The organism is Micromonospora sp. NPDC047074, from assembly GCF_040643815.1.
Taxonomy (GTDB): domain Bacteria; phylum Actinomycetota; class Actinomycetes; order Mycobacteriales; family Micromonosporaceae; genus Micromonospora.
On the sequence record NZ_JBEYVB010000002.1, the window covers coordinates 280,759 to 338,429 of the forward strand.

The window sequence follows — 57,671 nt, forward strand, 5'->3', positions numbered from 1 at the left end:
TCGTTAGGAGATCGATGATGTGCCCGGGGCGGCCCGCGTGTCAACACGACACGTATCGTTTCCTGCTGTTAGCCTGTGGCCATGACGTCAGCACCGAACCCCCAACGGCGCAGCGAGAAGAGTCGTCAGGCGATCCTGGCCGCCGCGCTCGCGCTCAGCGGGGAGCGCGGATACGGCGCCGTGACCGTGGAGGCCATCGCCAGCCGCGCCGGGGTGAGCAAGAAGACCATCTACCGCTGGTGGCCCACCAAGGGGGCGGTCATCCTCGAGGCCCTGAGCGACATGGCCGAGGCGGCCACGCCCTTCCCCGACACCGGCGACCTCCCGACCGACCTGCACACCCAGATGGCGGCCGTGCTGGACTTCCTGTCCAGCCCGGTGACCGGGTCCGCGTACGCCGGGCTGATCGCGGAGTCGCAGCACGACCCCGGGCTCGCCGAGGCCCTGACCGCGCAACTGGTCGGGCCCAGGGTCGCGGTCGCGAAGCAGCGGCTCGCGCGGGCCCAGCAGCAGGGTCAGTTGCCCGCCGACGCGGACCTACAGTTGATCGTCGAGCTGCTGTACGGCCCGGTCTACTACCGGCATCTCCTGCACCTCGGGCCGTACTCCCGCGACCGGCTGCGCGAACTGGTCGACCGGGTCCTCGACCGCTGGTCGTGAGCGTGCCGCCGTGGGGGCGGCCGGTCGACGTCGGGGTCAGGCGCCGGGCCGGGCGATCCCGGTGACGAACCGGGACCAGGCGGCCGGGGCGAAGGAGAGCGTGGGCCCGGAGCGGTCCTTGCTGTCGCGGACCAGCACCACGCCGGGCAGGTTGTCGGCGACCTCCACACACGAGGCGCCGCCGTTGTCGCTGCGCGTCGACTTGCGCCACCGGGCGCCGGTCAGCTCCATGTCTTCGCCACTTCCTGCAGCAGGCCCAGCGACTGCCGGCGGGGCAGCGCCTCTGAGCGGACACTTTCCCACCTGCGGTGCAGGCTGGCAATCTCCTCGGCGCGGTCCAGTACCTGCGCCCGGAGCGGGCTGTCGAGGTGCGCCACCCAGCCGCCGTCGGCGTATCCGGCCAGGATGAACGGCCCGGCAAGCCCCGGGTAGACGCCCGCCTCCGTGGGGACGACATGCAGGTGGACGTATGGGCGTGCCGCCAGCGCGATCAGATGTTCGACCTGTTCGCGCATCACCCCGAACTGGTCGACCACCGGCCGGCGCAGAATTCCTTCGTCGATCACCGCGACCAGTTGCGGCGGCTGGGCACGGTCAAGGATCTGCTGCCGCTGAAGCCGTGCGGCCACGCGCTGCTCGATCTCCTCCTCGGACCGGAGCCCGCCGCCGCCGAGGACCGCGCGGGCGTACCCCTCGGTCTGGAGCAGGCCGGGCAGCACCGAGATCTCGAACCACCACAGCGTGGCGGCCTCCTGCTCCACGGCCACCCAGGGGCGGAACCAGGCCGGCGCGGTCTCCAGGCTGACCAGCGGCAGGATCCGCCCGAGCAGGCCGCCGCTGTCCAGTGCCTCGTCCGCGCGGCGGACGAAGTCGAGCGACGGCGTACGCCGGCCGATCTCCACCATCCCGACGAGCGAGCCGGAGTAGTTGATCCGCCGCGCCAACTCCTCCTGGCTCAGCCCGCGCTCGATGCGCAGCCGCCGCAGCTCACCGGCCAGCAGGTCCAGCGTCGACAGTTGCGATCCGGTCATCACACCTCACTCACCGGGCTTCACGCGACGGGCCGCGTGGACCACCGTCGGCCGGTGACCCTCGCGCGACTTCCGACCGTAATCGACCGGTGACGAGGATGGGAGTGACCGTGGGCCCACAACGCCCCCACAACGCGAGCGAGGAGCGATGACGTGGCGATCCGAGGCGTCCACCCGGCGTGGTGCGTACCCGAGAGCGGCTGCGCGGCCAGCGCGCTGCACCTGTCCCGGCTGCGGTCGGCCGCGCCGCGCGGCGACGAGGTGATCCAGGTGCGTGCCGCGCTCTGGCAGATGGACGTCGGGCGGCTCAGCCCGGCCGGAGTGCTGCTGGAGTTGTCCGCCGGTGACGACCCGGAGCGCTGGCCGATCGACCTGGCGCAGGCTCGCGCGCTGGTGCACGTACTGCGGGATCTGCTGCGGGTCGCGGACCACGCGGCACGGCGCGTGGCCTGACCCGCGCGGCGCGTTCCTTTGACGCTATTACGCATTGCGCAGTAGTGTGCAATGCGTGGACACCACACAACTGCTGAAGGGCGTCCTGGACCTCGCGGTTCTCGCCGTGCTCCGGGAGGAGGACGGCTACGGTTACGACATCCTGCGCCGACTGCGCGACGCCGGCCTGGAGGAGGTCGGCGACGCCTCGGTCTACGGCACGCTGCGCCGGCTCTACGCCGCCGGCCTGCTGACCACCTACGTCGTGCCGAGCGAGTCCGGCCCGCACCGCAAGTACTACTCACTCAACGCCGCCGGCCGGGACCAGCTCGGCCGCTCCGGCAAGCTCTGGCGCTCGTTCGCCACCACCATGGACGCACTGCTCGACGATCGGGGGATGGCGGCATGACCGTCACGGAGCAGGAGATCACGGACTACGCCGCACGGGTGCGGGCCGCGCTGGCCGACCTGCCGCCGGCGCAGCGCGACGAGTTGACCGAGGACCTGCCAGAGCATCTCGCCGAGGTCGCCGCCGAGGACGACGGCTCTCTCGTCGAGCGGCTCGGCGAGCCCGAGGCGTACGCGGCCGAGCTGCGCGCCGCCGCCGGCGCGCCGGCGACCCCCAGGCGCAACCTCGACCAGCGGGTGGCCGCCGCCGTGGGCCGGGCCCGCCGCCAGCTACGCGCCCTGGACACCCAGCTCGGCCCGCCGCTGGGGTACGCGCGGGCCGGCGAGTTCCTGCGGCTGCTCCGCCCCGCCTGGTGGGTGCTGCGCGGTTACCTCGCCGCGATGCTGGTGGCCGTGATCTCCACCGGCGGCAGCTTCGGGCTGCTGCCGCGGTTCGGCGGTGAGCTGATCGCCGGCCTGATGATGCTGGTCGGCTTCGTGCTCGCCTCGATCTGGCTCGGTCACCGCGCCGCCCGGCTGACCCGCTGGCCCCGCTGGGCGATGCACGCCAGCAGCCTGGTGCTCGTCGTCTTCGCGCTGGCTGGCCTGCAGGACGCGGAGAGCCGGGCTGGCTACGACTACCGCGGCTACGACGAGACCTCGGTGAACAACCCCTACGACCAGGTGCGGGACGTCTTCGTCTACGACAGCGAGGGGCGGCTGGTGGAGAACGCCCGCCTCTTCGACCAGAACGGCGCTCCGATTCGACTCGGCTACCCAGACTGCCCGGATGCCCACGACCCGAACGCCACCCGCAACCGGCCGCTGCGGACGTACCCGTACTGCCCGGATCAGGCACCCTTCGTGCCGCACGCCCCGGCCGGGCCGCCGCCGGGGCCGACCCTGCCCCCGCTGACCACTCCGACGCAGCAACCCAGCGGGCCGAGCCCCACCACGACGCCGAGTCCGGGCGCGACGGTGAGCCCGGAAGCCACTCCGACCCCGACCCCGACCCCGACGCCGACCCGGTCGTGAACAGCGTCATGCACTGAACCTGGGAAATAGCTGAACGGATGAGTCCAGCGGGGCAGCGACTGTCGGTCCCGGTCGCTACGGTGTCGACTGCTCATTAACCCCCCGGAAGGAAAATCCGTGTCAGAGCAGGTCGCACCGCCCCCCGCGCCGGACGCCGCACAGCCCCCGTCGGCCGTCCAGGCGCCGCCCCCGGCGGAGCCCGAGGCGAAGAAGTCCGGTTCCAAGAAGCTGCTCGGCGTCGTCGGCGCGATCGTCGTGTTCCTCGTCGTCGCGGGGCTGAAGTTCGGCATCGGGTCGGTGATCGGCAACTTCTTCAACAAGGACGAGACGGCCGAGGCCAAGGTCGGCGACTGCATCGCCGAGCTGCCGGAGGTTACCGGCACCAAGGAGGAGGAGGTCGACGGCGCGAAGGTCGTCGAGTGCACCTCCACCGACGCCGTCTACAACGTGGTCGGCCGGGTCGACGGCCAGACCCAGGCGCAGGCCCGCTCCGGCGAGGCGTGCGAGCAGTACATCAAGGAGGGCCAGGAGGGCTACGTCTTCTACAGCATCGAGCCGGGCAAGACGGGCTACCTGCTCTGCCTGACCAAGAAGGCCTGATCACCCCAGCGCCACAGCACCGCCCGACGGCGGCGCGGACGACGTCCGCGCCGCCGTCGGCGTTTCCGCGACCGGCCGGCGGGTGAACAGGAGGTGAATGCCACTTCGCTGGCGTCTTCCCCGGGGCGGTTACTGCGTGGCAGGCTACCGGCACGTAGGACCACTGGGCGACCAGCCAACGATGACTGACCGCTAGGAGGACGGCCAATGGGTGAAATGGTGAGCTACCGCGACAACGGGGGGACCAGCGAGGGGTATCTCGCGATACCCTCCGGCGGTGCGACCAGCCCGGCGGTCATCGTCATCCAGGACTGGTGGGGTCTGGTGCCGCACGTCCGGGCGGTCGTGGACCGCTTCGCCGAGGCCGGTTTCGTCGCTCTTGCCCCGGATTTTCGCCGGGGCGGCCCGGCCAGCAAGCCCAGCGAGCCCCGGCAGATGCTGAACGGCCCACAGATGGACGAGGCGGCAGCCGACATCGCCGTCGCGGCGGAATACCTCGCCGGGCGGCCCGAGGTCGCCGGCAAGGTGGGCTGCGCGGGCTTCTGTGCCGGCGCGAGCCTCGCCCTCTGGGCGGCGACCCGTTCCGAGCGGATCGTCGCCACCGCCGCCTTCTACCCGCGCCTGCCCTGGGACGGCATGCGCCCCGAGTGGGCCGACTACGCGGGCAAGGCGGCACTCATCCACTGCTCCGAGGAGGACGGCACCTCCGCCGCCGACGGCGTACGGGTCGTCCGCCAGGCCATCGAGACCTCCGGCGGCACGTGCCAGACCTTCGACTACCCCGGCACCTCGCACGCCTTCTTCAACGAGGACCGGCCGGAGAACTTCGACCAGCGCGCCGCCGCCACCGCCTGGGCCCGCACCCTCGAACTCTTCCGGGCCAGGCTTGGCTGAGCCGCGTACGCCCGGTGAGGTGGTCGCCCGCGCCGCGCGGGCGACCGACCTGGCCGACCTCGACGCCGCCGTCAGCGACTGCTTCGCCTGCCCCCGTCTCGTGCGGTGGCGGGAGGAGGTCGCCCGGGTCCGCCGGGCGGCCTTCCGCGACCAGGAGTACTGGGGCCGGCCGGTGCCCGGCTTCGGCGTCCCCGACGCGCGCATCGCCATCCTCGGACTGGCACCCGCCGCGCACGGCGGCAACCGCACCGGCCGGATCTTCACCGGCGACCGCTCCGGCGACGTGCTGTTCGCCGCGCTGCACCGCGCCGGTCTGGCCAACCAGCCGACCAGCGTCGCCGCCGACGACGGGCTCACCCTGCGCGACCTGCGCGTCTTCGCCGCCGTGCGCTGTGCGCCGCCGGACAACAAGCCCACCCCGGACGAGCGGGACACGTGCGCGCCGTGGTTGCACCGCGAGGTCACGCTGATCCGCCCCACGCTGCGCGTCGTGGTCGCGCTGGGAGCGTTCGCGTGGGCCTCGTGGTGGCCGGTGCTGCGTCAGGTGTACGGCGTGCGACCGCCCAGCCCGCGACCGGCGTTCGGCCATGGGGCACACTGGTCCGGCACGGGCGCGCCGGAACTGCTCGGCTGCTACCACGTCAGCCAGCAGAACACCTTCACGGGGCGGCTGACACCAGGGATGCTGGACGACGTGTTCGCCCGGGCGAAGCAGTTGGCCGGGGTGGACTGAGGCGCGGGGGCGGTGGCGATGACGGACGCAACGCGTCGACCCGGGCGGCCCGTCCCGGTGGTCCGGAGGTAGCCCCCGATGGATGTCGGCGTCCTGCGCAGATGGTGGCCGGTCGCGGTGGTGGTGCTCCTGCTGGCCGTCGCCGCGCTGTCGTCCGCCCACTCGTCGATCGGCGCCAGCCGGGTCCCGCCCGCCGCCGACAACATCCCGTACGTCCCGGAGTACCCGACCGCCGAGCCGGCCGCCTCGATCCCGGTCGAGCCCCGCGACGCCGGCGAGGCCACCCAGGCGCAGATTCCGCAGTGGATCGGCACGGCCGTCGTCGTGCTGCTCGGGCTGGCCCTGCTCGCCGCGTTCGGCTATCTCACCTGGACACTGGTCCGGGGCGCCATCCGCCGGACCAGCCGGGCGCTGCCGGCGCAGCGGGCCCGGCGTACGGCCGAGGGCACGGCCCGCGAGGTGGCCGCCGCCCTCGACGCCGGCCTGGAGGAGCTGGACGACCAGTCCACCGACCCCCGCACGGCGGTCATCGCCTGCTGGGTACGCCTGGAGGAGGCCGCGGCCGGGGCCGGCGTGCCCCGGCTGGCCGGCGACACCCCCACCGACCTGGTCACCCGCCTGTTGCGGGGCGACCCGTCGGCGGGCGTGCCGGCGATCGTCAGCGCCGACGTGCTGGCCGAGTTCGCGAACGTCTACCGCGAGGCCCGGTACGCCACCCGGCCGGTCGACGAACGCACCCGCGACCAGGCCCGTGCGGCGCTGCGCCGGCTGCGCGGCGAGCTGACCGAGGTGGTCGCCGGCGACACCGGGGTGCCGGCGTGACCAGGATGCGGCCGGCGGGCGGCCGGCGTGGTGAGGTGACGTGGTGAGCAGCACCAGCATCGACGACCTGCTGAGCTTCGAGGAGGAGCGGCCGGCGCCCGCCGGGCGGTCCCGGGGCGGGCGGGCCGGTCGGGTGCTGCGCGCGCTGGCCGGCGTCGCGGCGGTCGTGGTCGTGCTGATCGCCGGCCTGCGCGTGGTGGGCCTCCGGGTCTCCCTGCCGGTCCTCGTCGCCGGGGTGGTCGCGTTCTTCCTGGTGCGCCGGGTCGTCACCGCCCTCGCGCCCCCGCCCCCGCCCCGGTCCGGCAGCCGGGCGCCGGCCGGCGACGACGACGGCGTCTGGAACTGGGGCGCCCGGGACGCGCTGCGGACCGCCATCAACGGCTGGGAACGACCGCTGGACTGGTGCGCGGGCAACCGGGAGCGGTTCGCCGAGCGGATCCTGCCCCGCATCGGCGAGCTGGCCGACGAGCGGCTGCGTCAGCGCCACGGCCTGACCCGGGAGTCCGACCCGGAGCGGGCCCGGGCCCTGCTCGGTGACCGGCTCTGGACATTCCTCAGCACGCCCTCCCGCCGCCCCCCGTCGCCGCGCGACCTCGCGGCGATCGTCGCCGAACTGGAGAAGACATGAACGACGTGGACCGCAGGATGCCCGCCGCCGAGGTCGGCAACCTCGCCCGGTCGGTGCTGGAGGCGGTCGGCCAGGTCGTGGTCGGTAAGCGGGACGCGCTGGAGCTGGTCCTCGCCGGGATCCTGGCCGGCGGGCACGTGCTGTTGGAGGACCTGCCGGGCCTCGGCAAGACGCTGACCGCGCGCTCCTTCGCGCAGGCGCTCGGGCTGGACTTCCGCCGGCTCCAGTTCACCCCGGACCTGCTGCCGGCCGACGTGACCGGCTCGTTCCTGTACGACCAGCGCAGCGGCGAGTTCGCGTTCCGGGCCGGCCCGGTCTTCACCAACCTGCTCCTCGCCGACGAGATCAACCGGACGCCGCCGAAGACCCAGTCGGCCCTGCTGGAGGCGATGCAGGAGAAGCAGGTCTCGGTGGAGGGCGTCACCTACAAGCTGGACGAGCCGTTCCACGTCCTGGCCACCGCCAACCCGATCGAGTACGAGGGCACCTACCCGTTGCCGGAGGCGCAGCTCGACCGTTTCCTGCTCCGGGTCTCCTTCGGCTATCCGGAGCACGAGGAGGAGTGGGAGGTGCTGCGCCGGCGGATGGCCCGCCGTCGCGAGGAGGCGGAGATCAAGCCGGTCGTCGACGCGGCCACCCTGCGGGCCATGCAGGCCGCGTTGGAGGACGTGGTGGTGGAGGATTCCGTCGGCCGCTACATCGTGGCGCTGACCGCCGCCACCCGGGAACACCCGTCGGTGCTGGTGGGCGCCTCGCCACGCGGCTCGCTGGCGCTGCTGCTGCTGTCGCGGGTACGGGCCGTGATGGCCGGCCGCGACTTCGTGGTGCCGGAGGACGTCAAGGAGGTCGCCGCGCCCGCGCTGGCCCACCGGATCACGCTGCGCCCGGAGATGTGGCTGCGCCGCGTCGATCCGTCCTTCGTGGTCGGCGAGGTGCTCGAGGCGACCCCGGCGCCCGCCAGCGGCGCGCTGCCCAGCTACGCCGCCGGCCGGCCCGGGCACTGATGGTCGCGTCCGCCGAGTCCCCGCCGCCGGGATCGGAACCCTCGCCCGGCTGGGTGCCCACCTGGGCGCTCGGCCGGGCGGCGCTGCTCACCGGCCTGCTGCTGATCGTGGGGGTGCTGCTCGGCCGGGTCGACCTGGTCGTGCTGGCCGCCCCGTTCGCGCTCGGCACCGCGCACGCGCTGCGCCGCCGGCCGACGGCCCTGCCGCAGGTCTGGATCTCCGCCGACGGGGGCCACCTGGTCGAGGGGAGCGAGCTGACCGGCACGGTCACCGTCGGCAACCCCGACGTGATCGACTACGACGTGGCGGTGGTGCGCAGCCGGGTCTCACCGTGGCTGCGCGTGGAGCGGGTGACGATTGCCGGGGCGACCACCGCGTCCGGAGCGGGCTCGGCCGTCACCCCGTCCGTTGCCGAGCGGCCGTTCGTGACCGCCGTCCCGACGGCCCAGGCCGTGGACCTGGAACTGGCCGGCACGGCGCTGCGCTGGGGCCGGCACCCGATCGGCCCGGCCGGCGCCCGGGTCGCCGCCGCGCAGGGCCTGCTGGTCTCCCGCGCCGTGATCACGGAGCCGGCCCGGTTGCGGGTCTACCCGAAGACCGAACCGTTCGACGCGGTCGAGGCGATGCCCCGGGCCGCCGGCCTGGTCGGCGCCCACCACTCGCGCCGACCCGGCGAGGGCGGCGAACTGGCCGGCGTACGGGTCTTCGCCCCGGGGGACCGGCTGCGCCGGATCGACTGGCGGGTCTCGCTGCGCGCCCGCCAACTGCACGTGGCGGCCACCCTCTCCGACCGGGACGCCGAGGTGGTGGTGCTGCTCGACGTGCTCGCCGAGGCGGGGCGTTCGGGTGGGGTCTCGGGTGCCGCATCGGTGCTGGACACCACCGTCCGGGCCGCCGCCGCGATCGCCGAGCACTACCTGCACCGGGGCGACCGGGTGTCGATGCTCGAATACGGTCCGGCCGCCCGGCGGCTGCGCCCGGCCACCGGCCGCCGGCAGTACCTGACCGTGCTGGAGTGGCTGCTGGAGGTACGCGCCGAGTCCTCCCCGCACGAGCCCTACGACCAGGTGTTCGGCCCGCAGGTGCTGTCGGCGGACGCGCTGGTGGTGGTCCTCACGCCACTGCTCGACGAACGGTCGGCACAGATGCTGGCGCGGCTGGCCCGCTCCGGGCGGTTCGTGGTGGCGGTGGACACGCTGCCGGCCGACCTCACCCCGCCGAAGGACCGTGGCTGGGCCGAGGTGGCGTACCGGCTGTGGCGACTGGACCGGGAGACCATGATCGGGCAGTTGCGGGAGCACGGGGTGCCGGTGGTGCGCTGGGCCGGCGCGGGCAGCCTCGACGAGGTGCTGCGGGACGTGGCCCGCCTGGCGACCGCACCGCGGGTGGGCCGGTGAGCGCGAGGAACGTAGCGCAGCGGAGTCCCGCAGTCGCGTACGGAAGGTGGGCCCGGTGAGCGTGAGGAACGCAGCGCAGCGGAGTCCCGCAGTCGCGAGCGGAAGGTGGGCCCGGTGAGCGTGAGGAACGCAGCGCAGCGGAGTCCCGCAGTCGCGAGCGGAAGGTGGGCCCGGTGAGCGCGCCGGTGAAGGCGGTCACCGAACGGGTCCGGGCGCTGCGGTACGCCGCGGGCCGGGTCAGCCTGACGCCGTTGCTGGTGCGCGCCGGCATCTTCCTCACCGTCCTGGTCGGCCTGCTGCTGGCGTACCCGTCGGAGGTGCTTCTCGGCCGGCCGCTGTTCGCCCTGGTGGCGGTGGCGGTGCTGCCGGCGGTGGGGCCGCGCCGGGTCTGGCCGACCTTCGCCGCGCTGGTCACGGTCGGCGGCTGGCTGGTCGCCACCGACGGGTACGACCGGCCGATCGCCCTCTGGCGGATGCTCGCCGTGGCGGCGCTGCTCTACCTCGCGCACACCCTCTGCGCGCTGGCCGCCGTGCTGCCGTACGACGCGGTGGTCGACCCGGAGTTGATCGTGCGGTGGCTGGCGCGGGCCGGCGGGGTGCTGCTGGCCACCTTCGTGCTCGGCGTGCTGCTGCTGGAGGTCGCCGGGCTCGGCGGTGATGCCGGACACCAGGTGGCGACGGTGCTCGGTCTGCTCGTGGCGGTGGCGGTGACGGCGTTGCTGGGGTGGCTGCTGCGCCGCAGGTGACAGCCCCTTTTGGCCGACGTTGTGCAGGTCACAGGGGTTGTGCTCGGTCACAGAGAAGGGGCGCGAGCGGGATTAGCCTCCCCGCGGGGGGAAAGATAGTTGACGTGAATCCGAAGCGGATCCTTGTGGTGGGTGCCGGTCACGTCGGTCTCTACGCGGCCCTGCGCCTGTCGAAGAAGCTCAGCTCCCGTGAGGCTGAGGTCGTCGTGGTGGACCCTCAGCCCCACATGACCTACCAGCCGTTCCTGCCCGAGGCCGCCGCCGGCAACATCTCGCCCCGGCACTCCGTGGTGCCGCTGCGGCGCGAGTTGCGGCGGTGCAAGGTGGTGGCGGGTGCGGTGAAGCGCATCGACCACGACCGTAAGACCGCGCTGGTGCAGCCGATCAGCGGCCCGACCCGGGAGATTCCGTACGACCACGTCGTCGTCGCCCCCGGTTCGGTCTCCCGGACGCTGCCGATCCCCGGCCTGCACGAGCACGGCATCGGGTTCAAGACCATCGGCGAGGCCATCTACCTGCGCAACCACGTGCTGGACCGGCTCGACGTGGCCGCCGCCACGCCCGACCCGGCCGTCCGCCGGTCCGCGCTCACCTTCACCTTCGTCGGTGGCGGCTACGCCGGCATCGAGGCGCTCGCCGAGATGGAGGACATGGCCCGGGACGCGCTGAAGTACTACCCGGAGCTCAAGGCGGACGACATGCGCTGGGTGCTGGTCGAGGCGACCCAGCGGGTGCTGCCCGAGGTCGACCGGGACATGGGCGCCTACACCGTGCAGCAGCTGCTGAAGCGGAACATGGACATCCGACTGGACACCCGCCTCGAGTCCTGCCTCGACGGGGTCGTCAAGCTCTCCGACGGCGACAGCTTCCGCTCGGACACGATCGTCTGGACGGCCGGCGTGAAGCCGTCGCCGATGCTGGACGCCACGGATTTTCCCCGCGACGAGCGGCGGCGGGTCACCTGCCTGCCGACCCTCCAGGTGGTCGACGGCGACCGGGTGGTCGAGGGCGCCTGGAGCGCCGGTGACTGCGCGGCCGTGCCGGACCTCACCAAGGAGCCCGGCAACTACTGCTCGCCGAGCGCCCAGCACGCGGTCCGCCAGGCCGCCCGGATGGCCGACAACATCGTCAACGTCGTGCGCGGCCGGGAGCCGGTGGAGTACAAGCACAAGCACGCCGGCAGCGTCGCCAGCCTCGGCCTGCACAAGGGCGTTGCCCAGGTGTACGGGATCAAGATGACCGGCTGGCCGGCCTGGTTCATGCACCGGACGTACCACATGAGCCGGATCCCGTCGTTCAACCGTAAGGTCCGGGTCGTGGTGGACTGGTCGTTGGCGTTCTTCCTCAAGCGCGAGGTGGTCGCCCTCGGGCAGTTGCACGACCCGCGCGAGGAGTTCGCCGAGGCGTCCCAGCCGATCGGCGCCGGCCGAGCCTGACCGAGTTACGCGAAGCCCTCTCCGTCCGCGGGCGGAGAGGGCTTTCGCCGTCCCGAGCGGGTCAGACGCGCCAGGTCCAGGCGTCGGCGATCCGGGTGGCCGGGCCGTAGAGCTGCTCCAGCGTGCCGCGCAGGTCGTCGACCCGGGGGGTGTCGACGGCCAGCGCCACGCAGGAGGCACCCCAGAAGTCGGCGTCCTCGGCGGCCTGCCGGCGCTGTTCGTCCCCGATGACCGGTTGACCGCCGCGCTTGCCCACCTCGGTCAGCAGCGCCGAGGTGGGCTGCTGGAAGGTGCCCATCGCCGCCGTGCCGCCCCGGCCGTACGGCCCGATGAAGAAGCCCTCCGGCATGCCGAACGCGGCGTCGGCGGCGGTCGCCCAGCGCATCGGCCACGGCTCCTTCGGCGTGGCGAGCGGCACCGGCACCAGCACCCCGCCCGGCTCGACGCACTGGCGCCAGTGGCCGCCGGTGACGAACTCCGGCAGCGGCGGACGGTCGGCGGTGGGTAGCGGGGCGGGCAGCAGCGGCAGCAGCGCCACGCCGACCGCCGCCGGCACCAGCCGGCGGGCCTGGCCGGTGCCGCGTAGCGCCCGGTCGACCGCCAGGACCAGCAGCGTGGCGATCAGCGGGAGCGCGGCGAGGGCGAACCGCATCGGCAGCGCGCCGTCCACCACGGGCAGTCCGGAGAGCAGGGCGTACGGGCCCGGCACGGCGGTGCGTTCACCGTCGAGCACCACCCGCGGGCCGAGCGACAGTGCCCCCATCGTGAGGGTGCCGACCACGCACGCGACGACCAGCGGGCGACGGCCCAGCCAGAACGCGCAGGCGGCGGCGGCCAGCAGCAGGGGCAGCCCGAGGAACGTGTTGTACTCCGCCGGACCGGTGGTCAGCCGGGCGGCCCCGTCACCGCCCGCGACCGACAGCGGCGAGATCGTCCACCAGCTACGCAGGTCCGCCGAGAAGTAGTGCGGGCTGAACATGCCGTCCGCGACGCCCTGCGGGCCGGCGAACTGGAACCAGAGCGGCCAGGCCAGCACGAGCAGGGCCAGCCCGCTGGCGAGCAGCATCCCCCCGGCGAACCCGGGCAGGGCGCGACGGGCCAGGTTCCGGTCCGTGACCGCGTAGGTGACCGCCATCACCAGCAGCGTCACCGCGCAGAGGAAGAGCACCTCCTCGCCGACGAAGACCTGCGCCGTGACCGCCGCCGCCAGGCCGGCGGCCGAGCTGACCAGCCGCCGGCGGTCCGGCCCGTCGCCGGTGCCGGCCGGGTCGGCGGCGCGCAGCAGGCGGACCACCAACCAGACGATCACCGGCACCAGCCACTGCGCGGTCATGTGCAGGTGGCTGTTGGTCTGCGAGACCATTCCCGGGCCGAAGCCGCAGAGCGCCGCCCCGAGCGCGGCGGCGACCCGGCGGGCGCGCAGCAGCCGGGTGTAAAGGAGGTACCAGGCGACCGCGGTGCCGACCAGGTTCGCCGCCGCCAGCAGGGCGAAGGTGACGGGCGCGCCGAGCAGCAGGGTCACCGGGGCGAGGAGCACGCCGAGCGCGATGACCGTGGTGTTGGTCATCAGGTTGACCCCGTCGGGCGCGTTGAGCCGATCGGTGAGCAGGCCGAAGTCGCCGAACAGCGCCCGCGAATCGACAGCGAGGAACCACTCGTAGAGGGCCTGGTCCTCCGGGTTCAGCGCGAGTACGCGGGCCGCCGGGTCGGGCCAGAGCCCGTGGGTGAGCCAGCCGGCCAGCGCAAGGAAGAGCAGCGCGACGGCGACGTCCGCCCGGCGCCGGGAGACGGCGGCCAGCAGGCGGGCCGGTCGGAGCCGGTGGGGCAGCCGGTCGGCGCCGAGGACAGCCTGGTCAGGGGCGGCGTCGGGGGCCGTGGGGGCTGCGCTGCTCACGGTCTTGACCCTAGTGTGACCCCGGCGCAGGGGTACGCCGGGTCGCCGCCGAACCGCTACCGTGACACTGCACCACGCGTGTCGACCCGCGCGGTGTCACCCGCCCGGGTGGTGGAACGGCAGACACGGCCGCCTTAAAAGCGGCTGCCGAAAGGCGTGCGGGTTCGACCCCCGCCCCGGGCACACCCGCACTCTCAGCTTCCGCTCAGCTTGGCGATCTCCACGGAGCTGCCCTGGGCGTTTACTCTTGGGAGTGCACGTTCACGTGCAACGACCCCCTGAGGGAGGCCTGACAGTGAAGACTTCGAACCCGGTGCTCGCCCGGCTCGGCCAGGCGGCCGAGCGGGAGCGCTCCGCCGGGTACGCCCCGACCGGGCCGTACGGACAGCCCGGCTATCCCCCGCAGTACCCGACGGAGGCCGGCTACCCGGCGGCCCCGCCGACCGTCAACACCATGTCGATCGACGACGTGGTGGTCAAGACCGTCACGCTCCTCGGCATCCTCGGTGTCTCTGCCGCGGCCGCCTGGGTGCTGGTGCCCGACGCGCTGCTCGGTGCGGCGTGGATCGGCGCGGCGGTGGTCGGTCTCGTCCTGGGCCTGATCATCTCGTTCTCCCGGATGGCCAACCCGGCGCTGGTCGTCGCGTACGCCGTCGTCGAGGGCGTCTTCGTCGGCATGGTCAGCAAGTTCTTCGAGTCGCTCTACGACGGCATCGTGCTCCAGGCGGTGACCGCGACGTTCGGCGTCTTCTTCGTGATGGCCATCCTCTACAAGGCGAAGGTCATCCGGGCGACCCCGAAGTTCGTCAAGGGCATGATCGCCGTGATGGCGGGCCTCTTCGCCGTCATGCTGATCAACCTGGTGTTCGCGCTCTTCGGCGTCAACACCGGCCTGCGCGACGGCAGCCCGCTGGCGATCGGCTTCAGCCTGGTCTGCATCGTGGTCGCCGCGCTGAGCTTCGTGCTCAGCTTCAAGGAGGTCGAGGACGGCGTCCGGATGGGCCTGCCTCAGCGCTACTCCTGGGTCGCCGCCTTCGGCATCCTGGTCAGCCTGGTCTGGCTCTACATCGAGATCCTGCGCCTGCTGAGCTACTTCCAGGGCGACGACTGACCGTCCCCCACCCACGCGACGGCGCCCGCCCCCACCCGGAGGCGGGCGCCGTCGCATCCCCACCCCCACCCCCCACCCTCTCCGCGCGTTGATCATGACGTTGGCGGCGAAGTCGATCGCGGATTCGACCGCCAACCTCATGATCAACGCGGGTGTGGGGGTGGGGGTGGGGGGTCCGTAGGATTGCGGGGTGAGTGTGGGGGAGTTGGGGCGGGCGGTGGAGTTGCTGGTGCGCCAGGTCGGGCACTGGCAGCAGCCCCGCTGGGCGGCCACGGCCGCCGGTGGCAACGTGTCCCGGGCCGACCTGGTCCACCGGCTCATACAGGAGATCGCCAACCAGGCCGCCGATGCGGAGGGCGGGCCGCGCCGGGTGGTGCCCCGGCTCGACAACGACCTGGCGCTGCCCGACCAGCTCCGGGTGGTGGCCGCCGACCTGGTCGCCGCCGGCCCGCCGCCGGAGGCGCTGGCGCGGGCCGCCGCCGAGGTGACGGCGACCCGCGGAACCCTCTAGCGCGATCCGCGTACGGCCGGCCGGGGGATCCGGGCCCGCCGCGAGCCGCCCGGCCGGGGCGTGCTCAGGGCACGGACCAGCCCACGCCCAGCTCGACCGGGCGTGCCCGGAGCACGGGACCGCCCGCTCAGCCAGGGCGGGGGCGTGCTCGGGCTCAGGACCAGCCGCTCAGCTCAGGCGTTCGACGACCATGGCCATGCCCTGGCCGCCGCCGACGCACATGGTCTCCAGGCCGATCGTCTTGTCGTGCCACTCCAGGGCGTTCAGCAGGGTGCCGGTGATCCGGGCGCCGGTCATGCCGAACGGGTGCCCGATGGCGATTGCGCCGCCCATCACGTTCAGCTTCTCCAGCGGGATGTCGAGCTGACGGTACGAGGGGATCACCTGCGCGGCGAAGGCCTCGTTGATCTCGACCAGGTCCACGTCGTCGATCGTCATGCCGGCCCGCCTGAGTGCCTGCCGGCTGGCCTCGACCGGGCCGAGGCCCATGATCTCCGGCGAGAGGGCGGTCACGCCGGTGGAGACGATCCGGGCCAGCGGGGTGATCCCGAGGTCCCTCGCCCGCTGGGCGCTCATGATCACTACGGCGGCCGCGCCGTCGTTGAGCGGGCAGCAGTTGCCGGCGGTGACCCGGCCGTCCGGGCGGAACACCGGCTTCAGGCCGGAGACCGCCTCCAGCGTGACCCCGGCGCGCGGGCCGTCGTCTGCGCCGACCACGGTGCCGTCCGGCGTGGTCACCGGGGTGATCTCCCGGGCCCAGAAGCCGTCGGCGATCGCCTTCTCCGCGAGGTTCTGGCTGCGTACGCCGAACTCGTCCATGTCGGCGCGGGTGACGTCGTACGCCTGGGCCAGGTTCTCGGCGGTCTGCCCCATGCTCAGGTAGATGTCCGGCAGCTCGTCGGCCTCGCGCGGGTCGGTCCAGACCGGGGCGCCGCCCTGGGCGCGGGTCTTCGAGCGCTCGGCCGCCGCCGCGAAGCGCGGGTTCTCCCAGCCGCCGCCGACCAGCGCCTGCGCCTCCTTCGGCAGCCCGTCGGAGTTGCCCCGGGCGTACCGGGAGACCATCTCGACGCCGGCGGAGACGAACACGTCACCCTCGCCGGCCCGGATCGCGTGCATCGCCATCCGGGTGGTCTGCAGGGACGAGGCGCAGTAGCGGGTGAGCGTCGCCCCGGGCAGAGTGTCCAGGCCCATCAGGGTGGCGACCACCCGGGCCATGTTGAAGCCCTGCTCGCCGCCGGGCAGACCGCACCCCAGATAGAGGTCGTCGATCTCGGTCGGGTCGAGCTGGGGGACCCTGTCCAGGGCAGCCTGCACGATGGTCGCGGCGAGGTCGTCCGGGCGGACGTCGCGCAGGGACCCCTTGTGCGCCCGGCCGATGGGGGAGCGGGCGGTGGCGACGATGACGGCGTCGCGGGACGACTCAGTCGGCATGAACCAACGTTAACTCGACGGTAACTTCGGGTGGAAGGTGCCCGCCGGCCGGGAAATGTCACGTCCCGAACCCGGAGCCGCAGGTCAACACCGCCCAGGAAGCAGGCGGCCCCGGCCGTCGGCCGGCGGTCAGTGCCGGCTGGTCACCGCGGCCGCCGCGGCGACGGCGGGCAGCAGGGCGTGCGCCCAGACCCGGTAGCCGTCGGCGGAGGGGTGGTAGCCGTCGTGGCAGAGCGTCCCGGCGTCGGCCCGGAACACCGGACCGGTCTCGGTGGCCAGGTCGACCACCGAGCCGTCGGCGTCGAGCACCGCCGCCGTCTGGGCGCGGGCCAACCGCCGCCCGGACCAGCCGACCACGTGCCGCAGCGGCGGCGCGATCGCGCGTACGGCGCCGAGATCGGGGCAGGTGCCGACGACGACCTCCACCCGGGCCTCGCGGAGCCGGTGCACGGCCGCCGCGAGGTAGGCGGCGGCCTCCGCCGGGCGACGCAGGGTGGTGGCGTCGTTGGCCCCGATCAGGATCACCGCCACGTCGGGACGCTCGCCGAGCAGCGCCCGGGCGACCTGGGTGGCCAGATCTGTCGACCGCGAGCCGGAGACGCCGACGCTGGACAGGTGCACCCGCCGGCCGGTGGGGCCCTCGGCGAGCAGGTTGGCCAACTGCCCGCCGATGGTGTCGTCGAGGCGGCCGACGCCGACGCCGAGTGCGGACGAATCGCCGAGCAGCACCAGCCGCAGCGGTGGCGCGTCGGCACGCCCGACAGTGGCGCGCAGGGCCAGCGCGAGCTCCGGCTGGGCGTAGCGGCGGTGCCGGGCGGCGAACGCCTGCCCGGCGAGGACGGCGGCGCCGCCGACCGTGCCGGCGAGCAGGCCGACCGCCGCCGCCCGCCCCAGTCGATTGGCGAGCCCCGAGGGGATGAAGCGCTCGCTCATGCCAGTCCCTCCAGTGTGGGTGAGTCGGCGGCGGGGCCGGGCTGCGGCATCGCGCCGACACCGAAGAAGGCCCGTCGGCGCAGCTGCGCCCACCGGCCGGCGGGGCCGCGCTCGCGCCCCCGGACGCGGGTGCCGCTGACCTCGGTGCCCGCGTGGCGGGCCGCCTCCTCGGCAGCCCGCGGCAACGACCGTACGCCCTCGCCCCGGATCAGGGCAGGGCGCCGTTCCTGCCCCGCGCCGAGCGCGGAAAGCACGGCCGGCAGCAGCGCGGCGGCGGCCACCGCGTAGCCCTCCGCCGAGGGGTGGAACCGGTCCCAGGCGAACATCCGGGTCGGCTCCGCGGCGAACCGGGGCCCGAGCAGGTCGCCGAGGGAGACCGTCCGGCCGCCGGCCTCGACCACGGCCACCGTCTGGGCGGCGGCGAGCTGCCGGCTCCACCGCCGGGCCAGCCAGCGCAACGGCGGCCGGATCGGCTGGATCGCACCCAGGTCGGGGCAGGTGCCGACGACCACCTCGCAGCCGGTGGCGCGCAGCGTGCGCACCGCCTCGGCCAGGTAGCGCACCGCCAGGGTGGGGGGCGTGCGGTTGGTCACGTCGTTGCCGCCGATCAGGATGACCGCGACGTCGGGCCGGCGCTCCAGGGCCGCCTCCACCTGGTGCCGCAGCACGGGCGAGATCGCGCCGACCACGGCGAAGCGGTGCAGCCGGACGGGGCGTTGCAGCCGGCGGCTCAGGCCGGTGGCGAGCAGGGCGCCGGGCGTCTCCCGGCGGCGGTGCACGCCGTAGCCGGCAGCCGACGAGTCGCCGAGCACGACCACGGTGACCGGCGGGCCGGGCAGCTTCGCGCCGTAGACCCCGTCGCAGCGGGGCGGTGGCGCCTCGGCCATCGGAATCGTCCGCCGGGCCTGCCGGGCCTGCCCGAGGAGCACGCCGCCGGTCGCCACCACGGCCGCCGTGGCGGCGCCCGTGCCGATCGCCGCCAGGCGGGCGACCTGCCGGGCGCGCTGCCAGCGCGAACCAACCGGGACGGCGGAACCAGCGATCCCCATACAGCGAGATTATCGCGCCGGTACGACACGCCGCTGTCGTCGTACGGCCTGACGGGTGCCTGGAAAGCGACCGTCCGGGGTACGTCTACCGGGTCACTGGGCGACGTTGCGTCGGCGCGTCATCCTGGCACGTGGAGAGGGGCCGAACATGGGGAAGACATTGAAGCGCAGCGCGGCGTTCAGCGCGCTGGCCCGGGCGCTCGCGGTCGGGGCCCGGGGCGGGCCGTCGCTCGGGGCGAGGCTGGCGGCGCTGCCACGGATGATCAGGGCGACCGCCCGGGGGGAGTACGACGGCGGCCTTCGGCTGGCCCTGATGACCGCGGCGACGGCGTACATCGTCTCGCCGATCGACCTGATTCCGGAGATCCCGCTGGCGGTCTTCGGGCTGGCCGACGACGCGGTCATGGTGACCTGGCTGGCCGGCAGCGTGCTGGCGGAGACCGAGCGGTTCCTGGAGTGGGAGGCCCGCCGTGCCTCCGTGATCCCCGGGCACGTGGCGCCCTGAACCCACGTACCCTGGGGCGTCGAGAAGACGTCTGCCCGGCCGTCGCCGGCGGCGCCGGAGGAGAAGGGCACAACGAGGTGCGGTACTACGACAACGTCGTCGAGCTGATCGGCAACACCCCGCTGGTACGGCTGCGCAACGTCACGGCCGGCATCCAGGCCACCGTGCTGGCGAAGGTGGAGTACCTCAACCCTGGCGGGTCGGTGAAGGACCGGATCGCGCTGCGGATGGTGGAGGACGCGGAAAAGGCGGGCCTCCTCCAGCCGGGTGGCACGATCGTCGAACCCACCAGCGGCAACACCGGGGTCGGTCTGGCGCTGGTGGCGCAGTTGCGGGGCTACAAGTGCGTCTTCGTCTGCCCTGACAAGGTCAGCCAGGACAAGCAGGACGTGCTGCGCGCGTACGGCGCGGAGGTGGTGGTCTGCCCGACCGCCGTCGCGCCGGAGGACCCGCGTTCCTACTACAACGTCTCCGACCGGCTCGCCCGGGAGATCCCCGGAGCCTGGAAGCCCAACCAGTACAGCAACCCGGCCAATCCGCGCTCGCACTACGAGACCACCGGTCCGGAGCTGTGGGAGCAGACCGGGGGCGGGATCACCCACTTCGTGGCGGGCGTCGGCACCGGCGGCACCATCTCCGGCATCGGGCGCTACCTGAAGGAGGCCTCGGAGGGGCGGGTCAGGGTCGTCGGCGCCGACCCGGAGGGGTCCGTCTACTCCGGCGGCACCGGCCGGCCCTACCTCGTCGAGGGCGTCGGCGAGGACTTCTGGCCGGAGACGTACGACCAGGGTGTCGCCGACGAGATCATCGAGGTCTCCGACAAGGCGTCCTTCGAGATGACCCGGCGGCTGGCCCGCGAGGAGGGGCTGCTGGTCGGCGGCTCCTGCGGGATGGCCGTGGTGGCCGCGCTGGAGGTGGCCCGCAGGGCCGACCCGGGCGACGTGGTCGTGGTGCTGCTGCCGGACAGCGGCAAGGGCTACCTGTCCAAGATCTTCAACGACGACTGGATGGCCCGGTACGGCTTCCTGGACAACTCCGGCACGGAGCCGACGGTCGCCGACGCGCTCGCCGGCAAGCCGGGCGGCCTGCCCGAGCTGGTGCACGTGCACCCGACCGAGACGGTCCGCGACGCCATCGACTACATGCGCGAGTACGGCGTCTCGCAGCTCCCGGTGCTCAAGGCCGAGCCGCCGGTGGTGACCGGCGAGGTGGCCGGCTCGATCGCCGAGCGGGACCTGCTCGACGCGCTCTTCACCGGCCAGGCGCACCTGCACGACACCATCGAGCGGCACATGGCCGCGCCGCTGCCGATGATCGGTGGCGGGCAGCCGGTGAGCGAGGCGGTCGGCCTGCTGGAGAAGTCCGACGCCGCCCTGGTGCTGGTCGACGGCAAGCCGAAGGGCGTCCTCACGCGGCAGGACCTGCTCGCCCACCTCGGCGCCCGCTGACGCGTTAGGAAGGGCCCCCTGCTATGCGAAAAGCGATAGCAGGGGGCCCTTCCTAACAGCTGGCCCTTCCTCACACCCGGCCCGCAGAAGGCGGGGCCTCACAGGGCGCGTGCGTAGCGGAGCTGGGGGGTGAGCGCCGGGCCGATGTGCTCGTCGCGTTCCTCGCCGGTGAGAGTCCAGCCGCCGCGTTCGTAGAAGCGGCGGGCGGGCACGTTGTCCCGCAGCACCCAGAGCACCGCACGGGACCAGCCGCGTGCCCGCATGGCTTCCAGCGCGTCGACCATCAGGGCGCGGCCGGTGCCCTGTCCCCGTTCGGACGGTTCGAGGTGGATGGCGTTGAGCAGGCCCGTCGCCGGGTCGCCCGCGTCGTCCGGGCCGAGGTGGCTGAACCCGACCAGCCGGCCGGCACGCTCGACCACGGTCATCCGGTGGTCGTCCCGCTCCCACACCCACCGTTCGGTCCAGTAGGCGCCCATCGCCTCCGGCGTCGGTTCGGCCAGCGCCTCCGCCGGGAGGAAGGCCGAGTACGCCGCCACCCGGGACCGCTGGTGCAGGGCGCCCACCAGCATCAGGTCGGCCTCGGTGGCGGGGCGTAGGGTGATCGTCACCCGGCCGAGACTACCGCCGGGGCGGCACCTGCACGGTCGTCAGGTCCTCGGCGACGATCAGGTCCCCGTCGAAGTGCGCGCGGGCCTCGTCGGCGAAGCTGCGCGGATCGGCGTACCGCTGGGAGAAGTGGGTGAGCACGAGCCGGCGTACGCCCGACTCGGCCGCCACCCGCGCGGCCTGCCCCGCGGTGAGGTGGCCGACCTCGGCGGCGAGCGCGGCCTCCGAGTCGAGGAAGGTCGACTCGATGACCAGCATGTCGGCGTGCTCGGCGAGGGCGTACACGCCGTCGCAGAGGCCGGTGTCCATCACGAAGGCGAACCGCTGCCCGGGCCGGGGGACGCTCACCTCCTCACGGGTGACGCGGCGCCCGTCGAGGTCGAGGTGGCCGACCCGGATCAGCTCCCCGACGGCCGGCCCGGCGATGCCGTACGCGGCCAGCTTCTCCGGCAGCATCCGGCAGCCGTCCGGCTCGACGAGCCGGTAGCCGTACGTCTCGATCGGGTGCCGCAGCCGGCGGGCCTCCAGCGTGCCGACGCCCAGGGTGATCCGCTGCCCGTCGGCCTCGACGGGCTCGACGCGCAGCTCGGCGGTCTCGTAAAAGCTGGCGGCGTACCGCAGCCGGGCGAAGTAGTCGGCGCCGCCGGCCGGGAAGTGCACCGCCACCGGGTGCGGCACCCGGTCGAGGGAGAGCCGCTGGATGGTGCCGGGCAGGCCGAGGCAGTGGTCGCCGTGGAAGTGGGTGACGCAGATCCGGGTCAGGTCGGTGGCGGTGACCGTGGTGTGCAGGAGTTGCCGCTGGCTGCCCTCGCCCGGGTCGAAGAGGATCACCTCGCCGTCCCAGCGCAGCACGTACCCGTTGTGGTTGCGCTGTCGGGTGGGAGCCTGGCTGGCCGTCCCGAGCACCACCAGCTCGCGCATCGACACGGGACCGACCTCCGGCTGCTCCGACGACCCGGCGGGAAAAGGGTCGACCCCCGGGGCTTCCGCGCTGACGCACGGGCCGGCTGGACTTTGGCCGGCACCCCGGGGGTCGGGTGGCTGTCGTGGTTTCGCCGCACCGCTGCCACACGGTCTCGACGATGGTGCCTGTGCCCGCCTCACGGCGGACGGTTTTCACTGTCGAGGACAGCGGCTAGCGGACAGCCACCTCACGAGTCCGATTGCTATACAAGTCTGGACCACCTCCTTTCCCGTGTACGGCCACGCTATCCATAGGCCGTGGTCCCCGGCAACGGATTTCGATCACACGCCCGGGCGGGAACACTCCCCGGCGTCAGGAGGTCTCCACGATGCCGATGGGGCCGTCCCGGGGCCCCTCCTCGCTGGCCGGCTGCACCGCCAGCGACGGGAAGTCGGCCAGGTCGCCCTCCGGCTCGGCGTCCCACTCGGGGAAGACCAGGTCGCTCTGGAGGTAGAGGCAGAGCAACCGGGTGAGCTGGAGCAGGCCGTCGAGGTGGGTGCGTTCGTGCCCGTGGGTGGCGTCCACCCCGAAGCCGAGCAGCGCCACCCGGGCGTGCGCCCCGGCCTCCACGGCCGCCGCCACGTCCGAGCGGTAGTAGTCGAAGACGTCACGGACCAGGCGTACGTCGTGCGTGGCGGCGATCGAGGCCAGGTTGCGCGTCAGGTGGTAGTCGAACGGCCCGACCCCGTCGCCCATCGCCAGGGTGGCCGCGTCCTCGCGGGACTGCTGGCCGGGGGCGACCACCGCCGCGTCCACCGACACGATCTCCGCCACGTCGGGATCGAGACCGTGCGAGGCGCCGTGCCCGATCTCCTCGGTCACGGTGACCAGCAGGTGCGCGGTGACCGCCGGGCGGGCACCGGCGTCGACCATCGCCTTGAACGCGGTCAGCACCGCCGCCACGCCCGCCTTGTCGTCCAGGTGCCGGGACTTCACGTACCCGGAGGGGGTGATCGTCGGGTTCGGCAGGAACGCGACGAAGTCCCCGGCGTCGATGCCGAGCGCGCGCAGGCCCGCGATGTCGTCGACCGGCTCGTCGACCCGGACCTCGACCTGTTCCCAGCCGACCCCCTGGAGGTCGACGCCCTCGTTGTAGCGGTGCCCGCTGGCCTTCAGGGGGAGCACCTGCCCGGTGACCACCCGGTCCAGGTCGTCGGTGAAGATCCGCACGTGGGCGCCCTCGGCGAACCGGGCACTGTGCGTGCCGATCGGCTTCAGCTCCAGCCGGCCGTTCTCCTTGAGCCGCTTGACCATGCCGCCGATGGTGTCGGTGTGCACCACGATCGCCCGGTCGGCTCCCGTGGCGCGGGGGCCGGGCAGGAAGGCGCTCAGCGCGCCGCGCCGGGTCAGCGTGGAGGCGATGCCGAGCGCGGAGAGCCGCTCGCCGACGTACTGCTGCACGTGGTCCGTACGCCCCGACGGGCTCGGGATCTCCAGCAACTCCAGCAGCACCTGGCGCAGGTAGTCCAGGTCGATCTCCAGAGGCGTCGGGCTCACGCGGCACCTCCCGGGCCGGCCGGGGTCCACAGCCGCCGGGGCGCGCGGGTACCCGGGAAGAGGAGATCCACGAAGCGTTCGGCGGTCGGCTGCGGCTCGTGGTTGGCCAGGCCGGGCCGCTCGTTGGCCTCGATGAAGACGTGCTCGGGCCGGTCCGGGGCGTCGACCAGCAGGTCCAGCCCGGTGACCGGGATGTCCAGGGCGCGGCTGGCGGCCACGCACGCCTCGGCGATCGCCGGGTGCAGTTCCCGGGTCACGTCGTGGATGGTGCCGCCGGTGTGCAGGTTGGCGGTCCTGCGTACGGCCAGCACCTGCCCCTCGGACAGCACGTCGTGCGGCTCGTGGCCCGCCTCGGCGAGCACGTCGCGGGTCATGTCGTCGAGCGGGATCCGGGACTCGCCCCCGGTGGCGGCGGCCCGCCGGCGGCTCTGCCGCTCGATCAGCTCGGCGACGTCGTGCACCCCGTCGCCGGTGATCGAGGCGGGGCGCCGGATCGCGGCGGCCACCACCTCGTGGTCGATGACGATGACCCGCAGGTCCTCGCCGGTGCGCATCTCCTCGATCAGCACGTCGGGGCAGAACCGGGCGGCCAGCTCGACGGCGGCGGCCAGCGCCTCGGGGTTCCGGACGCCCACCGTGATGCCGTTGCCCTGCTCGCCCCGGGCCGGCTTCACCACCGCCCGGCCGACCTCGGTGAGGAAGGCGACGTCGCCCTCGTCTCCGGTGGCGGTCCGGCCGCGCGGCACCGACAGCCCCGCCTCGGCGAGGATCCGGCGGGTGACCCGCTTGTCGTCGCAGCGGCTCATCGCCACCGCCGAGGTCAGCTCCGACAGCGACTCGCGGGTCAGCACGGCCCGCCCGCCGTTGCTCAGCCGCAGCTCACCCCAGGCCGGGTCGGTGACCTCCACCCGGATGCCGCGCCGCATCGCCTCGTCGGCGACGATCCTCGCGTACGGGTTGAGCCGGTCGTACCCCTCGGGCGTGGCGGGCAGGAAGAGCCGCTCGTTGATCGGGTTCTTCCGCTTCACGCAGAGGGTCGACCGCCGGTAGAAGCCGAGCCGCTCGTAGAGCCGGATCGCCCCGGTGTTCTCGGCGAGCACGGACAGGTCCACGTACGCCCGGCCCCGCTCGACCAGCCGCGCGGCAAGCGCGGTGATCAGCGCCTGGCCGGTGCCCGGCGGCGCGGTGTTGAAGTCGACGGTGAGGCACCACAGGCTGGCCCCGCCCTCCGGGTCGGCGAAGACCGCGACGTGGTCGACGCCGGTGATCGTGCCGACGATCTCGCCGGTGACGTCCTCGGCGACGAGATGCAGGAACCGGTCGGTGGCCGCGTTGGCGACGAGCACGTCGACCGGGGCGGTGACCATGCCGTTGCGGGCGTAGATCCGGTTCACCGCGTCCGCGTCGTCGGCGTCGGCCAGCGGGCGGATGGTCAGCCCCGGGACCTCGTCGTCGGCCACCGGCCGGTCGCCGTCGAGCGGCAGCCGGTAGGTCAGCGACGGGTCGATGAACAACTCGTCCGGCAGCCGGGACACCAGCACGTGCGGGTCGCGCAGGTAGATGCAGATGTCCCGGGAGCCGGCGGCCTCGGAGCGCAGCACGGCGGCGACGGCGGCCTGGTCGGCGAAGGTCTGCCCGAAGACGAGCCGGCCCCAGCCGCAGTCCAGCACCACGTCGGTGTCGCCCTCGCGGGCGGGGGCCTCCGTCGGCTCCGGCGCCATCGGGTCGCCGCCGGGGCCGACCCGCTCCCGTCGCCGGCCGCCACGGAGCCGGTCGGACCGGGCCGCGCCGGTCGCCAGGGTGTCGTTCACGGTCAGTCGATTCCGTGGCTCTGGAGCCACATTTCCAGGAGTCCGAGTTGCCACAGCTTGTTTCCGTTCAACGGGGTCAGTTCGGCGTTCGGGTCCGCGAGCAGGGCGTCGACGTAGTCGGCGCGGAACAGGTCGCGGCGGCGGGCCTCGGGCGCGGAGAGCGCGTCGCGTACCCGGTCGAGGAGCTTGCCCTCCAAATGGGTGAGGCCCGGCACCGGGAAGTAGCCCTTCGGCCGGTCGATGACCTCGTGCGGCAGCACCCGGCGGCCGATCTCCTTGAGCACCCCCTTGCCGCCCTGGGCCAGCTTGAGCTCCGGCGGGCAGCTCGCGGCCAACTCGACGAACTCGTGGTCGAGGAACGGCACCCGGGCCTCCAGCCCGTGCGCCATCGTCATGTTGTCCACCCGCTTGACCGGGTCGTCGGTCAGCATGACCTGGGTGTCGATCCGCAGGCCGGCGTCGACCGCCGTCTGGGCGCCGGCCCGGCCCAGGTGCGCGGCCACGAACTCCCGCGCCGGGTCGCCGTCGGGCAGCCAGGCCGGGTTCAGCACCCGGGCCAGCCCGGCCGCGTCCCGGTCGAAGAACGCCTCGGCGTACGTGTCGAGCGCCTGGTCCCGGCCGACCTTCGCCAGCGGCGGGTACCAGTGGTAGCCGCCGAGGATCTCGTCCGCGCCCTGACCGGACTGGACCACCTTGACGTGCTGCGACACCACCTCGCTGAGCAGGTAGAACGCCACGCAGTCGTGACTGACCATCGGCTCGGACATCGCGGCGACGGCGGCCTCCAGCGGCGGCACCAGGTCGGCGGCGGCCACCCGGATCTGGTGGTGGTCGGTGTCGAACGTCTTCGCGACCAGGTCGGAGTAGCGGAACTCGTCGCCCTCCCGGCCGCCGACCGCGTCGAAGCCGATGGAGAAGGTGGAGAGCCCGCGCTGGCCCTCGCCGGCCAGCAGGGCGACCACCAGGCTGGAGTCCAGCCCGCCGGAGAGCAGCACGCCCACCGGCACGTCGGCGACCATCCGCCGGCGTACGGCGGTGGTCAGCGACTCCAGCAGGGCGTCCTGCCAGTCCCGCTCGGACCAGCCGGCCCGCTCGGCGGCGCGGGTGAAGGACGGGTCCCAGTAGACCCGCTCGGAGACGCGGCCGTCCGGCTCGTAGACCCGTACGGTCGCCGGGGGCAGTTTGGCGACCCCGCGCAGGATGGTGCGCGGCGGCGGCACGATGCTGTGGAAGCTCAGGTAGTGCGCGAGCGCGACCGGGTCGATGGCGGTGTCGACGCCGCCCCCGGCCAGCAGCGCGGGCAGGGTGCTGGCGAACCGCACCACCCCGGGCGCCTCGGCCACGTAGAGCGGCTTGATGCCGAGCCGGTCCCGGGCCAGCACCAGCCGGCCGGTGTCCCGCTCGCTGATCGCCACGGCGAACATGCCGACCAGGTGGTCGACGAAGTCGAGCCCCCACTGCGCGTACGCCTTGAGCACGACCTCGCCGTCCCCGGCGGAGAAGAACCGGTGGCCGGCGGCCTGGAGTTCCGCGCGCAGCTCGCGGTAGTTGTAGATGCAGCCGTTGAAGACGCCGGTCAACCCGGTGCCGGCGTCGACAAGCGGTTGTCCGCTCGCGGCCGAGAGGTCGATGATTTTCAGCCGCCGGTGTCCGAGGGCCGTCGGGCCCTGGGCCCAGACCCCGCTGTCGTCGGGCCCCCGGTCGCTCATCGTGGCCGCCATGCGCTCCACCGCCGACACGTCGGCGCGCGAGCCGTCACGGCGGAACTCTCCCGCAAGTCCGCACATGCGAGGCAATGCTGCCAGAGGCCGGCGGAGTTCGCCCGTTGAGATGATGTCAGCGGGTGCGGGATCTTGCTATGATGCTCGGCTCGGTCCGGCCGGCGTGTGGAGACAGCGCCGTTTGCGGCCGGCGTCGGCCCGGTGCCCGAATCGGAACCGGGTCCGCGGTGTGACAAACACCGCAGACCCGATCACGACCGTCGCCCGCTCAGCCGGACGTGCGGGCGATGCCCACCGGGCAGCTCAGCCCGTTCGGGCCGTGGTTGCAGTACCCGTTCGGGTTCTTCGTGGGCGCCAAGTACTGCTGGTGATGGTCCTCGGCGAAGTAGTAGTCGCCGAGCCGGTCGATCTCCGTGGTGATCTCGCCCTTGCCGGCGCGCGCCACGATCGGCGCGAAGGCGTCCCGCGACGCCCGCGCGGTGGCGAGCTGCTCGTCGGTGGTGGCGTAGATCGTCGACCGGTACTGGGTGCCCACGTCGTTGCCCTGGCGCATGCCCTGGGTCGGGTCGTGGTTCTCCCAGAAGACCTTCAGCAGGTCCTCGTAGCTGATCGTGGTGGGGTCGTAGACCACCTGGACCACCTCGGCGTGCCCCGTCATGCCCGAGCACACCTCCTCGTACGTCGGGTTCGGCGTGCTGCCGCCCGCGTAGCCGGCGGACGTGGTGAGCACGCCCGGCAGGGTCCAGAACAGCCGCTCGGCGCCCCAGAAGCAGCCCATGCCGAACACGGCCACCTGCGAGCCGTCCGGAAACGGGCCCTTCAGCGGGCTGCCCAGCACCTCGTGCCGGTCGGCGATCGGCATCGCGATCGGGCGACCCGGCAGGGCCTGGTCGGGGGTGGGTAGCTCGGCCTTCATACGGCGCAGGAACACGGTGGGACTCCTCTCGTACTTTCCCCAGCGTGCAACACCGCCGGACCCACCTTCCTTACCCGCTCCGCCCGCACTCAGGCGGCTCCGGCTTCCCGGCGGAACGCGAAGGAACACCTGGCCGTGCTGCCGCTACGGTCGGTGACCCCCCTGCCGGGCCGCGGAGGGTCGCCCGCAGCCCCTTTGCTCTGCAGCCATATCCGCACCAGTTGCTGTTAGTGACGGTCGACGTCGGTGTGAATGAGGTCGCTCCTGGCGCCGGCGCAGGTCAACATGGTGGTGCGGATGTGGCTGCAGAGCAAAGGGCGGGCCAGGCATGTCCGGAGCCGCCGCGGCAGCATCACGGAGCGTCGCGAAGCGTCAGCATTACTCTCCGTGCTTGACGGTGCGGGCGCGGACACGCTGCGGGGGCCGCGTCAGAGGGCTGCGGCGATCCGGGCGGCGTAGGTCCCGGCCTCGGCGTCGTCGGCGTAGCGGGTGCGGGGCCAGAAGAAGCCGCGCAGCCCGTCGCCCCTGGTCCGGGGCACCACGTGGGTGTGCAGGTGCGCGACGGACTGGGACACCTTGTTGTTCATCGCCACGAACGTCCCGCCGGCCCCCAGACCGGTCTCCACCGCGATCGCGAGCCGGCGCACGAGACCGAAGTAGCCGGCCAGCGACTCCGGCGGCAGGTCGGTCAGGGTGACCAGGTGGGTACGCGGGACGACCAGCACGTGCCCCTTGAAGACCGGCCGGGTGTCCAGGAACGCGACCCCGGCCGCCTCGTCCACCACCCGGAACGCCGTCGTCGCGCCCTCGATGATGTCGCAGAACACGCACCCGCCCATCCGGTCAGGCTAGAGCCCGTCCCCGCCCGGCGCGTCGCACCGGTCCGCGGACTAACGTCTCGGTAATGAGTCACGGCTTCGACACGCTCGCCATCCACGCCGGCCAGGATCCCGAGGCCCGCACCGGCGCGGTGATTCCACCGATCTACCAGACCAGCACCTACGCGCAGGACGCCGTCGGCGCGCCCCGGCTGGGCTACGAGTACAGCCGCTCCGGCAACCCGACCCGCGACGCGCTCCAGGAGTGCCTCGCCGCGCTGGAGGGCGGCCGGGTCGGTCTCGCCTTCGCCAGCGGCCTCGCCGCCGAGGACGCCGTGCTGCGTACCGTCTGCAAGCCGGGTGACCACGTGGTGATCCCGGACGACGCGTACGGGGGCACGTACCGGCTCTTCGCCCGGGTCGCCCAGCGCTGGGGGTTGGACTTCACCCCGGCGAAGGTCTCCGACCCGGACGCGGTCCGGGCCGCCGTCGAGCCGGGCCGGACCCGCATCGTCTGGGTGGAGACGCCCACCAACCCGCTGCTCGGCATCGCCGACATCGCCGCGCTCGCCGGCATCGCGCACGACGCGGGCGCCCTGCTGGTCGTCGACAACACCTTCGCCTCGCCGTACCTCCAGCAGCCGATCGCGTTCGGCGCGGACGTGGTGGTGCACTCCACCACCAAGTACGTCGGCGGCCACTCCGACGTGGTCGGTGGCGCGCTGGTCACGGCCGACGCCGGGCTGGGCGAGGAACTGCGCTACCACCAGAACGCGATGGGCGCGGTCAACGGTCCCTTCGACGCGTGGCTGACCCTGCGCGGCATCAAGACCCTGGGCGTACGCATGGACCGGCACTGCGACAACGCCGAGCGGATCGCGGCCTACCTGGACGGGCACGCCAAGGTCGGTCAGGTCATCTACCCGGGGTTGGCCGCGCACCCGGGCCACGAGGTGGCCGCCAAGCAGATGCGCCGGTTCGGCGGGATGATCTCGTTCCGGGCGGCCGGCGGCGAGGAACACGCCGTCGAGATCTGCAACAGGGCCAAGCTCTTCGTGCTCGCCGAGTCGCTCGGCGGCGTGGAATCCCTGATCGAGCACCCGGGCCGGATGACACACGCAAGTGCTGCCGGCTCGCCGCTTGAAGTTCCCGGCGATCTCGTGCGACTGTCTGTCGGCATCGAGACGGTCGACGATCTGCTCGCCGATCTGGAGCAGGCACTGGGCTGACCGCTGCTGAGGAGGGTGGCCGTGCAGGACATCATGCCGACCTGGGTGGGGGCGACCGCCAAGCAGATCGCCCGGGGCGTACGCCGGGGCGATGTCACGGCCACCCAGGTCGTCGCCGACCACCTCGACCACATCGCCAAGGTCGACGCCGACCTCGCCGCGTTCCGCACGGTACGCGGCGGGGAGGCAATCACCGAGGCGGAGAAGGTCGACGAGCAGGAGGACCTGGCCAACCTGCCCCTGGCCGGGGTGCCGGTGGCGGTCAAGGAGAACACCCCCGTCGCTGGGCTGCCCACGTGGAACGGGTCGGCCGCCGTGCGTACCCCGGTGGCCGAGGCCGACCACGAGGTGGTCCGCCGGTTGCGCGGCGCCGGCGCGGTGATCCTCGGGGTCACCCGGATGCCCGAACTCGGCCTCTGGGGCATCACCGACGACGAGACCGCCGTCACCCGCAACCCCTGGGACACCGGGCGTACCCCCGGCGGCTCCTCCGGGGGAGCCGCCGCCGCGGTCGCCGCCGGCCTGGTGCCGATCGCCCACGGCAACGACGGCCTGGGCTCGATCCGCATCCCGGCGGCATGCTGCGGCCTGGTCGGCCTCAAGCCGGGCCGGGGGGTGGTCCCGTGCCAGCTCGGCGCGGAGGACTGGTTCGGGCTCACCGAGCACGGCATGCTCACCAGCACGGTCGCCGACGCGGCCGTCGGCTTCTCGGTGCTGGCCGGCCGCCGCCCGGAGAAGCTGGTGCCGCCGCAGCGGCTGCGGGTGGGCGTCTCGCTCCGCTCGCCGGTGCGGGGCGTGCACCCCGACGGGCCCAACCGGGACGCGGTCGCCGCCGCCGGCCGGCTGCTCGCCGGCGCCGGCCACGACACCGTGCCGGCCGACCCCGTCTACCCGACGGCGCTGGGCCTCCAGGGCATCGCCACGTGGCTCGCCGCGGCGGCCGCCGACGTCCGCGCCGCCGGGCTGGACCGGCGTGGTCTCCAGCGGCGCAGCCGCCGGCACGTCGCCCTCGGCGAGTGGGCGCAGCGACGCGGGTACGTCCGGGAGGCCGACCGGGCCGCCTGGCGGGAGCGCTCGATCGGCTTCTTCGCCGACCACTCGGTCGACCTGCTGCTCACCCCGGCCCTGGCCACCGTACCGCCGGAGGCCACGGGCTGGTCCGGCCGGTCCTGGCGGGCCAACATGCTGGCCAGCATCCGGTACGCCCCGTTCGCCGCCCCATGGAACATCGCCGGCCTGCCCGCGCTGGTGGTGCCGGTCGGCCGCCGCCCGGACGGGCTGCCGGTCGCCGTGCAGCTCGTCGGTCCGCCCGGCTCCGAGCTGCTGTTGCTCGCCGTGGCCGGCCAGTTCGAGATGCTGGCCCCCTGGCCGCGCCACGCCCCCAGCTACCCCCGCACCCCCGCCACCGTCTGATTTCCCAGGTGGCACGATCTGGGCATGACGGAACTGGTCGGCCTCGCCGACGTACGGGCCGCGCGGGAGCTGCTCACCGGCGTCGTCCGGACCACCCCGCTGGAGCCCTGCCGGCCGCTCAGCGCGGCGCTCGGCGGGCCGACGTGGCTCAAGTGCGAGAACCTGCAACGCGCCGGCTCGTACAAGGTGCGTGGTGCGTACGTGCGGATCTCCCGGTTGTCGAAGGCGCAGCGGGCTGACGGCGTGGTCGCGGCGAGCGCCGGCAACCACGCCCAGGGCGTGGCGCTCGCCGCCGGTCTCGTCGGCACGCACGCCACGGTCTTCATGCCGGTGAACGCGCCGCTGCCGAAGGTGGCCGCCACCAAGGGGTACGGCGCGCAGATCGAGCTGGTCGGCAACACCGTGGACGAGTCCCTGGTCGCGGCGCAGACCTTCGCCGAGCGGACGGGGGCGACGCTGATCCACCCGTTCGACCACCGGGACGTCATCGCCGGCCAGGGCACGGTGGCCCTGGAGATCCTCGAACAGTGTCCCGATGTCAGGACGATCATCACCGGGGTGGGCGGCGGCGGGCTGGTGTCCGGCATGGCGGTGGCGGCCAGGGCGCTGCGGCCCGACGTGCGGATCATCGGCGTGCAGGCCGCCGGCGCGGCGGCGTTCCCGCCCTCGCTGGCGGCCGGCGAGCCGGTACGCCTACCGGCGTTCGGCACCATCGCGGACGGCATCGCCGTCGGCCGGCCCGGTGAACTCACCTTCACCCACGTCCGCGAGCTGGTGGACGAGATCGTCACGGTCTCCGAGGAGGACATCTCCCGCGCGCTGCTGATGCTGCTGGAGCGGGGCAAGCAGGTGGTCGAGCCGGCCGGTGCGGTCGGGGTGGCCGCGCTGCTGGCGGGCGTCGTCGACGTGGAGGCGCCGGTCGTGGCCGTGCTCTCCGGCGGCAACATCGACCCGCTGCTGATGCTCAGGGTGATCGAGCACGGCCTCGCCGCCGCCGGGCGTTACCTGCGGGTGACCGTGCGCTGCTCGGACCGCCCGGGTCAGCTCGCGTCGCTGCTGGGCGAGATCGCCGGGCACCGGGCGAACGTGGTGGACGTGGAGCACCAACGGGCCAACCCGCACCTGCGCCTGGGCGAGGTGGAGGTCGCGCTGTCGGTGGAGACCCGCGGCGTCGAGCACTCCGACACGCTGATCAGCGCGTTGCGGGCCAGCGGCTACCAGGTGGTCTTCGCCGGCGAGGCGTGACACCGGGTGGTGTCACGCCTCGCCGGGACGCTGGTCGTGCTCGCTGTCGTGCTCAGCCGGAGAACGGCTCGAAGCTGACGACGGTCACCTTGATGTCGGCGCCGCTGGGCGCCGTGTAGGTGCAGGTCTGGCCGGCCCGGCCGCCCAGGATCGCCTTGCCCAGCGCGGACTCCGGGCTGTAGACCGTCAGGTCGGTGGTCGACGCGATCTCCCGGGAGCCGAGCAGGAAGGTCTCGGTGTCGTTCTTGTCGTCGTCGAAGTAGATCGTCACGACCATGCCGGGCGACACCGCGTCGGCGTCGGGCGCCGCGCCCACCTTGGCGGTGCGGAGCAGCTCCTTGAGGTAGAGGATGCGGCCCTCGGCCTTGCCCTGCTCCTCGCGGGCGGCGTGGTAGCCGCCGTTCTCCCGCAGGTCGCCTTCCTCTCGCCGGGCGTTGATCTCGGCGGCGATGACCGGCCGGTTGGCGATCAATTCGTCGAGCTCGCCCTGGAGCCGGTCGAACGCGTCCTGGGACAGCCAGGTGGCGGGCGCCTCGTTGCCAGTGGACACAGGCGTTCTCCTCAGTTGTGCGTGCTGGCTGACTGGTGAAACTCCAAGTTACCAGTGCGGTACGACACAGGGTGTGGACGATCACCGGCGGAGCCGCTACCGCGGAGCCGTCCGGAAGATCGGTGCCGGCGCGTCCGGCCCGCGTCGTGGCTGCTCAGGCCGGGGGCCGGCAGCGCAGCACCTCGCCGATGAAGGGCCGGGCGCTGGTTACCAGGCGGTGCTGTGCCGTCACCTGCCGCTGGCCGGGCCCGGCGGTCACCGTCACCTCTTCCCGGGCCACCTCCGCGCCGTCGCGGTCGCGGGCGCGCAACAGGCAGACGGCGGAGCCGCCCTTCGGCACGGTCACCTGGAAGTCGACAAGCACCTGGCTGTCGGTGATCCCGGTGTAGGTGATCACCTCGGCGTCGTAGTTCGGGTCGCCGTACTGCCGGTAGAGCCGCGTCGCGACCAGGGTCATGACCGCGACCAGAGCGATCACCAGCAGCGCCGTCAGCAGCGGCCGGCGGCCCCGGGGCGCCCGGCGGCGGCCGTACCGGCCCGGCGGGAAGGCCGGGGCGCCCGGTGGAAGTGTGGCGTGCGTCTCGGTCACCGGCGGAAATCTCCTGGCGTCGTTGTCGGCGGCATCGGCAAGAATGGCAGAGTCCCATCCTCGCAGCCCGTCCGTCGTCAAGAATGACAGGTCGGCACCGGCAGGTCCCGGCGCGGGGGAGGATTCCGGCAGGTCAGCCGGGCGGTCCTGCGGGGGTCCGCCGGCCGGCAGAGACGAGGAGTGCCGACGTTGGCAGAGCGACTGCGACTGATGGCCGTCCACGCGCATCCCGACGACGAGTCGAGCAAGGGTGCCGCGACCATGGCGAAGTACGTCGCCGAGGGGGTGGACGTGCTGGTGGTCACCTGCACCGGCGGTGAGCGCGGCAGCGTGCTCAACCCGAAGATGGACCGGCCGGACGTCTGGGCGAGCATCGCCGACATCCGCCGGGCGGAGATGGACGCCGCGCGCGCGATCCTCGGTATCGAGCAGGCGTGGCTCGGCTTCGTCGACTCCGGCCTGCCCGAGGGCGACCCACTGCCGCCGCTGCCCGAGGGTTGCTTCGCCCTCCAGGAGGTGGAGGTGGCCGCCGGCCCGCTGGTGCGGCTGATGCGCCAGTTCCGCCCGCACGTCGTCACCACGTACGACGAGGAGGGCGGCTACCCGCACCCCGACCACATCATGACCCACAAGATCACGATGGCCGCGTTCGAGGCCGCCGGCGTCGCGGAGCGCTACCCGGAGCTGGGTGAGGCGTGGCAGCCGCTCAAGCTCTACTACGACATCGGCTTCTCCAGGGGCAAGATCATGGCGCTGCACGAGGGGATGCTCGCCGCCGGCATGGAGTCGCCCTACGAAGAGTGGATCAAGCGCTGGGAGGGCCGCCCCGACAAGGGCCCTCGGATCACCACCCGGGTGGAGTGCGCCGACTACTTCCCCGTCCGCGACGACGCGCTGCGCGCCCACGCCACCCAGATCGACCCGGACGGCTTCTGGTTCCAGGTGCCGATGGAGATGCAGAGGCGGGCCTGGCCGACTGAGGATTTCGAGCTGGTCCGCTCGCTGGTCGACAGCCCGCTGCCCGAGTCGGACCTCTTCGCCGGGGTGCGCGAGACGGCCCATGCCCGCTGATCCGGCGGGCGGCTACCCTGGTCACCAACCGCACACCGGAGGAACACCATGCTGACCGCCGCACAGGTGCTCGCCCAGAACAACTTCGGGGACACCCGCACGGGTGGCCTGGCCGGGCCGATGGGCCTCTTCCTCATCCTCGTCCTGGCGGCCGCCACCGTCCTGCTGATCCGCAACATGAACTCCCGGCTGCGCCGGCTGCCCGACCGGTTCCCCCAGCAGGACCCGCCGGTCGCCCCCGACCGGGCGGACGCGGCAGTCGTCGATCCGACAGACGGCAAACGCGCGAAGGATTCATCCTCCGCCGCTCCCACCGGTCGCCAGCAGCGCCGCAACGGCTGATCCGTACATGAATCACGTCGAACCCGGCCGTCGCCCCCTGTTGCGGCCACCGGGTTTGGCTTAGCCTCTCGCCGGGGGGACCAAGAGTTCCCGAGCCGTGCGCGGGAGGGGGCGCCGATGACCACCACACCAGCGGCCGCCCGTCGTACCTCCGGTCGGCCCGCACGCGGAGGGGATCGGTGACCTCCGGCAGGGCCGGCGAGTCGCCCGACCGGCGCGAAGCCCGCGGCACTCCCGCGCGGCTGCTCCTGCTCACCGTCGCCGTCGCGCTGACCGCCCTGGTCGCCGCCGCGCTGGGGTGGACCGCGCCGACGCGGCTGCCCGCCGACGACCCGCTCGGCGGGCCGGCCCGGTTCGGCCTCGCCGTCGTCGTGTTCGCCGTCGCCCAACTGGCCCGGATACGGTTCCGCAGCGCCGCCGGAATGGTGAGCATCACCTGGGGCGAGGCGGCGCTGATCATCTGCCTCTACCTGACGCCGGCCGGCTGGCTTCCCTCCGCCACGCTGCTCGGCGCCGGCCTCGCCTGGTCGGCGATGTCGCTGCTCGGTGACCGGCGACCGGCGCTGGAGGTCGTCCGGATCACGGCCTCGCTGACCGCCGCCACCGCCCTGGCCGTCCCCGTCACCACCGCGCTCGGCCAACCGCTGCTGACGGCGCCGACCCCGGCGCTCGCCTTGGCCGTGCTCGCGGGATCGGTCACCTACCTGCTCGTCACCGCCTCGCTCGGCGGCGCCACCCTGGCGCTGCGGCACGGCATCCCCGTCGTGCCGCCGATGCTCGCCGCGCTCCGGGGCAAACTGCTGATGTTCGTCGGGAACGTCGCCGTCGGCCTTGTCGTGGTGGCGCTGCTGGAGTTGGACGCGCACTGGCTGCTGCTGCTTCCGCCGCCGCTCTGGCTCCTCCAGCAGACCTACCGGCACCGGCTCCGCGCCGACCAGGAGCGCCGCACCTGGCGGGCCTTCGCCGACGCCACCGCCGCGCTCAACCAGCTCGACGAGCGGGGCGTCGCCACGGCCGCGGTGACCGGCGCGTTGGCCCTTTTCAACGCCGAGCTCGTCGACGTCGACGTGGCCCGGGGCGACGGCCGCTGGCGGCGCTACCGGGGCGACCCGGGCGGCCAGCTGGTCGACCGGGAGGTCACGCCGCCCGGCCAGGCCGAGCCGGAGGAACACGAGCTGAGACGTACCCTCACCGTGGGCGCCACCCGGGTGGGCGAGCTGCGGGTCAGGTTCCCGCGCTCCGCGCCGCCGAACGCCCAGGAACGCGACGCCGTGGCCGCGTTCGGGGACGCCCTGGCCGCCGCGCTGCACGACGCCGCGACCCACCGGGAACTGCGGCTGGTCGCCGCCCGCTCGTCGTACGAGGCGGTGCACGACCAGCTCACCGGGCTGGTGAACCGTTCGGCCATGCTCGGCAAGGGCGACCAGGCGCTACGCCAGCTCGCCCACGACCACCCGGTGGCGCTGCTGCTGCTCGACATCAACCAGTTCAAAGAGGTCAACGACACGCTCGGGCACGCCGCCGGCGACCAGCTGCTGCGGCTGACCGCCAACCGGCTGGGCGTCCTCGCCCGCTCCGGGGACCTGCTCGCCCGGCTCGGCGGCGACGAGTTCGCGCTGCTGCTGACGTCGGTCCCGGTGCTCGGCGACCGCGCCGCCCCGATGGCGTACGCGCTGCGGCAGGCCCGCGAGATCGCCGAGCGGCTCGCCACGCCGACCGAGGTGGCCGGGGTGCGGATGTCCGTCGAGGTCTCCGTCGGGGTGGTGGTCGCCGACGCCGGCACCGCCGACCTGACGGAGCTGCTGCGCCGGGCCGACATCGCCATGTACCAGGCCAAGGAGGGCGGCGGCAGCGTCGCCGCGTACGACTCCACGCGGGACGCCGCGAGCACCGACCAGTTGGCCCTGCTTGCCGAGCTGCGGGAGGCGCTGAAGACCGACGACCAGCTCGTGCTGGCGTTGCAGCCGGCGGTCGACCTGGCCACCGGTGCCCCGACCGGCGTCGAGGCGCTGATCCGCTGGCGGCACCCGCGCCGGGGCTGGCTGGGACCGCACGACTTCATCCGTCCGGTGGAGAACAGCGAGCAGCTCGGCAGCTTCACCCGCTACGTGCTGGACAAGGCGCTCGCCGTCGCCGCCGGCTGGGTCAGGGACGGGCTCGACGTGCCGATCTCGGTCAACCTCTCGGCGCGCAGCCTGCTCGACCCCCGCCTGCCCGCCGAGATCGCCGACGCGCTGCGGCGGCACCAGGTGCCGCCGGACCGGCTGGTCCTGGAGATCACCGAGACGGTGGTGATGAGCGAGCTGGAGGTCATCGACGAGGTGCTCGCCACGCTGCGGTCGATGGGCGTGCAGCTCGCCGTCGACGACTTCGGCACGGGCTTCTCCTCGCTGACGTTCCTCACCCGGATCGCGGTCGACGAGCTGAAGGTGGACCGGTCCTTCGTGATCCGGATGGCGGATTCCCCGGAGGCGGCGGCGATCGTGCGGACGACCGTCGGCCTCGCCCACGAGCTGGGGCTGAGGGTGGTCGCCGAGGGCGTGGAGACCGCCGAGCAGCGCCTGGCGCTGGCCGAGCTGGGCTGCACGGCCGCCCAGGGCTACCACTTCTTCAAGCCGATGCCGGCCGACAAGATCGGCGCGGTGCTGGGCACCCTGCTCGACGAGGCCCGCCCGAACGTCTTCCCGCTGCGCGCCGACGGCGCCTCCTGACCGCCCGGCGGGTGCGGCACCGGGTGGTTATGGTCGTCGGGTGAACCGACTCGCTGACGCCACGAGCCCGTACCTGCTCCAGCACGCCGACAACCCGGTCGACTGGTGGCCCTGGTGCGACGAGGCGTTCGCCGAGGCGAAACGGCGGGACGTGCCGGTGCTCATCTCGGTCGGCTACGCCGCCTGCCACTGGTGCCACGTCATGGCCCACGAGTCCTTCGAGGACGAGCAGGTCGGCGCCCTGCTGAACGAGGGTTTCGTGGCGATCAAGGTGGACCGTGAGGAGCGTCCCGACGTCGACGCGATCTACATGACCGCCACCCAGGCGATGACCGGGCAGGGCGGGTGGCCGATGACCGTCTTCGCCACTCCGGACGGCACCCCGTTCTTCTGCGGCACCTACTTTCCGAAGCCGAACTTCGTCCGGCTGCTCCAGTCGGTCGGCACCGCCTGGCGGGACCAGCGCGACGCCGTGATCCAGCAGGGCGCCGCCGTGGTCGAGGCGATCGGCGGCGCCCAGGCCGTGGGCGGGCCCACCGCGCCGCTCGACGCCGCCTTGCTCGACGCCGCGGCCGAGCAGCTCGCCAAGGAGTACGACGAGGCGAACGGCGGTTTCGGCGGGGCGCCGAAGTTCCCGCCGCACATGAACCTGCTCTTCCTGCTCCGGCACCACCAGCGCACCGGCTCGCAGCGGAGCCTGGAGATCGCCCGGCACACCTGCGAGGCGATGGCCCGGGGCGGCATCTACGACCAGCTCGCCGGCGGCTTCGCCCGCTACTCCGTCGACGGGCACTGGACCGTGCCGCACTTCGAGAAGATGCTCTACGACAACGCGCTGCTGCTGCGGGCGTACACCCAGCTCTGGCGGCTCACCGGCGATCCGCTGGCCCGCCGGGTCGCGCAGGACACCGCCTGGTTCCTCGCCGACGAGCTGCGTACGCCGCACAGTGGGTTCGCCTCGGCGCTGGACGCCGACACCGAGGGTGTCGAGGGGGCGACCTACGCCTGGACGCCGACCCAGCTCGTCGAGGTGCTGGGGGAGGAGGACGGCCGCTGGGCCGCCGACCTCTTCGCCGTCACCGAGGCCGGCAGCTTCGAACACGGCACCAGCGTGCTGCGACTCGCTTGGGACGTCGACGACGCGGACCCGGCGGTGCGGCAGCGCTGGCAGGACGTCGTCGGCCGGCTGCTGGAGGCGCGCCGGGGACGGCCGCAGCCGGCCCGGGACGACAAGGTGGTGGCCGCCTGGAACGGGCTGGCGATCACCGCGATCGCCGAGTTCAACCGGGTGGCCGACACGTTCGGCCCAGCCGGCCCCGACGAGGAGTCGCAGACGCTGGAGAGCGTCGCCGACGGCACCTACGGGGCGATGCGCGACGCCGCCGAGTACCTGGCGAGCGTGCACGTCGTCGACGGGCGGCTGCGTCGGGTGTCCCGCGACGGGGTGGTCGGCGATCCCGCCGGGGTGCTGGAGGACTACGGCTGCGTCGCCGAGGCGTTCTGCGCGATGCACCAGGTCACCGGCGAGGGGCGCTGGCTGGAGCTGGCCGGCCGGCTGCTCGACGTGGCGCTGGAGCGGTTCGCCGCGCCGGGCGGCGCCTTCTACGACACCGCCGACGACGCCGAGCGGTTGGTGGCCCGCCCCGCCGACCCGACCGACAACGCCACCCCGTCCGGGCGCTCGGCGATCGTCGCCGCGCTGGTGGCGTACTCGGCGTTGACCGGGGAGACCCGCTACCGGGAGGCCGCCGAGGCCGCCCTGTCGACCGTGGCGCCGATCGTCGGCCGGCACGCCCGGTTCACCGGCTACGCGGCCACCGTCGGGGAGGCACTGCTCTCCGGGCCGTACGAGATCGCGGTCGTCACCGACGACCCGACCTTCGACCCGCTGGTCGCGGCGGCGCACCGGCACGCCCCGCCCGGCGCGGTGATCGTGGCGGGCCGCCCCGGCCACCCCGGCGTACCGCTGCTCGCCGAGCGGCCGCTGGTCGACGGGCGGCCCACCGCGTACGTCTGCCGGGGCTTCGTCTGCGAGCGGCCGGTGACGACGGTGGACGACCTGGTCAGCCAGCTCGCCCGGCGCTGAGGCTCACGGTGTGCGATCGGCCATCCGGCGGGGCGGGGGACGGGTCGCCCGGATAGGCTGGCGCCGCTATGGATTCCCGTACCGGTCTGCCCGTTGTCGGCATGGTGGGTGGTGGCCAACTGGCCCGGATGACCCACCAGTCCGCGATCGCCCTCGGCCAGTCGCTGCGCGTGCTCGCGCTGGCCCCCGACGACGGCGCCGCGCTGGTCGCCGCCGACGTCCAGTACGGCGACCACACCGACCTCGCCGCGCTGCGCACCTTCGCCAAGGCCTGCGACGTGGTCACCTTCGACCACGAGCACGTCCCCACCGAGCACATCCGGACACTGGCCGCCGAGGGCGTGAAGCTCTTCCCGCCCGCCGACGCGTTGCTGTACGCGCAGGACAAGCAGGCCATGCGGGAGCGGTTGGGCGGGCTGGGCGCGCCGAACCCGGCTTGGCGGCCCGTCGCCGAGCCCGCCGACGTCGTGGCGTTCGGCGACGAGACCGGCTGGCCGGTGGTGCTGAAGGCGGCCCGCGGCGGATACGACGGCCGGGGCGTCTGGCTGGTCGACGACGCGGCGCAGGCCGCCGAGCTGGTCGCGACGCTGCTGGCCGGCGGTACCCGGCTGATCGTCGAGGAGCGGGTGCCGCTGCGCCGGGAGCTGGCGGTGCAGGTGGCCCGCTCCCCGTTCGGGCAGGTCGCCGCGTACCCGGTGGTGGAGACCGTCCAGCGCGACGGCATCTGCGTCGAGGTGCTCGCCCCCGCGCCCGGCCTGCCGGAGGAGCTGGCGGTCGCCGCCCAGCAGCTCGCCATCGACCTGGCCACCGCCCTCGGCGTGGTCGGCCTGCTCGCGGTGGAGCTGTTCGAGGTCGCCGACCCGGCCGCGCCCGGCGGCAGCCGGATCGTGGTCAACGAGCTGGCGATGCGGCCGCACAACTCGGGGCACTGGACCATCGAGGGCGCCCGGACGTCGCAGTTCGAGCAGCACCTGCGGGCGGTGCTCGACTACCCCATGGGCGACGCCTCGATGACCGCTCCCGTCGTGGTGATGGCGAACGTGCTGGGCGGCGAGCCGGGCGGGATGTCGATCGACGAGCGGCTGCACCACCTCTTCGCGGCGGAGCCGGGCGCCAAGGTGCACCTCTACGGCAAGCAGGTGCGGCCCGGCCGCAAGATCGGGCACGTGACGGTGCTCGGCGACAACCTGGACGAGGTACGGACGCGGGCCGCGCGGGCCGCCCGCTGGCTGAGCGAGGGGCAGGCGTGAGCGCGAGGAGTGAGCTCGCGAGCCCCGCAGTCGCGAACGAGAGGCAGGCACGCGTGAGCATCGTTGGGTTGATCATGGGCAGCGACTCGGACTGGCCGACGATGAAGGCCGCTGCCGAGGTGCTGGACGAGTTCGAGGTGCCGTACGAGGTCGAGGTGATCTCGGCGCACCGCACCCCCGTCAAGATGATCGACTACGGGCGCGCGGCGGCCGACCGTGGTCTGAAGGTCGTCATCGCCGGGGCGGGTGGCGCCGCGGCCCTGCCCGGAATGGTCGCCTCGGTCACCCCGTTGCCCGTGATCGGTGTCCCCGTGCCGTTGAAGCACCTCGACGGGATGGACTCGCTGCTGTCCATCGTGCAGATGCCGGCCGGTGTCCCGGTGGCCACCGTGTCGATCGGCAACGCCCGCAACGCCGGGTTGCTCGCGGTCCGTATCCTGGCCGCCGCCGACCGGACCCTGCTCGACCGGATGTCGGCCTACCAGGCCGACCTCGAGCAACTGGTAGCCGAAAAGGACGCCGCCCTCCGCGCCTCCCTCACCTGACCCCACCCCACCCCACCCCTCTCCCTCCCCTCCCGCGCTCCCTCCCTCCCTTCCGCCCGGCTCGCTGATCTTGCACTTACTGCCTTCGGTCTGCGCAGTTTGTGCACATCTGCCCGGGCTGTAAGTGCAAGATCGCCGACGGGGGGGCAGGACGCGCGGGGGCGCGGGTTCGTGAGTGGCGTGCGGGTCTGCTGGACGTCGCTCTGTGTAGTGGGGCGGGGTGTTGCTTAGGGTGATGGACTGTGGCTGGCGGTGTGGTGTTGCAGGCGCCCTTTGCTCTGCAGCCATATGTGCACCAGTCGTGTGAGCTGGCCTTTTCTTTCGGGGTCGTCGGGTGGGTCTGCGTGCCTCCGCAACGCACAGTGACTGGTGCGTGGGTGGCTGCAGAGCAAAGGGGCCGGAGGGAGGTCGCCCCGTCCAGGCAAGGCGTCACGCTGTGTGGCCTTAAAGGTGGTGCCGCTGGATGTGGTGCCACCGGCGATTCGAGCCTGAGCTGGGGCGGGCACAAACAGGCGTGGGCGCAGGCGTGGGCACGGGCACGGAGGCGGGCGCGGGCGCGGGCCCGGCCGTGTGTGGCGGGGTTTGCGTCCCTGACCGGGGAAGGGCTTGACCAGCGGGCTACCGCATCCCGCGCAGGGCGGTCTGGAGGCGTTCCTGGGCGCGGCGGCGGCGTTCGTTGCTCGCGCCGAGCACCAGTAGCAGGATGCCGACGGGGATCAGGGCCAGCCACGGCCCGAGGCTGAACAGGGCGTGCACCGCCGCGATCGCGGTGACGGCGGCGCCGACGATGACCGGGGCCTGCTGCTGGCTCATCGAACCGAAGACGAGCACCGCGACGGCACCGAGCAACAGCAGCACCTGGCGTAGCGTGCTGGAGTCGGTGGCCAGCACGATCGCCAGCGTCGGTACGAAGGCGGCGACCAGCGCCGGCCCGTACGCGACCCAACTGCTGAGGTCGGGCCGGTGCCGCAGCTCCAGCACCCCGACGAGCAGGGCCAGCGCGGCGAAGGGCAGCGTGTAGGCCTCCGGTAGTGCCACGTCGGCGACCCGCATGAGGATCCACCAGGCGGTGATCTCGCAGATCACCACGGCCCAGAACAGGATGCGCCGTTCTGTCGGCCGTCGGCCCGGTCGGGTCGCCGCCACACCCAGCACCGCACCCCAGGCGGCCAGCAGCGCGGCGATGTGCCGGGGCGAGTCGAAGGCCAACGCCAGGGCGATCAGGGCGGCGGCGTACCCGGTCCACTCGACCGTGGCCGCCTCGCGCTGGGCCTCGGGGCGACGAAGCCGGGGCAGCGTCGCGGCGCACACCTGCAGGGCCGCGCCGACCGCCAGCACCCCGAACGCGGACCAGACGGCCGCGAGGCCGGCCACCAGGCCGGCGGTGAGCACGAAGAGCTGTGCCATCAGCGACGCGAAGAGCCAGCCGAGGATGCGTGCCCGCTGGGTCGTGCCGAAGAACGCGGCCACCGCGCCGACGGCGACCGCGCCGCCGAGGGTGAACAGGGTCAGCTCCCGGGTGGCGAGACCACCCGCCAGGCCCGCGCTTCCGCCGGCCAGTCCGATGGCGAAGACGAGCACCCGGGCCAGCCGCAGGGAACGGGCCCGCTCGGCCAGCGGCGGGGGCGGGGTGAGGGCCAGGCCCAGCATCGCGATCGTGAAGACGGCCAGCGCCGCCAGGGTGCTCGCCGGCCACCCGTTGCCGAGCGCCACCGGGGTGATCAGCAGCGTCACGGCGGCGCCGGGCAGCACCACCGGTACGGCCCGGGACCGCCGGCCACCGCTGAAGCCGGTGGCGGCCAGCGCGGCGGTCGCGGTGAGCAGCAGCGCGGTCAGCACGTGGGTCGGGTCGACCGCGTCGGGTGGCGGGGTGAGCAACTCCGGCGGTGGCCCCTGCCAGACCCCGGCGAGGGCGCGGTGCGGATCGACCAGTGCCACGACCAGGGCCGGCGCGATCGAGACCAGCGCCAGGACGGTGGGTACCGCGACGGCGGCGAGCGCACCGGCGGCGGGGCTGACGCGCCAGCGACGCCGCGTCCCGTCGTCCGGCAGCCGCCGTAGTGCGCCGTCGAGCAGCACCGCCCAGCGCCGGGTCGGCTGGGCCGCGTCTACCGGCGGCTCGGTCGCGCCGCGGACCAACTCGGCCAGCACCCCGAGCAGACCAGCGGCTGCGGCGTAGACGCCGACGGGCAGGCCCACCGGTACGGCGGCCAGGGCGCTCACGGTGGCGCCGCCGGCGACCGCCGCGCTCGCCCAGGGCAGGTACTGCGGGATCTGCCGCCGCACGGCGGCCACCGCCGCCAGGCCCAGGCTCGACGCGGCCAGCGCGGCCGTCAGCACCACCTCCGGTGAGCGGTCGAACTCGGCTGCCAGCGCCGCGACGGCACCCGGGAAGGCGAGCAGGGCGGCCCCCGCGGCGGCACCTCCGATCTGCGCCAGGTGCGGCGGCATCCCCTCGGTCTCGATGTCGTCCACGAGCGGCACGGCCAGCGAGCGGGCCAGCGCCGCCACCACGACGCCGATCAGCGCGATGCTGCCCAGCGCCAGCGCGGTGGTCCACGGGCGGACCAGGCCCGCCCCGGCCGCGTGCAGGGCGACCACCCCGGCCACGACCGCCCGGGAAAGGGCGGCGCGAGGGTCGGCCGCGGCCACGGCGGCGGCCCCGAAGACGGTGGCGACCATGCCGCCGACCAGGACGGGCGACCACCACGGCAGGTCGAACGCGGCCGGCGCGCCGATCGTCGCGAGTACGGCCGCCGCGCCCGACACGTCGTACTTCCACGGCGGGGGCAGCAGGACCGCGGCGGCGACGCCGAGCAGGGCCAGCGCGATCGGGGCCTGCCACGCCGAACCGCCGGTCGGCCCGGGTGGCCAACCGGTCAGGTCCCCGGCCCAGATCGGCCCCGGGGTGGCGAGCACCCCCAGCCCGCCCCGCAGGGCGCTCCAGCCGGCCAGCAGCCCGATCAGCACGCCACCGACGGCGAGGCCGAGGATCGGGCCGCGTCGCCACTCCTCGGGCATCGCCCGGGCGGCCACGGCAACCACCAGCACCAGCCCGGCGGCGACCGCGAGCTGGCCGCCCGGCGCGAGCACGGCCGTGATCCGGGCGAGGGTGGCGATCAGGGCGGCGGTCACCGCCGCGGTGGCCAGGTCGGAGCCGTCCAGGGCGAGGTCCGAGCGCCGGCCGGCGTCGATGGGGCCGGCGAACACCACCATCGCGGCGGCGATCAGCAGCAGCCCGCCGACCCAGGCGTCGGCGGCGGTGGCGCCCGGGGCCCCGAACGCGGCGGCGGTGACCGTGACCGCGCCGAGGGCCGTGCCGACCGCGAGGGGCGGCGGGATGTGCCGCTGGGAGACCTGCACGACGGCGGCGTAGCCGAGGGTGACGCAGACCGCCAGGAAGCTGGCCGCCAAAACGGGGACGGTGACCTCGCGCAGGCTCGCCGGGGTGGGCGTCGGATCGACCGGAACCGTGGCGGACACGAAGGCGGCCACCGCGCCCGGCAGCGCGAACGCCGCGCCGCCGGCGGCCCAGGCCGAGATGGTGTCGGCAGCCGCCGGGACGAGCCGCATCCGGGGCGCCACGGCGACGAGGACCCCGGCGGCGAAGAGGGTGAGCAGGACGGCGCTGGTCAGCGCCGGTCGGGCCAGCCCGGCGCCCGCGCCGAACAGGCCGACGCCGGCGGCGGTCACGGCGTGCGCCAGCGCCGCCCGTTCGGTGCGGGCGGAGAGCCCGACCACCCCGATGCCGATCGCCGTCAGCACCATCGGCCAGGGGGCCACCGCCCAGCCGAGGCCGAACGACGCCGGTACGGCGAGCGCGGTCAGCGCCGCACCGACCACCGCGAACTCCCGGCGGATCTCGGGTGGCAGGGCCAGCACCGCGGCCACGGTCAGCAGGAAGGCGCTCGCGGCGAGCTGCCAGGCGGCCGGGCCCACCGCGGCCGACAGTTCGGCGGGGTAACGGTCGAGGTCCGCCGCCCAGGCCGGCAGCGCGGCGCGGACGGGAGCGACCCCGGCGCGCAGGGCACCGCCGGCGACCACCACCCCGCTGACCGTGAGCGCCACCGCCGAGGCGAGCTGCGGCCCACGGCGGGCCGCCTCCGGTACCGCCCGGACGGCCAGCCCGGTGAGCGTGATGACCGCCGCGATCAGCAGCAGCGCCCGCCCGGGGAACGCCACCGAGGCGATCCGGCTCAGCGCGCCGATCACGGCGAGGGTGAGGATCCCGGCACCGAGGTCGGGCAGCGGCGGCCGGCGCAGCACCAGCGTCCCGGCCAGCCCCACGGCGGCGGCCAGCAGCAGGGCCAGCCCCGCGCCGGCCGCGGCCGGCACGGTGGCCGCGCGCAGCAGGGCGGAGACGGCGTACGCGAGGGCGAGGGCGACCGCCACCCCGTGCAGCACCCAGGTCAGCTCGCCCAGCAGCGGCACCGGACGGCCGGCGGGAGATCGCTCCTCCGCCGGCAGGTCGACGTCGACCAGTTCGCCGGCTTCCTCGGGTGTCCCCTCCGGCCGGCCGTCGGATCGGCGCTGGCGGGGCGTGGCGGGAGGCGCCGACGCGTCGGGTGCGGCCGTGGGCTCGGGCGAACCCCGGCGTGCCGGCCGTTGCACGGTGACCGGGGAGCGGAGCAGCCAGAGGTCGAGCAGGGCCACCGCGGTCAGCACCAGCGCCCAGCCGACCGGGCCGGTGACCCGGTCGTACGCCAGCAGCGGCAGCACGGGCTGGGCGGCCAGCACGGCGGCGAACCGGGGTGCGCGCAGCCCCGTCCAGCCGGCGTAGCCGAAGGCGGCGCCGGCGGTGACGGCGAAGATGATCCCGGCGAAGACCGCGCCCGAGGCACCGCCGTTGCCGATCTGGTCCACCGCCCACAGCGCGTAGCCGGCGAGCGGCAGCAGGAGCAGGCCGACGGCGGAGATCGTCTCGGCGGTCGAGGTGAGCCCGCGCCGGGCCAGCACCGGCGGGGCGAGCAGCATCAGCACGGTCGCGAGCAGCAGCACACCCAACCGGGCCAGCGCGTCCATCGAGCTGGTGGCCACCGCGGCGAAGACCACGGCGGCGACCCCGAGCAGCAGCGCGCCGAGCCCGAGGGGGATGTTCTGCACCTCCCGGGAGGACGCCTCCGGCGGGTGTTCCGGGTTGTCGGCGTCGAGCCAGGTGGCGGTCGACGGCGGGGGCGGCGGGTCGTCCGGGGCACCCTGCCGGGGCACCTTGGGCGGGGGCGGGGCGGTGGCCGTGGGCGGCCGGCGACCTGGCCTGCGGCGCAGCACCCGGCGGGGACGGGTGGCCTGCTTGACGCGTTCCTCACCGGCGTGCGCGAGGATGTCCCGCTGGAAGAGCGCGGCCTGCATCTTGGCGGCGATCTGCCGCTGCTCGCTGGCGATGGCGGCCTCGCGGGCCTTCATCTCCGCGATCGAGCGCTCGATCTCCGCCAGGTGCTCGACCCACTGTGGCTGGTGCGCACCGCAGTGCGGGCAGTTGGCGGCCGGTTTGATCTCCCGCCCGCACGAGGAGCACTGAAAGCTCGCCACGACACCCCTCCACCCGCACTGTGGACTCCCACCTTGGCAGCATGCCCAATGTGGGCGCGGAATTCGACAGTTGTCGGCGGGTCCGGGGCAAAGATCGTCCACGCGGACGGCGAACGGCCGGTCGCGGAGCGTACTCCACGACCGGCCGTCAGCCGTCGATCGTCAGGGGCGGCCCATGCCGCGGTACTCCCAGCCGGCCTGCGTCCACAGTGCCGAGTCCAGACAGTTGCGGCCGTCGACCACCCGCCGGCCGGCGGCCAGCTCGCCGAGGGCCACCGGGTCGGCGTTGCGGAAGTCGGCCCACTCGGTGAGTACGCAGACCAGGTCCGCGCCGGTCACGGCCTCGTTGATGCCGGGCTCGTAGACCAGCTCGGGGGCCACGGCGCGGGCCCGCTCCATGCCCTGCGGGTCGTAGACGTGCACGTCGGCGCCGGCCTTGCGCAGCAGCGAGGCGACGGCGAGCGCCGGAGCGTCGCGTACGTCGTCGGTGTTGGGCTTGAACGTCGCGCCGAGCACGGCCACGCGGGTGCCGGAGAGGTCCGGACCGGCGGGCCCGGAGCGGCGGCCGAGCAGCTCGGCGGCGAGCTGGACCACCCGGGTCCGGCGACGCATGTTGATCAGGTCGACCTCGTGCAGGAAGCGCAGCGCCTCCCCGGCGCCCAGCTCCTGGGCGCGGGCCTGGAAGGCGCGGATGTCCTTCGGCAGGCAGGCGCCGCCGAAGCCGAGCCCGGCCTGGAGGAACCGGTTGCCGATGCGCGGGTCGAAGCCGATGGCCCGGGCGAGGTGGGTGACGTCGCCACCGGACGCCTCGCAGACCTCGGCCATCGCGTTGATGAAGGAGATCTTGGTGGCCAGGAAGGCGTTCGCGGCGACCTTGACCAGCTCGGCGGTGGCGAAGTCGGTGACCACCAGCGGCACCTCGCGGTCCTCCGTGGCGGCCAGGTCGAAGACGCCCTTGTGGGCGGCGTAGAGCATGCCGTTGGCCCACTCGCTCTTGACGCCGACCACGATCCGGTTGGGCCGCAGCACGTCGTCGACGGCGAAGCCCTCCTGGAGGAACTCCGGGCTCCACGCCACCTCGACGCCGAGGTCGGCGGAGGTGTGCTTGCTGACCAGCTGCTCCACCCACTCGGCGGTGCCGACCGGCACGGTCGACTTGCCGACGATCAGCGCCTTGCGGGTCAGGTGCTGGGCCAGGCTGGTGACCGACGCCTCGACGTACGACAGGTCGGCGCCCATGCCGTCGGCGCGCTGCGGCGTGCCGACGCAGATGAAGTGCACGTCACCGAACTCGGCGACCTCGCCGACGTCCGTGCTGAACCGCAGCCGCCCGGCGGCCAGGTTGCGCTTGAGCAGCTCGTCCAGGCCGGGCTCGTGGATCGGCACCTCGCCGGCGTTGAGCATGGCGATCTTGTCGGCGTCGACGTCGAAGCCGAGCACCTCGTAGCCCAGCTCGGCGTAGCAGATGGCGTACGTCGCACCGAGGTAGCCGGTGCCCAGGAAGGTCACCCGCGGCCGCTGCGCGCCCGACGGGGGCGTCACCGCGGCGATGGCGGGTACCGGCTGGGTGTTCGGGTACGGGATCGTCACGCCTGTCTTCTCCGCTCGCGCTGGGCGCCGCGTCGTCGCGTCGCGTTCTGCTGCGGCGCCTGGCGGGCACCAGAGGGACTCTACGTCGGTCTCTTCCGTCGTCGCCGGGTGGCGTCGGTGCTCGGTCACGATTCGACGCTACGCGGCGGTAACATAGCCTGCGTCTGTCGCTATCCTTCAGTCTGCGCGTCCGAGGCCGGGAGACGCCACAGACTGCGCATGATAGCGGTGAAGGGGGAGGGCCGACATGGCCGCAGAGCATCCGTTCGACGTCTACCGGTTGCCGGAGGAGCACGAGGCGATCCGCGAGGCGGTCCGTGAGGTCTGTGCGGCCAAGGTCGCGCCGCACGCCGCGGAGGCGGACGAGACCGGTGAGTTCCCGAAGGCGTCCTTCGACGCGCTGCGGGCCGCTGACTTCCAGGCCCCGCACATCCCCGTCGAGTACGGCGGCGCGGGCGCGGACGCCCTGGCCACGGCCATCGTGATCGAGGAGGTGGCGCGGGCCTGCGCCGCGTCCTCGCTGATCCCGGCGGTCAACAAGCTCGGCACGATGCCGCTGCTGCTGGCCGGCTCCGAGGAGCTCAAGCGCCGCTACCTGACGCCCGTGGCGGCGGGCGAGGCGATGTTCTCGTACTGCCTCTCCGAGCCGGAGGCCGGCAGCGACGCGGCGTCGATGACCACCCGCGCGGTGCGTGACGGCGATCACTGGGTGCTCAACGGCGTGAAGCGCTGGATCACCAACGCGGGGGTGTCGGAGTTCTACACCGTCTTCGCGGTGACCGACCCGTCCGCCCGGTCCCGGGGCATCTCCGCCTTCGTGGTCGAGAAGTCCGACGCCGGGGTCAGCTTCGGCGCCCCGGAGAAGAAGCTCGGCATCAAGGGCTCGCCGACCCGTGAGGTCTACCTGGACAACGTCCGGATCCCGGCGGATCGCATGATCGGCGCCGAGGGCACCGGCTTCGGCACCGCGATGAAGACCCTGGACCACACCCGGGTGACCATCGCCGCGCAGGCCGTCGGCATCGCCCAGGGCGCGCTCGACTACGCCAAGGGGTACGTCCAGGAGCGCAAGCAGTTCGGCAAGGCCGTGGCCGAGTTCCAGGGCGTGCAGTTCATGCTCGCCGACATGGGCATGAAGCTGGAGGCGGCCCGCCAGCTGACGTACGCGGCGGCCGGCCGGTCCGAGCGTGGCGACGCCGACCTGACCTACTTCGGGGCGGCGGCCAAGTGCTTCGCCTCGGACGCCGCCATGGAGATCACCACCGACGCGGTGCAGCTGCTCGGCGGCTACGGCTACACCCGGGACTACCCGGTGGAGCGGATGATGCGGGACGCCAAGATCACCCAGATCTACGAGGGCACCAACCAGGTGCAGCGCATCGTGATGGCCCGGCAGCTCCTCAGCGGCCTCGTCTAGCGCGCCTTCCACAGCGTGTAGCGGAACTCGACCCGGGCCGAGGCGGCGGACGGGGGCCGTTGCACGGTGAGCATCGCCAGGTTCTCCTCCTGGGTGCGTACGCACACGTCGCGGCCCTGGCTGAGCAGCTCACGCAGGTTGGTGTGGAGGCCGTCGACGTACTCCTCGGAGGCGAGGCAGCGGTCGACGGCGGCCTCGCCGGGGATGTCGAGCACCGCCACCCGCGCCGGCCCCAGCGCGATCAGGCGGCTGGCGTCGTGGGAGAGGGCGAGGTCCATGCCCGGCAGGTTGCCCACGCCGTCGATGTCGTAGTCGGCGGTCTCGCCGGTCTCCAGGTCCAGGGTGCGCCAGTCCTCCAGCCGGACACCGCTCCCGCTGCGGGCCGGCGCCCAGGTGCCGGTGCCCGCGTCGACCGGTTCGTCAGGTCTGTCGCCGCCGCCCACGACGGCGCTGACGCCCAGGTAGAGCAGGACCGCCACCGCCGCCACGGCCGCGGCGGAGAGAAGTTGCGGAATCCGGCGGACGCGCTCCGGTCGCTCGTCGGGGGCGCCCCGCCCGCTGGACGGGACCTGTTCGGTGGGCGGGGCCGGCCCGATGGGCGCCGGGGCGGTGGCCGGCGTGTCCCGATGGCCGTCGGCGACCCGGGGCGTACCGCCGACGGCCCGTGCCAGTGCCACGGCGAAGCCGGCGGCGTTCGCGGCGGCCCGGTGCTGCCAGCCCGCGGTGTCGGCGCGGCGCTTGCCGCCGTCGGCGGCGTCGCTGACGCCGCGGATCGTGATGACCTGGTGGAAGTCCGAGCGGTGGGCGGCCTCGGCCACGCCGGCGCTCTCCATGTCGATGGCGGTCGCGTCGCTGTAGTGCCGGGCGATCAGCCGGGCGACCGGGGCCTCCCGCGAGTCGAGCACCACGTCGCCGGAGACGATCGGCTTGAAGTGCACCCGGGGTGCGGGCGCGTCGCACCACCCGCCGTCCCGGGCCACGGCGCGGGCGAGCTGCTCCAGGCCGTGCGAGATCGGCCAACCCCGTGGCCGGGGCCGGAACCGCCCGGTCTCCTGCCGGCCGCCCTGGTAGGCGTGGATCCGGGTCGCGACGACCACGTCGCCGAGCACCGCGTCGGAGGTGAGCCCACCGGCGACGCCGACGAGCAGGAGCGCCCGTGGCCGGAACTCGCGGATCGCCCGGCCGGCGAGCGCGGCCGCCGCGAGGTTTCCCTCGCCGACCAGAGCCAGGGCGACGGTCGTACGCGGCGCGGGGCCCCGCCCGGGCAGGCCGCCGAGGGTGTAGTGGGTGCCGTCGGAGTCGACGCGCGGCCGGGCGTCGACCAGGTGGGCGAGGATCGCGTCGTGTTCGAGGCCGAGGGCCGTGAGGAACACCACGTCCACGCCGTGCCCGCCGGGGGTGTCGGGGCGCGACGGCATGACCCTGAAGATACAAGCTAGTCGCTGTCCGTGGTGATCCTCGCCCGGAGCATCGGCGGGTAGAGGGCCGTCGCGGGGCCGCACCGGTACACCGCCGCCGGCCGGCCCGTCGCCGGCTGCCGCTTCTGCCCGGTCGGCACGACGAAACCCTCGGTGCCGGTGACCTTCCGGTTGAAGTTGCGCGGGTCGAGGGGCACCCCCCACACCGTCTCGTAGACCCGGCGCAGCTCGCCGATGGTGAACGTCTCCCCACACAGGGCCGTGGCCAGGGTCGTGTACTCCAGCTTGCCGCGCACCCGTTCGAGCCCCGCCAGGAGGATCTCGTCGTGGTCGAAGGCGAGCTGTGCCGGGGTGGCCGTGACCACGTCGACCGGTTCCCACCGGGCGTTCCGGGCGTCGGTGCCGGCGACCGGTGCCGGCAGGCTGGGCGCGATGGCCAGATAGGCGACGGTCACCACCCGGCCGCGCGGGTCCCGGTCCGGCTCGCTGTAGGTGCCGAGCTGTTCCAGGTGCAGGCGGTCCGCGTCCAGGCCGGTCTCCTCCAGCAACTCCCGCCTGGCCGCGTCGCGCAGGCTCTCCCGGTCGCGCAGGAAGCCGCCGGGCAGCGCCAGCCGCCCCCGGTGCGGCTCGTTTCCCCGCTCCACCAGCAGGACGTGCAGGGCGCCGTGGCGAATGGTCATGATCACCAGGTCGACGGTGACCTGGAGGGTCGCGCGCCGGCGGTCGGCGCGGGGCGCGGTGTCCGGGCCGGCGGGTGCCATGGGCGCAGCCTAGCAAGAAAATGTCAGATTGACGCAAACTGTCACCTCGCTTATCGTCGATCTGACATGAAGTCACCCTTCGGTGAGCGGAGGCGGACGTGGAGATCCGGCTGCTCGGCCCGGTGGAGGCGCGCTGCGGCGACGTCCGGCTCGAACTCGGGCCCCGCCAACAGCGGCTCCTGCTCGCGGTACTCGCCCTGGAGACGAACCGTCTGGTCCCGACGGACCGGCTGATCGACCTCACCTGGCCCGGCGGGCCGCCGCGAACCGCCCGGCACGCGGTGCAGGTCAGCGTCTCCCGCCTGCGCGCGACGCTGCGTGCGGCCCCGGCCGCCGGATCGGTCGAGGTGCTGAGCCGCGCGGACGGCTACCTGCTCGCCGCGCACCCGCACCGCGTCGACGCCCACCTGTTCCGGGCCCTGGTGCGGCAGGCGCACACCACCCCCGGTGGCGAGGCCCGGGCCCGGCTCCTGCGCCGCGCGCTGTCGCTGTGGCGGGGACCGGCGCTGGCCGGAGCGGGGCCGCCGGAGACCGTCGACGGGCTGGTGCGCGGGCTGACCGAGGAACGGCTGACCGCCCAGGAGGAACGCATGGACGCGGAACTGGACGCCGGCAACCACATCCAGGTGCTGGGCGGCCTGCTGGAACTGGTGGCACGGCACCCGTACCGGCAGCGCTTCGTGGCGCAACTGATGATCGCCCAGCACCGCTCCGGGCTCACGGCGGACGCGCTGACCACGTACCGGCGGACCCGGTCGGCGCTGGTGCGCGAGCTGGGGCTCGACCCGGGCCCCCGGCTGCGCCGGCTGGAACAGGCCATCCTGCGCGGCGACCCGGACCTGGAACCCGCCCCCGGCCCGGCCGCCGTGCGGTAGGCCGACCGATGTGTAAGGAAGGGCCCCTTCCTAACGCATAGCGTTAGGAAGGGGCCCTTCCTTACACATCACCGCTCCAACTCGTCGCGCTGGTACAGCCGGCGCGCCTCGGCCCGCCGCAGCTTGCCCGAGGTGGTCTTCGGCAGCCGACGCGGCGGCACGGCGCACACCTCCGCCGGGGTGACACCGACCCCGTCGACGACGGCGGCCCGCACCGCGCGGCACAGCACCTCCGGCCGGGCATCCGTGGTCTCCACCGCCACGACCAGGCGTTCGCCGCCCGGGGACGGTACGCCGAACGCGGCCACCCCGCCGGCCCGGACACCCGGCACCACCGCCGCCGCGGCCTCCACGTCGGCGGGATGGACGTTGCGTCCGGCCACGATGACCAGATCCTTCTCCCGCCCACAGACCACCAGCTCGCCGTCGACGAGATAGCCCAGGTCACCGGTGCGCAGCCAGCCGCCGGGAGCCGTCGCCGGCTCACCCCAGTACCGCCCGACCACCGACGGCCCGGCGACCTCGACGTGGCCCACCCGGCGTTCGCCGAGTTCGGCACCCGTACGCCGGTCCACGATCCGCACCGACGCCCCCGGCACCGGATGGCCGAGGCGGACCAGCGCCCGCTGCCGGCCGCCCCGGGTCGCGGGCACGGCTGCTCCCCGCTCCGCCAGCGCGTCCGGATCCACCCGGTCCACCCGCAGCCCCCGCCCCCGGGGCGGGCAGGTCACGGCGAGGGTGGACTCGGCCAGCCCGTACGCGGGCGTGAACACGTCCGGGTCGAGCCCGTGGCGCGCGGCCTCGTCGAGGAACGCGGCCACGGTCGACGCGTCGACAGGTTCGCCCCCCGACACCAGTTGCCGCAGCGAGCTGAGATCCGTCTCCGGCGACCGTCGCAGCAGCCGGGTCAGCAGGCCGAACGCGAAGTTCGGCCCGCCGGACCAGGTGGGTCGGTAGGTCCTCACGGCGGCCAGCCACACCGCCGGCTGGCGTACGAACGCCGCCGGTGAGATCAGCACCGCGGCGCAGCCGCACGTCATCGTCATCGTCAACGCGCCGACCAGACCCATGTCGTGGTAGAGCGGCAACCAGCTCAGCAGCGGCCCCGGGTGGTCCCGCTCGTGGCCGGTGGCGTGCCGGATGGCCGTCAGGTTGGCCGCCAGGTGCGCGTGGCTGACCGGCACGCCGCGTGGGCGCCGGGTGGAACCGCTCGTGTACTGCACGACAGCCAGATCGGCGGGGTCCGGGCGGGCCACCGCCGCCGGTGCCGCGTCGGCCGCCCGGCGAACCAGGGTCGCCAGCGACACCAGCGGCGTACCGGGTGGGACGGCTCCGGCCGGCAGTTCGTCGGCGGCCACCACGAGATGGAACCCGGCGTCCGCCGCCACGGCACGGGTCAGCTCGTGCCGGCCCGGCCCGCCCCTGGGCGGCAGGGGCAGCACGGTGACCGCGCCGCCGACCAGCCACACCGCCTGGAGCGCCGCGACCAGCTCGACCCCGGTGTCCGCCAGCAACCCCACCCGGCAGCCCGCGCCCAGTCCGTCCCGGCGCAGCACCCCGGCGATCCGGCGGGCCGACAGGTGCACCTCCGCCCAGGTCCGCCGCGTCGTCTCCCCGTTCGCGGCGAGCACGGTCAGGATGCCGTCGCCGGGGCGATCCACGATCGAGTCGACCACAGTCCTCATGCCCCGCACGCTGCCCGAGGCCGGTCAGCGGCGGATCAGAGGCGGCTCTGACAGCGGTGTGAGGCGGCGATGACCGACCGGGGCCAGCGTTGCGATGGACGCCGGGAGAAGGGACGCACAGATGACGGTCGACACCCTCGTCACCAACCGCCGGGAGGCGTACCGCGAACAGCTCGCCGACCTGCTCGACCGCGAGGTCGCGGAACTCGCCGACGGCGCCCGACTGGCCGACCAGCTGCACCTCGACAGCCTGGCCATGATGAGCCTGCTGGCCTGGCTCGACGAACACGGCGTGGCGCTCGACGCCGGCCACCCGCCGGCCAGCGTGGGGGACGTACTCACCCTGCTCGAACGGGCCACCGGCTTTCCGGGCCTGTCGATCCAGGTCGTCGACGCGCGGGCGGGCATCCTCGCCAACGCGACGGCACCGGGCCCGGCGCGCCCGCGGCCGGCGGCCGACCCGCTGGTGCCGGTGCTCGCGGACCGGCTCGTCCGGCTGACCGCCGTCGTACCCGACGACATCGGCTTCCTCTACTCGCTCGCGACGACGCCGGAGACCTGCTTCCGGTGGCGTTACCGGGGCGCGCCGCCGTCGCTCGACCGGTTCGTCGAGGACCTGTGGCGGCAGGTGCTCGTGCAGTTCGTTGCGCGCCGCGCCGAGGACGGCCAGCCGATCGGCCAGGTCGTCGCGTACGCCGCCGACCCGGCCATGCGCCACCTCTACGTCGGCGCCGTGTTCCATCCGGGGCACACGGGGGCGGGGCTGGCCGCCCGGTCGGTCGAGCGTTTCGTGCGCTACCTGTTCCACACGTTCCCGCTGCACAAGATCTATTTCGAGGTCCCGGGGTTCAACTGGCCCCAGGTGAGCAGCGGCCGGGACCGGTTCTTCCGGGTGGAGGGCGTGCTGCGCGACCACGACTACCACGCGGGTCGGCACTGGGACCAGTACCTCTGCGCCGTCTACCGCGACGAGCCCGGCACCCCGGGCTCGTGACCGTGTCACCGGCAACACCGCACCACGCATAGCCGGCACCATCCGCCAACAGATCGGAGCCCACCATGCACATCCAGTCCCGCCGCCGGACCCTGCTCGCCCTGGCCGGGGCGACCACCGGTCTCGCCGCCCTGCTCACTCCGACGGCGGCGTACGCCGGACCCGCCCCCGAGCGGACCGCGCCCGAGCCGGTCGCCCCGCAGCCCGGCGCGGCCGACGGCGACCTCGTGGCCACCGCGGCCGTCTGCCAGAGCTGGACGGACTACGTGACCGGGCCCGGCACCCCCTTCAACGTCGCCATCCCGAGCACCACCCGCAACGGCGGCGAATCGAACTGCATCCTGGCCCAGGGCCACGCCACCGACGGCGTCTACAAGCTCCAGGACGCGCTGATCCGCTGCTACGGACAGAGCATCGGCAAGGACGGCATCTTCGGCGCACAGACCGCCGCGGCGGTGCGGAACGCGCAGCGCATCCACGGGCTCGCCGTGGACGGCGTCTACGGGCCGAACACCCGGGCCGCGATGATCTGGCCGAAGTACTACAACGGCAACTTCAACCACTGCTGACGGGGGTGGACCCCGGGCCCCCGACCCACCGGGTCGGGGGGCCCGAGGTCCGTGCGGTCAGCGCAGGTCGGTGGTGGTCTCGTCCGCCCGGTTGGTGCCGCGCGGCGGAGCCGACCACGGCGATTCACCACCGGTACGGCGGGGCAGCGGCTCGGTCGGGGTCGGGTCCGGGTAGCCGAGGGTCAGCGGGGCGGTGTCCCGGTCTGCCGAACCGGCCGGCGGCCACTCGGTCAGGTTGACGTCGCTGCGGTCCGGCCCGTCGGCGGGCGAGGACGTCGACGTCGGCTCGGCCGCCGGTCGGGGCCACCGCCGCCAGCGCTGTCCGCTGACGGTGGCCATGATCAGCAGCAGGCCGATCAGGAAGAGCGTGCCGTTCTCCACCGGCACGAGCAGTGGCAGGGGATCGCCGAAGACCTTCCAGTCGCCCGGGACGCGGTCCCGTACCTGGAAGGGCGCGACGAACATCCCCACGTACGGGGCGGCGAGCAGCAACCCGGCCACGAGCGGGCCGAGCGGTGAGGTGCGCAGCGTGCCGAGCAGGCCGAGCAGGATCCCGCCGACAGCGAGGTAGACAGCGGGCTCGATGAGATTGGCCGAGTTGAACGTGCCGATCTCGACCCAACGGTCGACGGTGCCCGTCGATCCGTTCTGCCCGAGAGTGACCAGCACCCACGTGACGGGCGCCACCACCAACCCCGCGAGGAAGCTCCAGAGATGTCGCATCCGCGCACCGTACCGTTTTCGTCATGACCGAGCACCCCTCCACCGCGCCGGCCGGCAAA

50 protein-coding genes, 1 tRNA gene and 2 pseudogenes (1 of these 53 running past the window's edge) are annotated in these 57,671 nt (G+C 73.7%); 32 read left to right on the plus strand and 21 right to left on the minus strand.

What is annotated here, in order from left to right; genetic code table 11:
* The first annotated feature begins 81 nt into the window (after positions 1-81).
* Positions 82-660, plus strand: coding sequence for a TetR/AcrR family transcriptional regulator (locus tag ABZ809_RS04985; RefSeq protein WP_357561079.1), 579 nt, complete (start codon positions 82-84; stop codon positions 658-660).
* Between the two features lie 36 nt (positions 661-696).
* Here the strand turns inward: ABZ809_RS04985 and ABZ809_RS04990 are convergent, their stop codons facing one another.
* Positions 697-891 (minus strand): DUF397 domain-containing protein, encoded by a 195-nt coding sequence (locus ABZ809_RS04990; RefSeq protein ID WP_357561080.1) that lies wholly within the window; start codon positions 889-891, stop codon positions 697-699.
* Complete coding sequence (locus tag ABZ809_RS04995) at positions 882-1,691, minus strand: helix-turn-helix transcriptional regulator (protein ID WP_357561081.1); 810 nt, start codon at positions 1,689-1,691, stop codon at positions 882-884. The genes ABZ809_RS04990 and ABZ809_RS04995 overlap by 10 nt, the downstream gene beginning before the upstream one ends.
* Positions 1,692-1,844: 153 nt before the next feature.
* On the opposite strand from ABZ809_RS04995, the gene ABZ809_RS05000 reads away from it, so the two are divergent.
* From ABZ809_RS05000 to ABZ809_RS05055, 12 genes and pseudogenes are all read left to right on the plus strand, one after another.
* Positions 1,845-2,144 carry a hypothetical protein gene (locus ABZ809_RS05000; RefSeq protein WP_357561082.1) on the plus strand — a complete coding sequence of 100 codons (300 nt, stop codon included), beginning with the start codon at positions 1,845-1,847 and terminating at the stop codon, positions 2,142-2,144.
* A 55-nt stretch (positions 2,145-2,199) separates the two neighbouring features.
* Positions 2,200-2,532: a PadR family transcriptional regulator gene (locus ABZ809_RS05005; protein ID WP_357561083.1), complete on the plus strand. Its 333-nt coding sequence runs from the start codon at positions 2,200-2,202 to the stop codon at positions 2,530-2,532.
* Positions 2,529-3,545, plus strand: coding sequence for a hypothetical protein (locus tag ABZ809_RS05010; RefSeq protein WP_357561084.1), 1,017 nt, complete (start codon positions 2,529-2,531; stop codon positions 3,543-3,545). The genes ABZ809_RS05005 and ABZ809_RS05010 overlap by 4 nt, the downstream gene beginning before the upstream one ends.
* A gap of 195 nt (positions 3,546-3,740) precedes the next feature.
* A pseudogene (locus tag ABZ809_RS05015) lies at positions 3,741-4,145 on the plus strand (hypothetical protein); the annotation flags it as partial.
* Positions 4,146-4,352: 207 nt separating this feature from the next.
* Entirely contained in the window at positions 4,353-5,039 is a 687-nt protein-coding gene (locus ABZ809_RS05020) for a dienelactone hydrolase family protein (protein WP_357561085.1), read from the plus strand.
* Between the two features lie 19 nt (positions 5,040-5,058).
* Complete coding sequence (locus ABZ809_RS05025; RefSeq protein WP_357561454.1) at positions 5,059-5,772, plus strand: uracil-DNA glycosylase; 714 nt, start codon at positions 5,059-5,061, stop codon at positions 5,770-5,772.
* Positions 5,773-5,850: 78 nt separating this feature from the next.
* Positions 5,851-6,594, plus strand: a complete 744-nt coding sequence (locus ABZ809_RS05030) for a DUF4129 domain-containing protein (protein ID WP_357561086.1) — start codon at positions 5,851-5,853, stop codon at positions 6,592-6,594.
* 43 nt (positions 6,595-6,637) lie between these two features.
* On the plus strand, positions 6,638-7,222 hold the full coding sequence (locus ABZ809_RS05035; RefSeq protein ID WP_357561087.1) for a hypothetical protein: 585 nt from the start codon (positions 6,638-6,640) through the stop codon (positions 7,220-7,222).
* Positions 7,219-8,226 carry a MoxR family ATPase gene (locus ABZ809_RS05040; protein ID WP_357561088.1) on the plus strand — a complete coding sequence of 336 codons (1,008 nt, stop codon included), beginning with the start codon at positions 7,219-7,221 and terminating at the stop codon, positions 8,224-8,226. The genes ABZ809_RS05035 and ABZ809_RS05040 overlap by 4 nt, the downstream gene beginning before the upstream one ends.
* Complete coding sequence (locus tag ABZ809_RS05045; RefSeq protein WP_357561089.1) at positions 8,226-9,623, plus strand: DUF58 domain-containing protein; 1,398 nt, start codon at positions 8,226-8,228, stop codon at positions 9,621-9,623. The genes ABZ809_RS05040 and ABZ809_RS05045 overlap by 1 nt, the downstream gene beginning before the upstream one ends.
* A gap of 185 nt (positions 9,624-9,808) precedes the next feature.
* Positions 9,809-10,369 (plus strand): hypothetical protein, encoded by a 561-nt coding sequence (locus ABZ809_RS05050; protein WP_357561455.1) that lies wholly within the window; start codon positions 9,809-9,811, stop codon positions 10,367-10,369.
* A 104-nt stretch (positions 10,370-10,473) separates the two neighbouring features.
* Entirely contained in the window at positions 10,474-11,805 is a 1,332-nt protein-coding gene (locus ABZ809_RS05055) for an NAD(P)/FAD-dependent oxidoreductase (RefSeq protein WP_357561090.1), read from the plus strand.
* Between the two features lie 61 nt (positions 11,806-11,866).
* Here ABZ809_RS05055 and ABZ809_RS05060 read toward each other — a convergent pair whose 3' ends face one another.
* Positions 11,867-13,699 (minus strand): hypothetical protein, encoded by a 1,833-nt coding sequence (locus ABZ809_RS05060; protein WP_357561091.1) that lies wholly within the window; start codon positions 13,697-13,699, stop codon positions 11,867-11,869.
* 102 nt (positions 13,700-13,801) lie between these two features.
* Here ABZ809_RS05060 and ABZ809_RS05065 point away from each other — a divergent pair.
* From ABZ809_RS05065 to ABZ809_RS05075, 3 genes are all read left to right on the plus strand, one after another.
* Positions 13,802-13,882: transfer RNA gene (locus ABZ809_RS05065), tRNA-Leu, on the plus strand.
* A gap of 112 nt (positions 13,883-13,994) precedes the next feature.
* Entirely contained in the window at positions 13,995-14,810 is an 816-nt protein-coding gene (locus ABZ809_RS05070; protein ID WP_357561092.1) for a Bax inhibitor-1/YccA family protein, read from the plus strand.
* Positions 14,811-15,000: 190 nt separating this feature from the next.
* The gene (locus tag ABZ809_RS05075) at positions 15,001-15,321 is read left to right on the plus strand and encodes a hypothetical protein (protein ID WP_357561093.1); all 321 of its coding nucleotides are present in this window, start codon (positions 15,001-15,003) and stop codon (positions 15,319-15,321) included.
* A gap of 168 nt (positions 15,322-15,489) precedes the next feature.
* Here the strand turns inward: ABZ809_RS05075 and ABZ809_RS05080 are convergent, their stop codons facing one another.
* The 3 genes and pseudogenes from ABZ809_RS05080 to ABZ809_RS05090 form a co-directional block, all read right to left on the minus strand.
* Positions 15,490-16,752 (minus strand): acetyl-CoA C-acetyltransferase, encoded by a 1,263-nt coding sequence (locus ABZ809_RS05080; protein WP_357561094.1) that lies wholly within the window; start codon positions 16,750-16,752, stop codon positions 15,490-15,492.
* A gap of 129 nt (positions 16,753-16,881) precedes the next feature.
* Positions 16,882-17,685 (minus strand): SGNH/GDSL hydrolase family protein, encoded by an 804-nt coding sequence (locus tag ABZ809_RS05085; protein WP_357561456.1) that lies wholly within the window; start codon positions 17,683-17,685, stop codon positions 16,882-16,884.
* Positions 17,674-18,734: pseudogene (locus tag ABZ809_RS05090) on the minus strand (SGNH/GDSL hydrolase family protein); the annotation flags it as partial. The pseudogene ABZ809_RS05090 and the gene ABZ809_RS05085, both read right to left, overlap by 12 nt.
* 148 nt (positions 18,735-18,882) lie before the next feature.
* Between ABZ809_RS05090 and ABZ809_RS05095 the strand changes: the two are divergent.
* Together ABZ809_RS05095 and ABZ809_RS05100 are read left to right on the plus strand one after the other, a co-directional pair.
* The gene (locus ABZ809_RS05095) at positions 18,883-19,239 is read left to right on the plus strand and encodes a YkvA family protein (RefSeq protein WP_357561095.1); all 357 of its coding nucleotides are present in this window, start codon (positions 18,883-18,885) and stop codon (positions 19,237-19,239) included.
* Between the two features lie 77 nt (positions 19,240-19,316).
* Positions 19,317-20,687, plus strand: a complete 1,371-nt coding sequence (locus ABZ809_RS05100; protein ID WP_357561096.1) for a cystathionine beta-synthase — start codon at positions 19,317-19,319, stop codon at positions 20,685-20,687.
* Between the two features lie 98 nt (positions 20,688-20,785).
* Here ABZ809_RS05100 and ABZ809_RS05105 read toward each other — a convergent pair whose 3' ends face one another.
* The 7 genes from ABZ809_RS05105 to ABZ809_RS05135 form a co-directional block, all read right to left on the minus strand.
* A complete protein-coding gene (locus tag ABZ809_RS05105) occupies positions 20,786-21,295 on the minus strand; it encodes a GNAT family N-acetyltransferase (protein ID WP_357561097.1) in 510 nt (169 codons plus the stop codon).
* 10 nt (positions 21,296-21,305) lie between these two features.
* Complete coding sequence (locus ABZ809_RS05110) at positions 21,306-22,220, minus strand: ribonuclease Z (protein ID WP_357561098.1); 915 nt, start codon at positions 22,218-22,220, stop codon at positions 21,306-21,308.
* A gap of 349 nt (positions 22,221-22,569) precedes the next feature.
* Positions 22,570-23,754: an osmoprotectant NAGGN system M42 family peptidase gene (locus ABZ809_RS05115; protein ID WP_357561099.1), complete on the minus strand. Its 1,185-nt coding sequence runs from the start codon at positions 23,752-23,754 to the stop codon at positions 22,570-22,572.
* Positions 23,751-25,565, minus strand: a complete 1,815-nt coding sequence (ngg, locus tag ABZ809_RS05120; protein ID WP_357561100.1) for an N-acetylglutaminylglutamine synthetase — start codon at positions 25,563-25,565, stop codon at positions 23,751-23,753. The genes ABZ809_RS05115 and ngg overlap by 4 nt, the downstream gene beginning before the upstream one ends.
* Positions 25,566-25,567: 2 nt before the next feature.
* The gene (locus ABZ809_RS05125; protein WP_357561101.1) at positions 25,568-27,352 is read right to left on the minus strand and encodes an N-acetylglutaminylglutamine amidotransferase; all 1,785 of its coding nucleotides are present in this window, start codon (positions 27,350-27,352) and stop codon (positions 25,568-25,570) included.
* A 202-nt stretch (positions 27,353-27,554) separates the two neighbouring features.
* Complete coding sequence (gene msrA, locus ABZ809_RS05130; RefSeq protein WP_357561102.1) at positions 27,555-28,217, minus strand: peptide-methionine (S)-S-oxide reductase MsrA; 663 nt, start codon at positions 28,215-28,217, stop codon at positions 27,555-27,557.
* Positions 28,218-28,630: 413 nt separating this feature from the next.
* Positions 28,631-29,041 (minus strand): HIT family protein, encoded by a 411-nt coding sequence (locus tag ABZ809_RS05135; protein WP_357561103.1) that lies wholly within the window; start codon positions 29,039-29,041, stop codon positions 28,631-28,633.
* Positions 29,042-29,106: 65 nt separating this feature from the next.
* On the opposite strand from ABZ809_RS05135, the gene ABZ809_RS05140 reads away from it, so the two are divergent.
* Genes ABZ809_RS05140 through ilvA form a run of 3 tightly spaced genes read left to right on the plus strand, consistent with a single transcriptional unit; the run spans position 29,107 to position 32,907 of the window.
* Positions 29,107-30,249, plus strand: coding sequence for a cystathionine gamma-synthase (locus ABZ809_RS05140; RefSeq protein ID WP_357561104.1), 1,143 nt, complete (start codon positions 29,107-29,109; stop codon positions 30,247-30,249).
* Between the two features lie 15 nt (positions 30,250-30,264).
* The gene (locus ABZ809_RS05145) at positions 30,265-31,662 is read left to right on the plus strand and encodes an amidase family protein (protein WP_357561105.1); all 1,398 of its coding nucleotides are present in this window, start codon (positions 30,265-30,267) and stop codon (positions 31,660-31,662) included.
* Between the two features lie 24 nt (positions 31,663-31,686).
* Complete coding sequence (ilvA, locus tag ABZ809_RS05150) at positions 31,687-32,907, plus strand: threonine ammonia-lyase (protein ID WP_357561106.1); 1,221 nt, start codon at positions 31,687-31,689, stop codon at positions 32,905-32,907.
* A 52-nt stretch (positions 32,908-32,959) separates the two neighbouring features.
* On the opposite strand, the gene greA is transcribed toward ilvA, so the two are convergent.
* Positions 32,960-33,457, minus strand: coding sequence for a transcription elongation factor GreA (gene greA, locus ABZ809_RS05155; RefSeq protein ID WP_357561107.1), 498 nt, complete (start codon positions 33,455-33,457; stop codon positions 32,960-32,962).
* A gap of 154 nt (positions 33,458-33,611) precedes the next feature.
* On the minus strand, positions 33,612-34,046 hold the full coding sequence (locus ABZ809_RS05160; RefSeq protein ID WP_357561108.1) for a DUF4307 domain-containing protein: 435 nt from the start codon (positions 34,044-34,046) through the stop codon (positions 33,612-33,614).
* A 189-nt stretch (positions 34,047-34,235) separates the two neighbouring features.
* Here ABZ809_RS05160 and mca point away from each other — a divergent pair, with 189 nt between their 5' ends.
* The 6 genes from mca (at position 34,236) to purE (ending at position 42,051) form a co-directional block, all read left to right on the plus strand.
* Positions 34,236-35,117, plus strand: a complete 882-nt coding sequence (gene mca, locus ABZ809_RS05165; protein ID WP_357561109.1) for a mycothiol conjugate amidase Mca — start codon at positions 34,236-34,238, stop codon at positions 35,115-35,117.
* 48 nt (positions 35,118-35,165) lie between these two features.
* Positions 35,166-35,459 carry a hypothetical protein gene (locus ABZ809_RS05170; protein WP_357561110.1) on the plus strand — a complete coding sequence of 98 codons (294 nt, stop codon included), beginning with the start codon at positions 35,166-35,168 and terminating at the stop codon, positions 35,457-35,459.
* Positions 35,460-35,707: 248 nt separating this feature from the next.
* The gene (locus ABZ809_RS05175; RefSeq protein WP_357561457.1) at positions 35,708-38,170 is read left to right on the plus strand and encodes a bifunctional diguanylate cyclase/phosphodiesterase; all 2,463 of its coding nucleotides are present in this window, start codon (positions 35,708-35,710) and stop codon (positions 38,168-38,170) included.
* 40 nt (positions 38,171-38,210) lie between these two features.
* Entirely contained in the window at positions 38,211-40,256 is a 2,046-nt protein-coding gene (locus tag ABZ809_RS05180; RefSeq protein WP_357561111.1) for a thioredoxin domain-containing protein, read from the plus strand.
* 68 nt (positions 40,257-40,324) lie between these two features.
* Positions 40,325-41,506, plus strand: a complete 1,182-nt coding sequence (locus tag ABZ809_RS05185; protein ID WP_357561112.1) for a 5-(carboxyamino)imidazole ribonucleotide synthase — start codon at positions 40,325-40,327, stop codon at positions 41,504-41,506.
* A 53-nt stretch (positions 41,507-41,559) separates the two neighbouring features.
* Positions 41,560-42,051 (plus strand): 5-(carboxyamino)imidazole ribonucleotide mutase, encoded by a 492-nt coding sequence (gene purE / locus ABZ809_RS05190; protein WP_357561113.1) that lies wholly within the window; start codon positions 41,560-41,562, stop codon positions 42,049-42,051.
* A gap of 618 nt (positions 42,052-42,669) precedes the next feature.
* On the opposite strand, the gene ABZ809_RS05195 is transcribed toward purE, so the two are convergent.
* A complete protein-coding gene (locus ABZ809_RS05195) occupies positions 42,670-47,580 on the minus strand; it encodes a zinc ribbon domain-containing protein (RefSeq protein WP_357561114.1) in 4,911 nt (1,636 codons plus the stop codon).
* Positions 47,581-47,742: 162 nt separating this feature from the next.
* Positions 47,743-49,170: a UDP-glucose/GDP-mannose dehydrogenase family protein gene (locus tag ABZ809_RS05200; RefSeq protein WP_357561115.1), complete on the minus strand. Its 1,428-nt coding sequence runs from the start codon at positions 49,168-49,170 to the stop codon at positions 47,743-47,745.
* A gap of 247 nt (positions 49,171-49,417) precedes the next feature.
* On the opposite strand from ABZ809_RS05200, the gene ABZ809_RS05205 reads away from it, so the two are divergent.
* The gene (locus ABZ809_RS05205; RefSeq protein ID WP_357561116.1) at positions 49,418-50,587 is read left to right on the plus strand and encodes an acyl-CoA dehydrogenase family protein; all 1,170 of its coding nucleotides are present in this window, start codon (positions 49,418-49,420) and stop codon (positions 50,585-50,587) included.
* Here the strand turns inward: ABZ809_RS05205 and ABZ809_RS05210 are convergent.
* Both ABZ809_RS05210 and ABZ809_RS05215 read right to left on the minus strand, forming a co-directional pair.
* Positions 50,584-52,005: a 5'-methylthioadenosine/S-adenosylhomocysteine nucleosidase gene (locus tag ABZ809_RS05210; protein WP_357561117.1), complete on the minus strand. Its 1,422-nt coding sequence runs from the start codon at positions 52,003-52,005 to the stop codon at positions 50,584-50,586. The genes ABZ809_RS05205 and ABZ809_RS05210 overlap by 4 nt on opposite strands.
* A 17-nt stretch (positions 52,006-52,022) precedes the next feature.
* Positions 52,023-52,766, minus strand: a complete 744-nt coding sequence (locus tag ABZ809_RS05215; protein ID WP_357561118.1) for an NUDIX domain-containing protein — start codon at positions 52,764-52,766, stop codon at positions 52,023-52,025.
* A 98-nt stretch (positions 52,767-52,864) separates the two neighbouring features.
* Between ABZ809_RS05215 and ABZ809_RS05220 the strand changes: the two genes are divergently transcribed.
* Complete coding sequence (locus ABZ809_RS05220; protein ID WP_357561119.1) at positions 52,865-53,641, plus strand: AfsR/SARP family transcriptional regulator; 777 nt, start codon at positions 52,865-52,867, stop codon at positions 53,639-53,641.
* Between the two features lie 68 nt (positions 53,642-53,709).
* Here ABZ809_RS05220 and ABZ809_RS05225 read toward each other — a convergent pair whose 3' ends face one another.
* Positions 53,710-55,326, minus strand: a complete 1,617-nt coding sequence (locus tag ABZ809_RS05225; protein ID WP_357561120.1) for an AMP-binding protein — start codon at positions 55,324-55,326, stop codon at positions 53,710-53,712.
* Positions 55,327-55,447: 121 nt separating this feature from the next.
* On the opposite strand from ABZ809_RS05225, the gene ABZ809_RS05230 reads away from it, so the two are divergent.
* Positions 55,448-56,320 carry a GNAT family N-acetyltransferase gene (locus tag ABZ809_RS05230; protein ID WP_357561121.1) on the plus strand — a complete coding sequence of 291 codons (873 nt, stop codon included), beginning with the start codon at positions 55,448-55,450 and terminating at the stop codon, positions 56,318-56,320.
* A 65-nt stretch (positions 56,321-56,385) separates the two neighbouring features.
* Entirely contained in the window at positions 56,386-56,889 is a 504-nt protein-coding gene (locus tag ABZ809_RS05235) for a peptidoglycan-binding domain-containing protein (protein WP_357561122.1), read from the plus strand.
* A 57-nt stretch (positions 56,890-56,946) separates the two neighbouring features.
* Here the strand turns inward: ABZ809_RS05235 and ABZ809_RS05240 are convergent, their stop codons facing one another.
* Positions 56,947-57,612, minus strand: coding sequence for a hypothetical protein (locus tag ABZ809_RS05240; RefSeq protein WP_357561123.1), 666 nt, complete (start codon positions 57,610-57,612; stop codon positions 56,947-56,949).
* Between the two features lie 23 nt (positions 57,613-57,635).
* Between ABZ809_RS05240 and ABZ809_RS05245 the strand changes: the two genes are divergently transcribed.
* A protein-coding gene (locus ABZ809_RS05245) for an acyl-CoA thioesterase (protein WP_357561124.1) crosses the window boundary here: on the plus strand, positions 57,636-57,671 show its start. 483 nt of this gene lie beyond the right edge of the window; the window shows 36 of its 519 coding nt (coding positions 1-36); the start codon lies at positions 57,636-57,638; its stop codon lies off the right edge, out of view.

Coding starts and splice junctions, on each gene's coding strand:
- ABZ809_RS04995 (WP_357561081.1), bottom strand. CDS start 1,691: ATGACCGGATCGCAACTGTCGACGCTGGACCTGCTGGCCGGTGAGCTG.
- ABZ809_RS04990 (WP_357561080.1), bottom strand. CDS start 891: ATGGAGCTGACCGGCGCCCGGTGGCGCAAGTCGACGCGCAGCGACAAC.
- ABZ809_RS05045 (WP_357561089.1), top strand. CDS start 8,226: ATGGTCGCGTCCGCCGAGTCCCCGCCGCCGGGATCGGAACCCTCGCCC.
- ilvA (WP_357561106.1), top strand. CDS start 31,687: ATGACGGAACTGGTCGGCCTCGCCGACGTACGGGCCGCGCGGGAGCTG.
- ABZ809_RS05240 (WP_357561123.1), bottom strand. CDS start 57,612: ATGCGACATCTCTGGAGCTTCCTCGCGGGGTTGGTGGTGGCGCCCGTC.
- ABZ809_RS05185 (WP_357561112.1), top strand. CDS start 40,325: ATGGATTCCCGTACCGGTCTGCCCGTTGTCGGCATGGTGGGTGGTGGC.
- ABZ809_RS05080 (WP_357561094.1), bottom strand. CDS start 16,752: ATGCCGACTGAGTCGTCCCGCGACGCCGTCATCGTCGCCACCGCCCGC.
- ABZ809_RS05085 (WP_357561456.1), bottom strand. CDS start 17,685: ATGAGCGAGCGCTTCATCCCCTCGGGGCTCGCCAATCGACTGGGGCGG.
- ABZ809_RS05010 (WP_357561084.1), top strand. CDS start 2,529: ATGACCGTCACGGAGCAGGAGATCACGGACTACGCCGCACGGGTGCGG.
- ABZ809_RS05125 (WP_357561101.1), bottom strand. CDS start 27,352: ATGTGCGGACTTGCGGGAGAGTTCCGCCGTGACGGCTCGCGCGCCGAC.
- ABZ809_RS05095 (WP_357561095.1), top strand. CDS start 18,883: ATGGGGAAGACATTGAAGCGCAGCGCGGCGTTCAGCGCGCTGGCCCGG.
- ABZ809_RS05170 (WP_357561110.1), top strand. CDS start 35,166: ATGCTGACCGCCGCACAGGTGCTCGCCCAGAACAACTTCGGGGACACC.
- ABZ809_RS05230 (WP_357561121.1), top strand. CDS start 55,448: ATGACGGTCGACACCCTCGTCACCAACCGCCGGGAGGCGTACCGCGAA.
- ABZ809_RS05235 (WP_357561122.1), top strand. CDS start 56,386: ATGCACATCCAGTCCCGCCGCCGGACCCTGCTCGCCCTGGCCGGGGCG.
- ABZ809_RS05225 (WP_357561120.1), bottom strand. CDS start 55,326: ATGAGGACTGTGGTCGACTCGATCGTGGATCGCCCCGGCGACGGCATC.
- ABZ809_RS05040 (WP_357561088.1), top strand. CDS start 7,219: ATGAACGACGTGGACCGCAGGATGCCCGCCGCCGAGGTCGGCAACCTC.
- ABZ809_RS05140 (WP_357561104.1), top strand. CDS start 29,107: ATGAGTCACGGCTTCGACACGCTCGCCATCCACGCCGGCCAGGATCCC.
- ABZ809_RS05135 (WP_357561103.1), bottom strand. CDS start 29,041: ATGGGCGGGTGCGTGTTCTGCGACATCATCGAGGGCGCGACGACGGCG.
- ABZ809_RS05210 (WP_357561117.1), bottom strand. CDS start 52,005: ATGCCGTCGCGCCCCGACACCCCCGGCGGGCACGGCGTGGACGTGGTG.
- ABZ809_RS05030 (WP_357561086.1), top strand. CDS start 5,851: ATGGATGTCGGCGTCCTGCGCAGATGGTGGCCGGTCGCGGTGGTGGTG.
- ABZ809_RS05020 (WP_357561085.1), top strand. CDS start 4,353: ATGGGTGAAATGGTGAGCTACCGCGACAACGGGGGGACCAGCGAGGGG.
- ABZ809_RS05205 (WP_357561116.1), top strand. CDS start 49,418: ATGGCCGCAGAGCATCCGTTCGACGTCTACCGGTTGCCGGAGGAGCAC.
- ABZ809_RS04985 (WP_357561079.1), top strand. CDS start 82: ATGACGTCAGCACCGAACCCCCAACGGCGCAGCGAGAAGAGTCGTCAG.
- ABZ809_RS05215 (WP_357561118.1), bottom strand. CDS start 52,766: ATGGCACCCGCCGGCCCGGACACCGCGCCCCGCGCCGACCGCCGGCGC.